Raw genomic sequence first — 56,199 nt, 5'->3', positions numbered from 1 at the left:
GGCGGGCCGTCTCCTGGCCAACCGGCCCGGCCCAGCCGAACACCCCGGGCGCACCCGGGCGGCCCAGCAGGGCGGCCAGGTCGATGGTGACGGTCACCTGGGGGCGCACCCCGCCGCTGTCGGGCAGCCGCCCGCCGGCCAGGCTCCGCCGGGCCAGCTCGGTCAGCGCATCGGCGCGCCGCTGCGCCCCGGTGCGGTGGTCGTGCGGGCCGGCGGGGCGGGTCAGGGGGTCCAGCGCCTGCAGCAGCGTCTCCCCCGCCTCGGGGTCCAGCAGCCCCGCAAGCGCCACCATCCCCTGCCAGGTGCCCGCCACGTGCAGGCCGCGCTTTTCGAACCGGCGCTGCGCCTGCTGCTCGGCCCGGTCGGGGTCGGCGACCACCCGCAGCTGCTCGACCACCCGGCGCAACCGGCCCGGGTCCAGGCGGCGGGCGGCCTCCAGCAGCACCGGCTCGGCCCGTGCCGTCGTGGGGGCGTCCAGGTCACCGGTCCCGGTGGCCAGCACCACCGCGTGCTCGTAGGACAGCGCCCCTGCCGCCAAGGCCGCCGCGGTACCCGGCAGCGGGCCGCGATGCAGCGCCCGCGCGACCCGGACCCGCTGGCAGGCCGCGCCGGCGGTCAGCCGGGCCCGCGCCCGCAGCCAGCCCGCCGTCGACGCCGCCCGCCCGCCGCGCTCGGCGCCGGCCGCGCCGCGCGCGTCGACCGCGGCCAGCTCCCGGAGCCACTGGCCTTCGAGGCGGTCCAGCAGCCCCCGCAGCGCCAGCACCCGCTCGGCCGCGACCCCGTCGGGCAGGCCGGTCAGGTCCTGGGCGGCCAGCTCCTGGACCGCGGCGGCCAGCATGGCCAGCCCCACCGGCTGGCCCGCCAGCCCGGCCGCAGGCTCCCCCGCCCGCCCGACCGCCGGCCCCACCGCCGGCCCCACCGGCGCCAGCCCTGTCGAAACTGTGTTCGAGTCCATGCCCGCAGGCTACCCCGTCCCGATCCCGCCGCCACCCACTGGCCGGCATCTGTGGATAGGCGGCGTGGGTCCGGACCGCCGCGGCGGGATCGGGAAGGGAGCTGCGCGACCGCCGCTCCCGGGTGGCGTCAGCGTCCGGCGCGCAAGCTGCTGGCCTGCCGGGTACACTGCCGCTTACCTGCCGCCGCGCTGGTGGTGCTCGGCGCGGCAGCCTCGGCCGCGCTCCTCGGCCGGCCAGGGCCCGCGCCTGTGTGGCGAGCCGCGGTGCTCAGGCGAGGTCGTAGTCGAGGGTGACGGTGGCGTGTTGCCTGGCTACCGAGGAGGCCTCGCCGCGCAGGCCGCCGGAGCGTTGCTGGGGTCGGCGGCGAGGGGACTCGAGCCTCAGCCGGTCGGGACCGCAGCCTGCTCGTGGCGACCGCCCAGGTGCTCGGCGAGGAAGCGCTCGGCCGCGGCGTAGAAGCGCAGGCGGTTCTCGGGCTTGGCGAAGCCGTGGCCCTCGTCGGGGAAGAGCAGGTACTCGTGGGGGATGCCCTTGTCGCGCATGGCGGCCACGATCTGCTCCGACTCGGCCTGCTTGACCCTGGGGTCGTTGGCGCCCTGGGCGATCAGCATCGGGATCCGGATCCGGTCGACCCGCGACAGCGGCGACCGCGACCAGAGCAGGTCCGCCTCGGTGTCCGGGTCGCCCACCCGGGTCTTGAACAGCGACAGCATGGGCTTCCAGTAGGGCGGCACCGACTCGATGAGCGTGATGAGGTTGGAGGGCCCGACCACGTCGACGGCGCAGCGGAACACCTCAGGGGTGAAGGTCGCGCCGACCAGGGCGCTGTAACCGCCGTAGGACCCGCCGTAGATCGCGAAGCGGGACGGGTCGGCCCAGCCCCGCTCGACCGCGAAGCCGACCGCGTCGACCAGGTCGTCGTGCATGGCCGCGCCCCACTGCTTGTCGCCCGCGTTCAGGAAGTCCTTGCCGTACCCGGTCGAGCCCCTGAAGTTGACCTTCACGCACAGGTAGCCCCGGTTGGCCAGCCACTGCGCCTCCGGGTCGAAGCCCCAGACGTCGCGGGCCCAGGGGCCGCCGTGGACGTTCAGCACCGCGGGCAGGCCCGACCGGCCCGCACCGGGCGGGAAGGTGGCGTAGCCGTGCACGGTGAGCCCGTCCCTGGCCGTGAACGAGAACGGCTCCATCTTGGCGAGCTGGTAGCGCTCGAGCTCCGGGCGGTGCACGAACAGGAAGGTGGCCTCGCCGGAGGCCCGGTCGTAGGCGTAGTACGACACCGGGCCGTCGTCGGCGGTGAACTCCAGCAGCCAGATGCGGTCGGCGTGGTCACGGCCGAGGAAGGCGGGGTCGCCCGGGTGGATGGCGCGGATCCGCTCGAGGTCGCCGGCCAGCCCCGGGTCGAGCGTCTCGATCTGGGCCCGCTCGCGCAGCACGGTGACCAGCTCGGGCCGGTGGGTGTCGGGGTTGACGGTGAGGTCGCGCACGTCGTACCTGGGGTCCTCGAACAGCACCCGGCTCGAGCGCGCGGCCGGGTCGAAGCAGACCACCCGGGCCGCGTTGGCGTCCTTGGAGGTGACCAGCAGCAGCTCCCGCCCGTCGGCGCTGAACGCGACCGGGCTCGTCCCCAGGGCGTCCTCCGGCCCGACGACCAGGGCCGGCTCCCACTCGGCCTGTTCGCCGTCCCGGAGCATGACCGCGAGGCCGCCTTCGGGCGTCAGCGCGACGCCGCAGCGGACCCGCAGCTCCGAGTCGGCCAGCCAGCCCACGAAGCCCGGGTTCTCGGCGACCTTCTCGAGCTCGCCGGTGGCCAGGTCCACCCGGTAGACGTCGTGGAGCTGCTCGTTGTCCTTGTTGATCCCGACCAGCAGCTCGCCCGGGAAGTGCTTGTCGACCGCGACCACCTGCGCCTGCACGTTCTCGAACGGGGTGAGGTCGCGGGTGGTCCCGAGCACGAGGTCGACCGCGTACAGGTGCCAGTTCTCGTCGCCGCCGCGGTCCTGGACGTAGAGCAGGTGACGGTCGTCGTGGGCCCAGAAGAAGGCCCGGATGCCGCGGTCGCGGTCGTCGGTGACCGGCTTGAAGTCGTCCCCGCCGACCGTGCCGACCCACACGTTCAGCACGCCGTCGACCGGAGCGAGGTAGGCAAGGCGGGTGCCGGCAGGCGAGATGCTCGGGCTGACCCGCTCGGGGTTGCCGAACAGCACGTCGCGAGGGATCAGGGGCACCGTCGTCATGGGCTCATTCAAGCACGGGGAGGGCCTCCCCGACGCGGCGCCGAGGGGCCCCAAGGGTCCGCCGAGGCTGCATGCTCAGTCGAGGCTGTGTGCTCAGTCGAGGCTGCATGCTCAGTCGTCGTCGCGCGCGACCTTGGTCGGGGGCAGCTCGCCGGTCGCGCGCTCCCAGAGCCTGTCGACCAGCTTGCGGGCCGCGAGCACGACCAAGGCGGTGATGACCGCGAACACCACCCGCTTGGCGAGCTTGCGCGCCTCCGCGGGCGCGCGTTCCGACAGCTTGGCCACCTTCGCCTCCATCTGCTTGCGGGTCTCCTCTACTTCCTTGGCTGTTGCTGCCGCTGTCTCGCCCACTTGAGCTCCTCCTTCAGCTCCGCGGCCGTCTCCCTCAGCTCCGCCCTGGCCTTCTCGGGCGTCATCTTGGTGGCTCGGAGGCGCCTCCCGCCGATCAACCCGAGGACGGCGACCACGAGGAACAGCACGATAGTGACGATGAGGAAACCGAGCCAGTCGGGGCCGCCGATCGCCACCGCGATCGTGAACAGCAGGAAGCCGAGGCCGTAGAGGGCGAGGACCCCCGCGACGGCCAGGAGGCTGGATGCCTTGGCGGTGCTGGCGAGCCCCTCGGTGACCTCCTGCCTGGCCAGGAGGATCTCCTGGCGGACCAGCGTGGTCGCGTCGTCGGCGATGCCCTTCAGCAGCTGCGCTGTCGAGGGCTCGCCTGGCGGAGCGGCGCCGGGACCGGGCCGGGTCGCCCCGGTCCCGGGCGACGGCGTTTCCTGGGTGGCCAAGGTTGCTCCTTCCAGCGGTTGAGCGGATCGAGCCTGCACGGTCGAGAAGACGGTACCCGCTCCGTGGCTCTGCACCCACTACCCCGGGACCTGCCCCGCTATCCGCACGCCGGCAGATCGCCTACCCGCACGGGCAGATCGGCCCAGAGCAGCCGTTCCACGCCGAGGCGGTCAGGGCGGCGCGTCACCGTGGACGGTGCCGGCCCTCTGGCCATCCGCGAACGGCTCCTCGCCTCCGGGCGGTCAGGGCGGCGCGCAACCGTGGACGGTGCCGGTGCCGCCGACGACCTCGACGAGCCGGACCAGGGCCCGGCGGACGGTGGGTGGCATGCTCCGCCTGAGCGCCTCGTCCATCGGGACCCACTCGAGCCGGATGTGCTCGTCGGGCGACTCGTTGTGCGGCTCGCCGCGCCAGGTGGTGGCGACGAAGTAGGCGTCGGCCCGCTCGCCGTCGTCGAAGCAGCCGAGGGAGGCGATGTCCAGCGGCTCGACCGCGGCCTCTTCGCGCACCTCGCGCAGCAGCGCCGCGAGCAGCAGCTCGCCCGGCTCGGGCTTGCCGCCGAGCGCGTCCCACGCCCCCGGGTAGCGGCGGCCCCGGGCCCGGGTGCGGAGCCCGAGCAGCACCCGCGGCGGGTCGAGCAGGAACAGGGCGACGCTGGCCGCCCGGCTGGTGGGGACCTCGCGGATCAGCTCCGAGGCACCAACGGCCACCCGGCGCAGCGGACGCCAGACCTGGTCGTCGCCCTCCTCCATGAGGGCGACCTCGCGCAGCGGGAACGAGGCGCAGAACCCGGCCAGGTCGCGCGCGGCCTGCTCGATCTGGTCGGGCGGGAGGTCCTGGGCGACGGTGACGTGCGGGCGGAACGGGTGGGTGCGCCGGTCCAGCGGCGGCTCCCGCAGCGCCGCCTCCAGGGCCTCGAGCGCTGGCGCGCCCTCGCCGACGGCGACGAAGGCGACCGGGGCGTCGGGCAGGAAGGTACCCGCCCCGTCCAGGGTCACCACCGCGGGCACCGCGGCGGTGGCCGCCCGCTCCAGGAGCGCGACCGCCGCCGGCACGTCCTCGGCGCGGACCGACTGGGGCGGGACCAGGGTGATGTGCGGGGGCACGGCGTGCCTGGCCGGCTCGCGCAGCGCCCGGCGCCAGGCCTGGATGTGGAAGGCGACCGGCTGGGGCAGCAGCGCGACCACGGCCAGCCGGCGCCTGGGCACGTCAGGCGTTCCCGGTCGCAGGCGCCTGAAGCGCGCCAGGCCGGCCCGGGAGGAAGCCCATGCGGTCCCTGACCTCGGCCAGGGTCCCGCGCGCGATCGAGCGGGCCTTGGCCGCGCCGTCGGCCAGGATACCGGCCAGCCGGTCGGGGTCGGCCCGCAGCACCTCGTACCGCTCCCGGACCGGCGCGAGCCAGCCGACCAGCACGTCGGCCAGGTCGGACTTGAAGTCGCCGTAGCCGCGGCCGGCGTACAGGCCTTCCAGCTCGCCGACCGACCGGCCCGACGCGATCGAGTACAGCTCGAGCAGGTTGGAGACGGCCGGCTTGTCGGGACGGGCGACCACCTCGCGGCCCGAGTCGGTGACCGCCGAGCGCACCTTCTTGCGCACCACCTCGGGCGGGTCGAGCAGGTGCAGGCGGCCGGCCGGGGACACCGCCGACTTCGACATCTTCGCGTCGGGCTGCTGCAGGTCCATGACCCGGCCGCCCACCTTGGGGATGTAGGCCTCGGGAAGCGGGAAGGTCTGCCCGTAGCGGGCGTTGAAGGTCTGGGCGACCTCCCGGGTCAGCTCCAGGTGCTGGCGCTGGTCCTCCCCCACCGGCACCCGCTCGGCCTTGTACACGAGGATGTCGGCCGCCTGCAGCACCGGGTAGTTGAAGTAGCCGACAGGCACCGCGCCCTCGCTGCGGAGGGCCGCCCTGGCCTTGAACTGGGTCATGCGGCGCAGCTCGCCCACGGTCACGATGTTGTTGAACATCCAGGCCAGCTCGGTGTGCTCGGGCACGTGGGACTGCACGAAGATCGTGCAGACGTCCGGGTCGAGCCCGACGGCCAGCAGGATGGTTGCTGTCTCCAGGGTGCGGGCGCGCAGCTCGGCCGGCTCGTAGGGCAGCGTGATCGCGTGCAGGTCCACGATCGGGAAGAAGGCGTCGAACTCGTGCTGCTGCTGGACCCACTGCCGGAAGGCCCCGACGTAGTTGCCGAGATGCGTGTTGCCGGTCGGCTGGACGCCGGAAAGGATCCGCGGCACGAGCGTCCTCCACTTGCTCGACGGTCTCGAAACGGCGGGCGCGCAGGCCGCCACCCGCATCCTAGCGAACGCGAGCATCTGGCAACGCCCGTGGCGCCCACGCGCGCTCCAGGCGGCGCCGTCAGCCGGGCCGGCAGTATCGAAGGTCGTGCCGCCGGACGGGCGGTGCACAGCACGCGCAGTCACCCTGGGTGGCAAGGCCCGCGAGGAGCCGCATGCGTGAACCTCTCCGGAGTCCCAGCATGACTTCGGCCAGGAATCCCCCGCCTTCAGGGCGCGGGAGGACGTCAGCCGCGGAGCTGGCGCAGGACGTACTGCAGGATGCCGCCGTGGCGGTAGTACTGCACCTCGTTGGGGGTGTCGATGCGGACCAGGGCGGTGAAGCGCCTGTCGCCGTCGACGGTGACCGCGACCTCGCGGGGGAAGCCGTCGCTGCCGGCGCCCTCCAGACCCTCGACGTCGAAGGTCTCGTTGCCGGTGAGGCCGAGAGAGGCGGCCGACTCGCCCTCGGGGTACTGCAGCGGCAGCACGCCCATGCCGACCAGGTTGGAGCGGTGGATCCGCTCGTAGCTCTCGGCCAGCACCGCCCGCACCCCGAGCAGCCGCGGCCCCTTGGCCGCCCAGTCCCGGCTCGACCCCGAGCCGTACTCCTTGCCGGCCAGGACCACCAGGGGCACGCCCTCGGCCTGGTAGCGCATGGCCGCCTCGTAGATGGTGGTCTGCTCCCCTGAGGGCAGGTGCACGGTGACGCCGCCCTCGGTGCCCGGGGCGAGCTGGTTGCGCAGCCGGATGTTGGCGAAGGTGCCCCGGATCATCACCTCGTGGTTGCCCCGGCGCGCGCCGTAGGAGTTGAAGTCCTTGGGCTCGACCCCCTTCTCGACCAGGTAGCGCCCGGCCGGGCTGTCGCGCTTGATGACCCCGGCCGGGGAAATGTGGTCGGTGGTCACGCTGTCGCCGAGCTTGGCGAGCACGCGGGCGCCGTGGATGTCGGTGACCGGCCCCGGCTGCGACGGCATGCCGTCGAAGTACGGCGGCCGGCGCACGTAGGTCGACGCCTCGTCCCAGGCGAAGGTGTCGCCGGTCGGGATCTCGAGAGAGTTCCAGCGCTCGTCGCCCGCGAACACCTCGGCGTAGCTCTTGCGGAACATGTCCGACTGGATCGAGGAGCCGACCAGCTCGCTCACTTCCGCGCCCGACGGCCAGATGTCGCGCAGGTAGACCGGCTCGCCGCCGGTCCCGGTGCCCAGCGGCTCCTCGAACAGGTTGACGTCCATCGACCCGGCCAGGGCGTAGGCGACCACCAGCGGCGGCGAGGCCAAATAGTTCATGCGGCAGTCGGGATTGATGCGGCCCTCGAAGTTGCGGTTGCCGGAGAGCACCGAGGCGACAGCCAGGTTGCCACGCTCGACCGCGGCCGAGATCTCCGGGCGGAGCGGGCCCGAGTTGCCGATGCAGGTGGTGCAGCCGTAGCCGACCAGGTGGAAGCCGAGCTGCTCCAGGTAGGGGATGAGGCCGGCCCGCTGGTAGTAGTCCATGACCACCTTGGAGCCGGGGGCGAGCGAGGTCTTGACCCACGGCTTGGACGCCAGACCCCGCTCGACCGCGTTGCGGGCCAGCAGGCCGGCGGCGAGCATGACCGACGGGTTGGAGGTGTTGGTGCAGCTGGTGATCGCGGCGATCACCACCTGGCCGTGGTCCAGGGTGAAGTCGGCCCCCTCGACGCTCACCGCGGCGCGCGGCCGGTCGCCGGCGTCGCCCACCTGGCCGCCCCACGGCGGCGGGTTGCGGTCGGGCTCGACGGTGGTGCCGGCCATCCAGGCGGGCGGGTCGCTGGCCGGGAACGTCTCCGCCACCGACTCGTCGGCGCCGTCCAGGTTGCCGTTGGCCGCGCTCTCCCAGGCAGCCGGCGGCTGCAGCGCGGCTGGCGGGGCCGCCTGCTGGGCGGGCGTGGCCGCCTCTGGCGCGGCGGGCGTGGCCGCCTCTGGCGCGGCGGGCGTGGCCGCCTGCGGCGCGCTCGGGCCCCCGGCCCGCACGGGCACGTCCGGTGGGGCCGGGGTGGCGGCGGGCGTGCCGGTCCTTCCCTTGGCTCCCTGGGCCAGCATCTCCTTGAGCGCGACCCGGAACGACCGCTTGGCGTCGGCCAGCGAGACCCGGTCCTGGGGGCGGCGTGGCCCGGCCAGGCTGGGCACGACCGTGCTCAGGTCCAGCTCGACCGTTTCGGAGTAGACCGGGTCGCGCTCGGGGTCGTGCCACAGGCCCTGCTCCTTGGCGTACGCCTCGACCAGCCCGATCAGCTCGGGTGGGCGGCCGGTGAACTCCAGGTAGCGCAGGGTCTCGTCGTCGATCGGGAAGATCGCGCAGGTCGACCCGTACTCGGGCGACATGTTGCCGATCGTGGCCCGGTTGGCCAGGGGCACGTTGCCGACCCCGGGCCCGTAGAACTCCACGAACTTGCCGACCACGCCCTGCTTGCGGAGCAGCTCGGTGACCGTGAGCACGAGGTCGGTGGCGGTCGACCCCTCCGGCAGCTCGCCGGCGAGCCTGAACCCGACGACCTTGGGCATCAGCATCGAGATCGGCTGGCCGAGCATGGCCGCCTCGGCCTCGATCCCGCCCACGCCCCAGCCGAGCACGCCCAGACCGTTGACCATCGGGGTGTGGGAGTCGGTGCCGACCAGGGTGTCGGGGTAGGCCTGGCCACGGTCGCCCACGAACACCACCCGGGCCAGGTACTCGAGGTTGACCTGGTGGACGATGCCGGTGTCGGGCGGCACGACCTTGAAGTCGGCGAACGCCTGCTGGCCCCAGCGCAGGAACGCGTAGCGCTCCCGGTTGCGCTCGAACTCGAGCTCGGCGTTGCGGACGAAGGCGTCCGGTCGCCCGGCCACGTCGGCGACGACCGAGTGGTCGATGACCAGCTCGGCCGGGGCCAGCGGGTTGATCCTGGCCCGGTTGCCGCCCAGCCCGGCCATGGCGTCGCGCATGGCGGCCAGGTCGACCACGGCGGGCACGCCGGTGAAGTCCTGCATCAGCACCCGGGCCGGGGCGAACGCGATCTCCCGGTCATTGGAAGTCATCGGGTCCCAGCGCGCGAACGCCTCGATGTCCTCGGCGGTGACGGCGCTGCCGTCCTCGTTGCGGAGCAGGTTCTCGAGCAGGATCTTCAGCGAGAACGGCAGCCGCCCCACGTCGGCCACCGACGACAGCGCGTCGAGGCGGAAGATCTCGTGGGACCGGCCCCCGGCCTCCAGGCCGGCACTGGCTCCGAAGCTGTTCCCTGCCATGTCATGACCTCCTGATCGCGGCCCGCACACCTGCCAGTACCCTGCCGGCGGCGCCGCACGCCCGTCGACCGGGGGAATCTCGGCTCCCTCGTACCTGAGAGCGTACCGATCCCGGCCCGTGGTGGCGGCGTCAGCCCCAGGTGGCGCGCTCGCTGTAGATGTCGGTCTGCTCGGTCTCGGCGAGCCGGACGTGGTGGCGGTGCACCAGCCCGACTACTCCCAGTCCGGGTCCTAGTCCGAGTCCGGGTCCTAGTCCGGCCCCAAGTCCTGAGGCGAGCACCGCCCGGTTGAGCTCGCGGGTCGACAGGACGCGCTCGGTCACCCCAGGCCGCCCGCGGCACTCACCCGGTCAGCTTGGCGACGTCGGCCTGCTTGGAGCGGACCGCCTCGGCCGCCTCGCGCAGCTCGGCAAGCTCGGAGTCGGTGAGGGGCAGCTCCACCACCTCGCGCACGCCGCCCCGGCCCAGCCGGGCCGGGACCCCCAGGTAGACGTCGGCGATGCCGTACTGGCCGCTGACCCAGGCGCACACCGGCATGACCGCCCTCGAGTCGGTCAGCACCGCCTCCACCATCCGCGCGGCCGCACTCGACGGCGCGTAGTAGGCCGAGCCCGACTTGAGCAGGGCGACCACCTCGGCGCCGCCGTCGCGGGTCCGCTGCACCAGCCGCTCGATGGTGTCGGCGTCGGCCAGGTCGGTGAGGGGCTTGCCGTCGACCCTGACCATGCTCGGCATCGGCACCATGGTGTCGCCGTGGGACCCGAGGGTCATCGCCTCGACCTTGTCCGGGCTGGTGCCGAACTCCTCGGCCAGGAAGTACTTGAACCGGGCGGTGTCGAGCATGCCGGCCTGGCCCATGACCCGCTCGGGGGGGAAGCCCGACACCTCGGCGGCGAGCGCGGTCATCTCGTCCAGCGGGTTGGACACCACGATCAGGACCGCGTCCGGGGAGGCGTCGACCACCTTGCGGGTCACCTCGCCGACGATCCTGGCGTTGGTCTCCAGCAGGTCCATGCGGCTCATGCCGGGCTTGCGGGGCAGCCCGGCGGTGATCACGGCCACGTCGGACCCGGCGGTCTCCTCGTAGCCGTTGGTGCCGACCACGCGGGTCTGGAAGCCCTCGAGCGGGCGGGACTGGTTCATGTCCAGCGCGAGGCCCTGGGGCAGCCCCTCGACGATGTCGGTCATGACGACCTCGTCGGCCAGGTCCTTCTCGGCGATGCGCTGGACGGTGGTGGAGCCGTACTTGCCGGCCCCGACGACGGTGACCTTCATGACGACCTCCCCTTGCCGGGCTCAGCCCTGGACGCGGCCGGACGTGGTGCCCTGGGCGCCCTGCTCCAGCTTGGCGATCACCGCGTCGGCGACGTCGCTGGTGCCGACCGCGCTGGGGTCGTCGCGGTTGGGCTTCATGTCGTAGGTGACGCTCTTACCCTCCTCGATCACCGCGGCCAGCGCGCCCTCGAGCCGGTCGGCCGCCTCGGCCTCGCCGAGGTGCCGCAGCATGAGCATCCCCGACAGCATCATCGCCATCGGGTTGACCTTGTTCTGCCCCTTGTACTTGGGGGCCGACCCGTGGGTGGCCTCGAACACCGCCACCTCGTCGCCCATGTTCGCCCCGGGCGCCACCCCGAGCCCGCCGACCAGGCCGGCCGACAGGTCGGAGAGGATGTCGCCGTACAGGTTGGGCAGGAGCAGCACGTCGAAGTTCTCCGGCTTCTGCACCAGCTGCATGCACATGTTGTCGACCAGGTACTCGTCGTACTCGATGTCGGGGTACTCCTTGGCCACCTCCCGGCTTACCGCGTAGAACAGCCCGTCGGTGTGCTTCATGATGTTGGCCTTGGTCACCGCGGTGACCTTCTTGCGACCGTAGGCGCGGGCGTGCTCGAACGCGTAGCGCGCGATCCGCCGCGTGCCCGTGATCGAGATCGGCTTGATCGAGATGCCCGAGTCGTCACGGATCTGCTTGGGCTGCACGCTGTTCAGGAACTCGATGACCCGCTTGGCCTCGTCGGTGCCCTGCTCGAACTCGATCCCGGCGTAGAGGTCCTCGTGGTTCTCCCGGACGATCACCAGGTCGACGTCGTCGTACCTGCTGCGGACACCCGGGTAGTACTTGCACGGCCGCAGGCACGCGTACAGGTCGAGCTCCTTGCGCAGGGCCACGTTGACGCTGCGGAAGCCGGTCCCGATCGGGGTCGTCAGGGGCCCCTTGATGGCGACCTTGTTGGTCCGGATCGAGTCGAGGACCGGGTCGGGCAGGGGCGTGCCGTACCTGTCGATCACGTCGGCGCCGGCCTCCTGGAGGTCCCACTCGAACTGCACCCCGGTGCCCTCGAGCACGCGGCGGGTCGCCTCCGACAGCTCGGGGCCTACTCCGTCACCGGGGATGAACGTGACACGGTGGGCCATGGAAGGCTCCTCTCAGCTCAGGTTCCTCTCAAGCTCAACGAGGGCGTGGTTTCGGTCGAACAAGCCGATGGACGGGTCGCGTTCATCCGCCCTGTCAAGATATCTCGGCTTCGATCCTGGGAACGAAACTCACCGGGCCCCGCTCCCGGCCGGTACGCCAGTGATGTGCGGGAACGGGCAGGTTGCCTACGATAAGAGCGGCAGCCCACCCCTGGTGAGACCTGGAGGCAGCGCAATGGCTGGTAGCGGCAAGGGTAAGGGACTCGAGGGCGTGGTCGCCGCCGAGACCAAGATCTCCGACGTCGACGGGCAGAAGGGGAGGCTCTACTACGCCGGGTACGACATCGGCGAGCTGGCCGAGCACGCCACGTTCGAGGAGATCGTCTACCTCCTCCACCACCTGGAGCTGCCGACCCGGGCGCAGCTCGAGGAGACCACCGCGACCCTGCGCGCCGAGAGCACCTTGGACGACGCCCTCGTCCAGCTCGTCACCTCGATCGCCGGCCAGACCGGCCCGATGACCGCGCTCCGGACGGCGGTGTCGGCCGCAGCGGTCCACGACCTCGACGGTGACGACGACTCGCAAGAGGCCAACCTGCGCAAGGCCTACCGGCTGATCGCCAAGACCCCGCAGATCGTCGCCACCTACCAGCGCCAGCGCAGCGGCTCGGACCCGGTCGAGCCCCGCGACGACCTGTCGATCGCTGGCAGCTTCCTCTACGCGCTGACCGGGAAGGAGCCTGACCCGGCCGTCACCCGCGACTTCGACGTGGTCCTGGTCCTGTATGCCGACCACACCTTGAACGCGTCCACGTTCGCCGGCCGGGTCGCCGCGGCCACCCTGGCCGACATGTACGCGGGCGCGACCGCGGCCGTCGCCACCCTGCAGGGCCCGCTCCACGGCGGCGCCATCGAGCAGGTCCGCTACATGCTCGACGACATCGGCACCCCCGAGCGGGCCGCCGACTGGGTCAGGCAGCGGTTGGCGCAGAAGCAGAAGATCATGGGCTTCGGCCACCGCGTCTACAAGACCTGGGACCCGCGCGCGACCGTGCTCCGGGAGATGGGCGAGCGGCTCGGCAAGCAGCTCGGCGACACCCGTTGGTACGAGACCTCGGCCCGGGTCCAGGAGACGGTCATGGAGGAGAAGGGCCTGTACCCGAACGTGGACTTCTACACCGCAAGCGTGTACTCGGCCCTCGGCATCCCGCCCGACCTCTACACGACCCTGTTCGCCACCTCCCGGATGGCCGGCTGGACCGCCCACATCCGCGAGCAGTACGCCGACAACCGGCTGATCCGGCCCGACTCCACCTACATCGGCCCCCCACCCCGCAGCTACCGGCCCCTCGACGCCCGGGGCTGACGAGCCCGCCTGCAGCGAGAGGCCCGCCGGCCTGCAGCGGGAGAGGCCCGCCGGGCCGCTCAGTGCGGTTGGACCGGCGGGTGGCTCAGGTCGTGCCGCCAGCGGCGCGCACCGTGTTGGCCAGGAGCATCGCCACCGTCATCGGCCCCACCCCGCCCGGGACCGGAGTGAGCGCACCGGCGACCTCGGCCACCTCGGGGGCCACGTCGCCGACCAGGGCGCCGTCCACCCGGTGGTTGCCGACGTCGACCACGGTCGCGCCCGGCCGCACCATGTCCGGCCCGATCATGGCCGGCCGCCCGGCCGCCGCGACCAGCACGTCGGCCTCGCGGGTGAAGCTCGACAACCCGCGGGTCCCGGTGTGGCAGATGGTCACGGTCGCGTTCGCCCCGGCCGCCTTGGCCGACAGCAGCACCGCCAGCGGCCGCCCGACGAGCAGCCCGCGCCCCACGATGACCACGTGGCTGCCCTCCACCGGCACCCGCTCCCGGCGGAGCAGCTCCACGATGCCGGCCGGGGTGCAGGGGGCGAAAGCCGGGTCGCCCCGGAGCAGGCGTCCCTCGTTCCAGGGATGCAGGCCGTCCACGTCCTTGGCCGGGTCGATCGCCTCCTGCACCGCCACCGGGTCGAGACCGTCGGGCAGGGGGAGCTGCACGATGATCCCGTGCACGGCCGGGTCGGCGTTCAGCTCGGCCACCGCGTCCAGCACCTGCGCCTGGCTCGAGTCGGCCGGCAGCGAGACCCGGCGCGAGTCGATGCCGACGTTGGCCGCCGCCCGCTGCTTGGCCCCCACGTAGATGTGGGACGCCTCGTCGTCGCCGACCAGCACCGCGGCCAGCCCTGGACGGCGCCCTGCGGCCGCGAGCCGTTCGATCTCCGGGGCCAGCTCGGCCCGGATCTGGGCCGCTGCCGCCCTGCCGTCGAGGATCCTTGCGGGCATCTTGTCTCCTTGCTCCCTCCAACCGGCGTACCCGGCAACGCTACCGCGGCTGCAATGGCTACGGCCGCGGTGACCAGGACGAGCACGCCGAGCGCGACATCGACCAGGCCGGCGTGTGTTCCAGGTCCTGGCCCGCAACTCAGTGGCGGAAGTGGCGGCGGCCCGTGAGCACGAGGGTGAGGCCGGCGCGGTCGGCGGCGGCGGTCACCTCGGCGTCGCGGACGCTGCCGCCGGGATGGGCCACGGCCCGGACCCCGGCGGCGGCCAGCTCCTCCACGCCGTCGGGGAACGGGAAGAACGCGTCGCTTCCGGCCACCGCGCCGACGGCCCGGGCGCCGGCCTTGGCGACCGCGACCCGGACCGAGTCGACCCGGCTCATCTGGCCGGCGCCGACGCCGACCACCCGTCCGTGGTTGACGAGCACGACCGCGTTGGACTTCACGTGCCTGGCCACCGTCCAGGCCAGGGCCAGCTCGTCCAGGGTGGCCGGCGCGGGCGGAGCGCCGGCCGCGACCGTCCAGGCGGCCGGGTCGTCGGCCGCGAGGTCGGCCTCCTGCACGAGCAGGCCACCGGCCACCGACCGCACGGCCAGGGACCGGGCCCCGCCCGCTCCGGGCAGGCTGGCCAGGTCCACCTCGAGGAGCCGGAGTGACGGCTTGCCGGCCAGCACCTGCCTGGCCGGGGCGTCGAACCCGGGGGCGAGCACCAGCTCGGTGAACACCCCGGCCAGGCGCTGCGCGGTGGCCTCGTCGAGTGCTCGGGACAGGCCCACGACGCCGCCGAAGGCGCTCACCGGGTCGCCTTCCAGGGCGGCGGCGTAGGCGGCGTCCAGGGTCTCACCGGGTGCGGCGCCGCACGGGTTGGTGTGCTTGACGACCACCGCGAACGGACGGTCGGCGTACTCGGCGACCAGGCCGAGGGCCGCGTCGGCATCCAGCAGGTTGTTGTAGGACAGCTCCTTGCCGGCGCCAGCCGCGGGGCCGGGGTGGGGCCCTGCGGGGCGGCCCGGCCGGGCGTGACGGCGGGACCCGGACCGCCGAGGGCGTAGAAAGCGGCTGCCTGGTGGGGGTTCTCGCCGTAGCGGAGGGTCTGCACGAGCCGGGCGGTGAGGGGCAGCGTCGCCGGGAACGCCTGGTCGCGGGTGAACCAGGCCGCCACCGCGCCGTCGTAGGCGGCGGTCCGGGCGAACGCCCGCGCAGCCAGCGCGCGGCGCTCGGCCAGCGTGGTCCCGCCTGCGGCCAGCGCGGCCTCGACCAGGCCGTAGTCGGCCGGGTCGCAGACGACCGCGACCGACGCGAAGTTCTTGGCCGCCGCCCGCACCATGGCCGAGCCGCCGACGTCGATCCGCTCGACGGCCAGGTCCTCGCCGGCCCGGGGGTCAGCCACCGTCTCCTCGAAGGGGTAGAGGTTGCAGACCACCAGGTCGAACGGGGCGACCCCGGCCGCCTGGAGCTGGGCGGCGTGCTCGGGGCGGCGCCGGTCGGCGAGCAGGCCGGCGTGCACCTTGGGATGCAGGGTCTTGACCCGGCCGTCGAGCAGTTCCGGGAAGCCGGTGACCGTCTCGACCCGGGTGACGGTCAGGCCGTGCCCTTCGAGGGCCTGGGCGGTGGAGCCGGTCGACACCACCTCGACGCCGGCCGCCCGCAGGGCCGCAGCGAGCCGCTCGAGGCCGGCCTTGTCGAACACCGAGACGAGGGCGCGGTGGATGGGTTGGCGGTCGGTCACGGCGTTCCTCCGTCGATGGGCTCGCGGTCGGGCGCCCGCCCGCGGCGTCCGCTGCCGGCAGGGCCGGCAGCAGTGCCCGGACCGGCAGCAGTGCCCGGACCGGCAGCAGTGCCCGGACCGGCAGCGGGGCCCGGAATCGCGGCGGGCTCGGGGCCGCCGGCCAGCAGCCGGGCGCGCCTGCCGTCCAGGCGCACCCGGCCGTGCGCGACCAGCCGGACCGCGGCGGGCAGGAGCCGGTGCTCCTCTTGCTTGATGCGGTCGTGCAGGCTCGCCTCGTCGTCGCCGTCCTCGACCGCGACCGGCGCCTGCATGAGCACCGGGCCATGGTCGACCTCCTCGTCGACGAGGTGGACGGTGCAGCCCGTCACCCGAACGCCGTAGGCCAGGGCGTCACGGACGGCGTGAACGCCCCGGAAGGCGGGCAGCAGGCTCGGGTGGGTGTTGACGATGCGGTCGGGGAAGCTGCGGACGAACCGGGGGCCGAGGATCCGCATGAACCCGGCCAGGCAGACGACATCGGGCCGGGCCGCGGCGACCACGCCGGTCAGGGCCTCGTCGAACGCGGCCCGGTCGGGGAAGTCGACGGGTCGGACCACCGCGGTCTCGACGCCGGCCGCCCGGGCCCGCTCGAGGCCGTACGCGCCCGGCCGGTCGCTTGCCACGAGCACCACCTCGGCCCCGTAGGACGGGTCGGCGGCTGCGTCCATGAGCGACTGGAGATTCGAGCCGTGGCCGGACACCAGCACGACCATCCGCCTGACGTCTGCCATGTTGCCCCCGGCCTGGTCGATCTGGTGGTCGGGCGTCCCGGTCACGGACCCGACCGGAAACGGATGCTGCCACCCGGCTCCCCGGCCGGCAACCCCGTGGCCTGGAACGGGAGGGCGGAACCCCCCCCCCGGCCGGGATCCCCAGGCCGGGATCCCCGAGGTCGCGGTTCCCGAGGCTGGGATCCCCCAGGCAGCGATCCCCCGAGGCAGCGATCCCCCGAGGCCGGGACGCTGCCACGGGCACGACGCTCGCCGACCAGGCGGCCGAGCGGCTACAGCGGGACGAACGCGTTCCGAAGGAGTACAAGGATTGCTGCGCCCATGCGCATATGGTTCACTGCGCCGACCCGCACGGAATCGACGCGGTGAGCATGGCCTGCGTTGCCCTGGAGCAGGACGGACATGTCGAACACGGAGACGCCCGCACGAGCTGCCCGACTCACCCGGCCATCCGTCGCCTGCCTCCTGGCATGGCGCCCGACCTCGACGCCCGAGCGCCTGGCGCTGACCGGCCTGGTGGCGGCTGGTGCCTCGTTCGTCTACCCGGCCGCCAGCCACGCCACCGGGCTGACGGCGCCCTGCCTGCTGCGGCTGACCACCGGCATCCCCTGCCCGATGTGCGGGATGACCACGGCGGCCACCTCGCTGGCAGCCGGCCACCTGCAGGCCGCGCTCGCCGCCAACCCGTTCGTGCTCCTGCTCGCCGGGATGACCCTGGTCATGACGGTGCTCATGGCGGCAAGGGCGGCCGGCCTGGCCCCCGAGGCCACCACGTGGCCGCCCGCCCGCCAGCGCCACGTCCGGCTCGTGGTCGGGGTGCTCGCGGTAGGGAGCTGGCTGTTCCAGCTGCACCGGTTCGGTCGGATATGACGCATCGCCACGATGTTCGCCCGGCGCTGGACCGGTCGAGCCGCCCGTACGACAAGGAGGACCTATGAACGAGGGAACCCCACCTCGGGACCTGCCCGACGAGCCACGCCGGGACCCCGAGGACCAGGGCGCACCGGTGAACCCTCCCCAGCCGGACTACCCGCCGGCCGGGACACCCCCGGCGGGCCAGGGCGGGTGGTCGTCCCCGCCGTCCCCGCCACCCCCGCCCGGCGACTGGGGCCAGCAGCAGGGCTACGGGTCGCCGCCCCCACCCCCGTCCGGGTCGGCCGGCTGGCAGGGCCAGCCGGGGCAGGCCTGGGAACAGCAGCCGCCGGGCGGCTACCCGCCCGCGGGCCCGCCACCCGGGTACCAGTCCCAGCAGAGTGGCGGGCTGGCCGAGAACGTGGCATCCGGCCTGTCCTATGTGCTGACCTTCATCACGGGGCTGATCTTCTTCTTCACCGACAAGCGCCCGGAGGTCCGCTTCCACGCCATGCAGGCGATCCTGTTCGGGGCGGTCTGGATCGCCGTCAGCATCCTCAACAGCATCATCACCGGGACCGTGCTCGACCTGTTGCTGTTCCTGCTGTCGCTCGCGTTCTTCGTGGTGTGGATCGTGCTGATGATCCAGGGCTTCTCGGGCCGGCACTTCAAGCTTCCCGTGCTCGGCGACATCGCCGAGCAGCAGGCCAAGCCGGTGTGAGCACGGGGCCGCGGGCGCAGACGCGCTCGGCCCACGAGCACGTAAGGGGAACCGACTCGATGTCCCAAGGATATCCGCCACCGGAGCCGGGCCGGCCCGGCTCCGGTCAGCCTGGACACCCGCCGGTTCCCGGGTACCCGTCCGTCCCGCCCGGCTACGGCCAGCCCGGCTACGCGCCCCTCGAGGGACCCGGGACCTACATGGGGCGGCAGCTGGCCAACTGGCCCCAGCGGGTCGGCGCCTACCTCATCGACCAGATGGTGACCTTCGTGCCTGTCATCGTCGCCGGCGTCCTGGCCAGCGCGGCTGGCCAGGGGGACAGCAGCACGGGGGGCGGCATCATCCTCATGGGCTACCTGGCCGCTTTCGTCCTGTACGTGGCCAACCGGCTGCTCACCCAGGGCCGGACCGGGCAGAGCTGGGGCAAGCGGGTCTTCAACCTGAAGCTGGTCCGCATGGCGGACGGGCTGCCGGTGGGGGCGGTCATGGCCTTCGTGCGTGACCTGCTCCACACCCTGGACGGGATCTGCCTGATCGGCTACCTGTTCCCGCTCTGGGACGCGCGCAGGCAGACCTTTGCCGACAAGATCGTGAACACGGTGGTGCTCGCCGGCAGATAGCCGAGCACCCCTGGAAGGGAAGGAGTCAAATGACACAGGGGTACGGACCGAACGAGCCCGAGCAGCCAGGCTCGAGCCAGCCGCCGCAGTACGACCGGCCGCCGCAGTACGGCCAGCCGCCGGCCTACGAGCAGCCGGCGCAGCCGGGCTACGGGGGGACATCCCCATACCCGTCGGCGCCGGCCGGCGCCGGCTACGGACAGCCCGGCTACACCACCGACCAGCCAGGCTTCTACATGGGACGGCCGCTGGCAAGCTGGATCCAGCGTGTCGGCGCCTACCTGATCGACGGGCTCATCCAGGCCATCCCGGCCATCATCCTGGTGACGCCGTACAACCTGTCGGCCACCGACGGCAGCCCGTCGGTCGGGCTGGGGATCCTGGCGGCGCTCGGCTGGCTGCTCAGCCTCGGCATCTGGATCTACAACCGCTGGATCATGCAGGGCCAGACGGGGCAGAGCTGGGGCAAGAAGGCCCTCAACCTGCGGCTGGTGCGCATGTCGGACGGGCAGCCGATCGGGCCCCTGATGGCGTTCGTGCGCGACATCTGCCACTTCCTGGACGGGATCTGCCTCGTCGGCTACATCTACGCGGCGTTCGACGCGCGCAGGCAGACCTTTGCCGACAAGATCCTCAGCACGGTGGTGCTGGCCGAGCAGCGCTGACCTACGTCGGGGCGGGGCGGGGCAGGCCGGCCCGCCCCGCGCGCTGGCGGCTGCTGCGGCAGCCGCCAGCGCATCAACGGGAAGTTGTGTGGCGGCTGGCCGGAGGCGCCCCCCAACTCGACGACGCTTCCAAGGCCGAGCTCGACGCCACCATGCGACGCTTCTCCCCGGACGTCCCACTGACCTGGATGATCGGCCTGGGCGCCGACGCGGTCGCCGCCGAGCTGGCCGCGGCCGCCGACACCGCCGGTTGACACCGGCCTCCGGGCGTCCAGTTGACACCGCCCTCCGGGCGTCCAGTTGACACCGCCCTCCGGGCGTCCACAGGACGGGCCGGGCGGGTCTCCTGTTGTCCGGGGCGGGCCGTATGCTGCCGCCTGATGGGGTACTGGTGCCCGGAGGGGAGCGGCGGCATGGCCGGTGGGGTGAGCCAGGCGGGCTCGGCGACGTCCGAGGGCCGCCCCGACCGGGACGAGCTGCCAGAGGACGGCGCGCCGAGCTCGGCCCGGGCCGAGCTCGGCGCCACCCCCTGGGCGGTGGTCGACCTCGAGACGACCGGCACGCAGCCGTGGCCGCTGCACCGGGCCCTCGAGATCGGCATCGTGCGCCTGGCGCCCGACGGGTCGGTGGTCGAGGAGTACGAGACCCTCCTGGCCCCGGACCGGCCGGTCGAGGCCACCGAGATCCACGGCATCACCGACGGCATGGTCGCCGGCGCGCCAGCCTTCGCCGAGGTCGCCGGCGACGTGGCCGGGCTGCTGCAGGGCGCCGTCGTGGTCGCCCACAACGTCCTGTTCGACATCGGCTTCCTCCGGGGGGAGTTCCAGCTCGCCGGCCGCACGCTCCCACCTGTCGCGGCGCTGTGCACGGCGCAGCTCACCCGGCTGCTCCACCCCGAGGTGGAATGCCGGCTGGTGGACTGCTGCCAGACCTTCGGCATCGAGCACGCCGAGCCGCACTCGGCCCTGTCCGACGCGCGCGCCACCGCGCACCTGCTCCGCATCCACCTCGCCGAGGCCGCGGCCCGAGGCCTCGGCACCCTCGCCGACCTCGAGTGGCTCCCGGGGCCGCCGCTGCCCGCGGGCTGGGCCCCGTGGCCCCGCTGCGGCCGCACCCTGCGCCGCGCCGACACCCGCCGCCGGTCCGAGGCTGCCTCGCCGGCGGCCAACGGCGGCACTGGTGCCCGACCAGCCACCGACAGCCGTGGCCGTCCCGAGGCGACCACCCTGCCGGCGACCCGGACCGGGAACGGCGCCACGCCATCTGCCAACGGCCGCGTCCGGGCCCGCCCGGGCCCCGACCCGGCGGGCGGCGGCCCGGTCCCAACCGCCGGCGGCACAGGCCCGGTGGGCGGCCCGGCGCCCGCCCCGGCCCGGCGGTCCGGCCCGCCGGCGCGGCCGGTCGATCCGGCCACGCTCCCGGCGCGGGCCCAGGAGCTGCTCGCGGCGCTGGCCGGTCCGGGAGCGGTGCTCCGCCCCGACCAGCTCGCCGCCGTCGGCGCGCTCGTCGTGGACCGCCGGCGGGCGCTGGTCGTCCAGCGGACCGGCTGGGGCAAGTCGGCCGTGTACTTCCTGGCCACCCGCCTGCTGCGCGACGCCGGAGCCGGCCCCACGCTGCTCGTGTCGCCGCTGCTCGCGCTGATGCGCGACCAGATCGAGGCCGCGCGGCGCATCGGCATCCGCGCCGCCACGATCAACTCGACCAACCACGACGAGTGGTCGGAGGTGGAGCGGTCGCTGGCCGCGGGCGGGGTCGACCTGCTGCTGGTCTCGCCCGAACGGCTCAACAACCCCCAGTTCCGCACCGACGTGCTGCCCACCCTGTCGGCCGCGGCCGGGCTCCTGGTCATCGACGAGGCGCACTGCATCTCCGACTGGGGCCACGACTTCCGCCCCGACTACCGGCGCATCATCCGGGTGCTCGACGCCATCGGGCCGGACGTGCCGGTGCTGGCGACCACGGCCACCGCCAACCACCGGGTCATGGCCGACGTCGCCGACCAGCTCGGCGTCGCGCCAGTGACCCTGCGTGGGCCGCTCGACCGCGAGAGCCTGGTCCTGTCGGTCCTGCGGCTGCCGAGCCAGGCCGAGCGGCTGGCCTGGCTCGCCGAGCAGGTCCCCCGGCTGCCCGGCTCCGGCATCGTCTACTGCCTCACCGTGGCCGACACCGAGCGGGTCACCGCCTGGCTCCGGTCGCGGGGGGTCGACGCGCGCTCCTACAGCGGCAAGGCCGACCCCGAGGAGCGCGCCGCGGTCGAGGACGCCCTGCGGGCGGGCCAGGTCAAGGCGGTGGTGGCCACCTCCGCCCTTGGCATGGGCTTCGACAAGCCCGACCTGGCCTTCGTGGTCCACTTCCAGTCCCCCGACTCCCCCGTCACCTACTACCAGCAGGTCGGCCGGGCCGGCCGGGCCCTGCCGCGGGCCGAGGCGGTGCTGCTGTGCGGTGCGGAGGACCGCTCGATCTGGGACTGGTTCGCGACCACCGCGTTCCCGCCCCGCGACCTGGTGGCGAGGGTGCTGGGCACCCTGCAGCGGGCGTCCGGGCCGGTACCAGCGGCCGCGATCGAGGAGGCGGTGAACCTCGGCCGCGGCCGCATCGAGGCGATGCTCAAGGTCCTGGACGTGGAGGGGGCGGTGCGCCGCGAGCGCGGGGGCTGGACGCGCACCGGCGCTCCCTGGACCTACGACGAGGAGCGCCACGGCCGGGTCGCTGCCGCCCGCGAGGCCGAGCAGGCCGCGATGGTCGCCTACGCCACCACCGACGCCTGCCTCATGGCCTACCTGCGCCGCCAGCTCGACGACCCGGACCCGGCCGAGTGCGGCCGCTGCGCCAACTGCACCGGGCAGCGGCCCGCGGCCGAGGTCGACCCGGCGCTCGCTGCCGAGGCGAGCGCGTTCCTGCTCGGCCGGGACACCGTGGTCGAGCCCCGCCGGCTATGGCCGCGGGGCGTGGACGGCCTGGTCGGCACCATCCCGCCCGAGCTGCGGGTGGAGCCCGGGCGGGCGCTGGCCATGGCCGGGGCGGCCGACGCCGGCTGGGGGCGGGTCATCGCCGGGCTGCTGGCGACCGACGGGCCGGTGCCCGACGAGGTGGTACGGGCAGTGGTCCGGCTGCTCGCCCGCTGGGAGTGGGCGACCCGGCCGAGCTGGGTGACGTTCGTGCCTTCACGCTCCCACCCCCGGCTGGTGGAGAGCCTGGCCGCCCGCATCGCCGACCTCGGCCGGCTCCCGCTGCACCCGGTCCTCGAGCGGACCCGGGACGCCACCCCCCAGGCCTCCATGTCCAACAGCACCCACCAGTGCCGCAACGTGCACGGTGCGGTCGCGGTGGCCGCTGCCGACCTCGTGCCGCCCGGCGCCGTGCTGCTGGTCGACGACGTGGCCAGCTCCCGCTGGACCTTGACCACCGCCGGCGCCGCCCTGCGCCAGGCCGGCGCCGGCCCGGTCCTGCCCCTGGTGCTACTGCTGCGCTGACATCCTCTCGGAGGGCAAGCCATGCCCAAGGAGCCGCGTCCTCGACGGCACCCTGCACCACACCGCCGGACAGCAGCATCCGCCAGCAGGTCACCGGACGCGGGGCTGCGGGGTCGGTCTTGCCGGTATGTCTTCCGCCGGCTACGGGCTACGGGCGGCTCGTGCCGACCGTCGTGGAGGTCGGGCAGGGCGGCAGCGTCGTCGTGGTGGTGGTCGAGCCGGGCGGCAGCATGGTCGTGGTCGTCGTGGTGGTGGTCGAGCCCGGCGGCAGGCTCGTCGTGGTCGGCGGCGGTGCGCACGGCGCCGTCGTGGTCGGCGCCCGGGTGGTCGTCGTCGCTGGCGTCGTGGTCGAAGGCGGCGCGGTCGTGCCGGTGGTCCTCGGCGTCGTGGTCGACGGCGGCCCGGTGGTCGACGGCGGCCCGGTGGTCGCGGGCGGCCCGGTGGTCGCGGGCGGGACCGTGGTGGCCGGGCGTGTCGTCGTCGGTGCGAGCGTGGTGGCCGGGCCGGTGGTGGTGGAGGCCGGCGTGGTCGGCGCCGTGGTGGTCGACGCCGTGGTGGTCGACGCCGTGGTGGTCGGCGGCAGCGGGGGCAGGACCCCCGGCCCGCCGCTGATCCGCTGCGCGTAGAACGTGGCCCAGCCGAGCACGCTGTCCACGTAGGACCAGGAGTGGTTGTAGCCGTAGACGGCCTGGCGGAGCCGGGCCGGGTCGGACAGGTCGCCGGCGCCGCTCAGGCAGAGGTAGGCGGCCGCGCTGACCGCGGCGTCGAACAAGTTCCCGGGGTTGGCGACCTGGTCGCCGTTGCCGTCGCGCCCGAGCGACCGCCAGGTCGAGGGCAGGAACTGCATCGGGCCGACCGCGCGGTCCCATACCCGGTCGCCGTCCAGGCGGCCCCCGTCGGAGTCGGCGATCGCGGCGAAGCCGCCCCGGCCGTCCAGGGCGGGACCGAGGATCGGCGGGGTCACGTCGCCACCCTGGCTGAACCGCGCCGCCGCGCCGGCGTGGCGGCCGTGGTTGGACTCGATGCGACCGATCCCGGCCAGGACGCTCCACGACAGCCGGCAGCCCGGGTCGTAGCCCGAGGCCCAGGCCGCCGCGGTGCGGTAGGCGCGCAGGGTGAGCGGCGGGATGGTCTGGTCGGCCCCGGCGGGCACGACCCATGCTGCTGGCGTCGCCGCCGTGACCCCGGACCCGCGGGCGACCCGCTCCGCGGCGGCCTGGTCGGCGGCCGCCCGGCCCGACGCCTCCCGCCCGCTCAGCCAGGCCCGGCGGTCGCGGGCCTCGTCCTCCGCGGCGCCGCCCTGGTCCCCGGCGAACGTGGCCACGGCGACCAGGGGAGCCGCGCTCCGGGCCGGGTCCGCGGCGGCGCCGGGCACGAACCCGGGCAGCACGGCCACGGATGCGAGGAGCACGAGCAGCCAGGCGCTCAGGGCCCGGACGAGAGGAACGAGGCGACGCGGTTGCGGTAGGCGCATAGGCGAGCTCGGCGCGGAGGCGGTCGGTACGGATCTGGCCCTTCCAGGTCTATCGTCCCACGGCGATCAACCCCCGTCAGCCCGGGCGCTGGCGCAGAACCGGTCAGAGTCCCCGGGTGCCGAGCAGCCTGACGGTGGTCAAGGGTGGCGGTCCGCTCAGCCCTTGACCTTCGTCACGGCCAGTCAGCCCTTGACCCTGGCCACGGCCAGCTCGGCGGCCTCGGTCGGGTTGCGGCCGACCTGGACGCCGGCGGCCTCCAGCGCCTCGGCCTTGGCCTTGGCGGTGCCGCTGGACCCGGAGATGATCGCGCCGGCGTGGCCCATGCGCTTGCCCGGGGGCGCCTCGAACCCGGCGATGTAGGCGACGACCGGCTTGGACATGCTGTCGGCCACGAACCGGGCCGCCTGCTCCTCCTCGTCGCCGCCGATCTCGCCGATCATCACCACCGCCTCGGTCTCCGGGTCGGCCTCGAAGCGGGCCAGCACGTCGATGAAGCTCGAGCCGACCACCGGGTCGCCGCCGATGCCGACCGCGGTGGTCTGCCCCACCCCGGCCTCGGCCATCTCGTACATGACCTGGTAGGTGAGCGTGCCCGAGCGGGAGACGAGCCCGACCGGGCCCGGGTGGGTGATCTCGCCCGGGATGATGCCGACGTTGGCCTTGCCGGGCGAGATCACCCCCGGGCAGTTCGGGCCGACCAGGGCGACGCCCTTGGCCCGGACGTAGTTGTAAGCGCGGGTCATGTCGAGGACCGGGATGTTCTCGGTGATGAGGACCACGGTGCCGACGCCGGCGTCGACCGCCTCGTAGAGGGCGTCGACCGCGAACCGGGCGGGCACGAAGATCAGCGAGGTGTTGGCGCCGGTCTCGGCCACCGCGGCGGCCACCGTGTTGAACACGGGGACGCCCTCGACGTCCTGGCCGGCCTTGCCCGGGGTGACGCCGGCGACCAGGTTGGTGCCGTACTCGCGGTTGCGCAGCGCGTGGAAGCGGCCCTCGCGCCCGGTCAGCCCCTGGACGACCAGGCGGGTGTCGGCGTCGACGAGGATGGCCATGGCTACGCACCTTCCTTGGCAGGGGGGCCGGCGAGCTCGACCGCCTTGGCGGCCGCCTCGAGCATGGTGGCGGCGGGCACGACCTTGTCCGAGGGGGACTCGGCGAGCAGCCGGCGGCCCTCCTCGGCGTTGGTGCCGTCCAGCCGGACGACGAGCGGCACCTTGACCTTGTCGCCGAGCCGGTCGAGCGCGTCGAGGATGCCCTGGGCGACCAGGTCGCCGCGGGTGATGCCGCCGAAGATGTTCACGAACACGCTGCGGACCTTGTCGTCGGACAGGATGACCTCGAGCCCGGCCGCCATGGTCTCGGCCGACGCGCCCCCGCCGACGTCGAGGAAGTTGGCGGCCTTGCCGCCCGCCTGCGCGACCACGTCGAGGGTGGACATGACCAGGCCGGCGCCGTTGCCGATGATGCCGACCCAGCCGTCCAGCTTGATGTAGTTGAGGCCCTTGTCCTTGGCCGCCTGCTCCTGCGGGTCGACCGCGAAGGTGTCGCGCATCTCCTCGAGCTCGGGGTGGCGGAACAGCGAGGAGTCGTCCAGCGACACCTTGCCGTCCAGGGCCTTGACCTGACCGTCGGTGGTGACCACGAGCGGGTTCACCTCGACCAGCATGGCGTCCTCGGCGGTGAGCACCTCGTACAGCCTGGTGACGATCGCGGCCGCGCCCTTGTGGGTCCCGGGCGGGAACCCTGCCCCGTAGAGGAGCTGGTTGACGTGGTAGGGGCGCAGCCCGATGAGCGGGTTGACGCCGACCTTGACGATCGCGCCGGGCTTGGTGGCGGCGACCTCCTCGATGTCCATCCCGCCCTCGGCCGAGGCCATCGCCAGGTAGCCCTTGCTGGCCCGGTCGTGCAGGACCGCCAGGTAGTACTCGTTGGCGATGTCGGACGCCTCCTCGACGAGCACCCGGCGGACGGTGTGGCCGCGGATGTCCATGCCGATGATGCGCTCGGCCTGGGCCCTGGCCTCGGCCGGGTCCTTGGCGAGCTGGATGCCGCCCGCCTTGCCGCGGCCGCCGATCTGGACCTGGGCCTTGACCACGACCGTCCCGCCCAGCTCGGCGGCTACCGCCTCGGCCTCCTCGGGCGACCAGGCGACCCCGCCCCTGGGGACGGCGACGCCGTGCTTGGCGAACAGCTCCTTCGCCTGATGCTCGAACAGGTCCATCGCAGCACTCCTCGTCTGCGGCCCGTCCGCGCAGCGCGGGCGAACAGGACCGCCGCAGCTCGGGGGAACGGTCAGGCGGCCGGGTCCACCGCCGCCCGCAGCCAGTCGACGATCTTCCGGGTCGGGGTTCCAGGGGTGAAGATCTCCGAAACGCCCTGCTCCTTGAGGGCGACGATGTCCTCCTGGGGGATGATGCCGCCCCCGAAGACCAGCATGTCGCCGGCGCCCCGCTCGTGCAGGAGCTCGATCACGCGGGGAAACAGGGTCATGTGGGCACCGGACAGGATCGACAGGCCCACCGCGTCGGCGTCCTCCTGGATGGCGGCGGCCACGATCTGCTCCGGGGTCTGGTGCAGGCCGGCGTAGATGACCTCGAAGCCGGCGTCGCGCAGGGCGCGGGCGACCACCTTGACGCCGCGGTCGTGCCCGTCCAGCCCCGGCTTGGCCACCACGACCCGGATGCGTCCCTGCGCCACGGCACGCCGTCCTTTCGCTCGCGACCCTTCACACTCCGTACAAGGTCCGGCGCCGCGTTGCTGCCGGGCCCCTTGGCACTCCGTAGGCTGGGCCCTGGGCTCCGCCCCGCCCCGGTGGTGCCGGCCGGCCGCGCGGCAGGGCGCCGCCGAGGCAGCCTACCCTGTGGCCCGACCGTGCCGGGAAGATACTACCCGTGAGGCAACCGTCCCCAACCCGCCGAGGAGCCCGACCGTCCATGCCCGACCAGCATCCCGAGACCCCGCGCACCGCCTACCTCCCGCCCCGGGCGGCCAAGGCCCGCAAGCTCATCCTGCGCACCCAGCTCGGCCTGGCCTGGCTGCTCGCGGCGAGCGTGTTCGCGCTCGTCATCCTGGTCGCCGGGAGCTTGTTCCTGCTGCAGGGAGGCCGTCCCGGCGCGCCCTGGGTGCGGGTGGCCGCGGTGGCCGCGGTCCCGGAGGGGTCGGTCGCCGAGGTTCCGGCGGGCGCGGGGCTGGTGGTGGTGGTCGACCGCAGGGGCGGGCTGCTGCAGGCGTTCCTGGCCGAGCCAGGGCCCTGCCCGGTGACCGCGGCCGCGGGCTCGGCCGGCTTTGCCCGCTCCTGCCAGGACGAGGCGTGGGATGCTGACGGCACCCCGAGGCGGGCGGGGGCGCCAGCCCTGCGCCGGGTCCCGGCCCGGCTCACCCGGGGCGACCTCTACGTCGACGTGCGCGCCGCGACGCCCTGAGGGACCCGCGGCAACCTGGTGCGGTCAGCGCTCCCACTCGACCTCGCGGACACCCTCGAGCTCGGTGAGGGCCTCCAGGAACCGCTCGGCGTCGTAGCGGGGTGGCAGCTTGACGACCACTTGGACGCGGCCGCCGTCGCCGTTCTGGGTGCGTTCCAGGCCACGGAGCCCGATCTTCTCCTTGTGGGCGAGGTCGGTGAGCTTGCTGGCGGAGAAGCCAGGGCCGACGAGCAGGCTGAACTCCTCACGGCTGCTGGCACGATGGCGCAGCACGTTGCGGAACGCGCGCAGCCCGACCAGGGTGGCCAGCACGAGCACGGTCGCGCCGAGCGCGAGCACGTAGCGCCCGGCGCCGACGGCGACGCCGAGGGCGGCCGAGGCCCAGATGCTGGCCGCGGTGGTGAGCCCGCGGATGGAGGCCCCGTGACGCAGGATGGCCCCGCCGCCCAGGAAGCCGATGCCGGTGACGATCTGGGCGGCGATCCGGGCCGGGTCCCCCGGCCCTTCGAAGCCGTATGCGGAGACGAGCGTGAACAGGCAGGCTCCGATGGTGAGCAGCATGTGGGTGCGCAGGCCGGCCGGCTGGTCGGAGAGCTCGCGCTCGGCGCCGACGGCCCCCCCGAGCACGGCCGCCAGGGCCAGGCGGGCGAGCAGCTCGAGATCGGTCGGCATGATGGGCTCCAGGAGTCGGCCACCGGATGCTACCCCCGTGAGCAGGCCCGCTCACGGGAATCCGGCGGGGTGCCGTCACCAGGCTCGGATCTAGCTATTTCTGACTATGCGAGGGCCATCCTGAGGGTGGGTGAGCGGATGGTCCCCTGGGGTCGATAGCTAGCGTGGGACGGCCACGGAGGGTGGCTGCGGGCGGGTGAGGGGCGAGGTGGACGGTGATCGCTCGGGTGCTGCGCGCGACCGCCCACTCGGAGCGCGAGGCGCTGGCCATGGCCGCGCTGTGGACCTCCGAGATCGGGCCCTTCGAGCGGGCCAGGCCCGGCTTCCAGGGCGGGGTCCTCCTGCGCGAGGGGCCCGACCTGCTCGCGGTGAGCTGCTGGGACGCCATGAGCACCGCCGCCGCCCTGGACCCGCTGTACGGCAAGGTCGCCGCCTCGCCGCTGGAAGGTCTCCTGGCCCGACCGCTGACGTGCCGGTTCTGGGCCCTCTGAGGCGCCGGAGGAGCCGTGGCCGCAGGCCCCGACGCAGGCCCCGAGCGCTGCCTGCTCGCCGAGCTGGCGGCGGGCGCCGAGGGGACGATCGTGGAGCTGCGCTTCGCGCCCCACCACCGGCCCGCGCCCGAGTCGCCGCTGCGGCGGGGAGCCGCGGTCTACGTCGTCGAGGCGTCAGGTGGCGGGTGGCTCCACGTGCGCATCAACTTCCGCGAGTACTCGGTGCCCCCGGGCGTGGCCGACCGGGTCGTGGTCGCCGTCAAGCAGCGACCGGCGCCCCGTGCGGCCGGCCCGGAGACGGCCGGGGCCGCCTACGCGGTGTTGCTCTCTCGTGCCGGCCGCACGGCCTGGCGGGTCAGGCTGGTGCACCGGGACGACGGCGCGGTCGTTCTCAGCGAGCCGTTCGACAGCGAGGCCGACGCGCGGCGCCGGCTGGACGAGCTTCGCCGCGACGCGGCCGCCCTGGACGCCGCCGCGTTCCGGTCCCGCCACGGCCTGCCTTGAGCCGGCCGCTACAGCCGGCGGGCCGTGTCCAGGTCGCTCACCGCGAGCACGAGCTGCTTGGAGCCGTTCTTCTCGCCGGCCAGGTAGACCGCCTCGAGGTTGATCCCGGCGTCGGCCAGCCGCCGGCAGTAGCGGCCAAGCGCGCCCGGCTCGTCCTCGAGCGTCACCACCAGGACCTCGCGGACCCGCTCGGGGGGCATGCCGGCCTCGCGCAATGCCCGCACGGCCACGTCGGCGGGCTCCACCACCAGGTGGGCGAGGGCGCCGCCACCCGGCACGGCGAGCACCGCGACGGCCCGGATGTCGACGCCGCGCCCGCCGAGCAGCTCGCCCAGCGTGGCAAGCGTCCCCGGCCGGTCCTCGAGCTTCACCACCACCTCGGTCAGCACCTGCCCACCCCCTCCTCGTCGCGGTCCTCACCCGGGAGCCGGGCGGCTCCGGTGCCGGCACCGGGCCTCACCCGTGGTCGTGCACGCGGTCGTGCCGGTGGTGCTCGTGGTCCGCCCCGTCCGGGCCGGGCCGGGTGTGGTGCAGCGTCTCGCTGTGACTGGCGTGCTCGTCGACCCCGGCCGGGTCGAGGTGGACGTCGACCTCGGACACGCCAGGCACGGCGTGGAAGATCTGGTGCCTGACGCGCTCGGCGAGGTCGTGGGCGCGCCCCAGCGGCAGCTCGGGGTCCACCCCGACGTGGACGAGCACGTGGAGCGTGCGGCCCACCCAGCGCGCCCGCACCGCATGCGCGGCCTCGACGCCCTCGACGGACCCGGCGGCCTGCTCGACCCGGTCGATGACCTCGGGGTCGACCCGGTCCATCAGCCTGGCCAGGACGTCCCGGACGGTACCGACCAGCACCCAGGCGATCACCGCCGAGAGCAGCAGCCCGGCCAGCGGGTCGGCCGTGGGCCAGCCGGCCCAGGCCCCGGCGATGCCGACCGCGGCGGCCAGGCTGGCCAGGCCGTCGACACGCGAGTGGCGGCCGTCGGCCTCGAGCGGCACCGAGTTGATGCGCCGGCCGACCCGGATCTTGTACTGGGCCACGGCCTCGTTGCCGGCCATGCCGACCAGCGCGGCGGCCAGGGCCCAGCCGGGGTTGCGCAGCGGGGCGACCGGACCGGCCAGCTTGGCCAGCGACTCGGCCAGCGCCACGCCGGCCGAGGCGGCGATCGCCAGCACCACCAGCACGCCGGCCACGTCCTCGGCCCGGGCCAGGCCGAACGTGTAGCGGCGGTCGGGCTGCCTGCGCCCGACCCGGAAGGCGATCAGCAGGGTGACGGTGGTGAACACGTCGCCCAGGTTGTGGAGCCCGTCGGCGAGCAGCGCGACCGACCCGCTCGCGGCCACGAACGCAAGCTCCACCGCGGCGGTCAGCGCGAGGGCGAGGGCGGCCCGGGCGACCGCCCGCGCCCCTTCGTCCTCGCCCTCGCGCGATCCGGCGACCGGCACAGGGGCGTGGCTGTGGCTACCGCTCATCGAGCCCTTCCTCCAGGTGGCACCGGGCGGCGCTGTCCGTCTGGCACAGCCTGACCCAACCACGCCCGGCGCGGCAAGCACGCTCCAGCCGGGGGCCGGAAAGGCAGCGGGCCCACGGCGCCGTCCGGGTGGGATCGGGGGCGCCAGGGCCCTGCTGCCGGAGGCCGCCCTCGCCCAAAGTGGGCCGGGGCCTCCATTTCACAAGGGTAAGGGACGGCGGCGACCCACGCCAGGGCCTTGCCGCAAAGAGCAAAGGGACGCGGTGAAGACCCCTGTGATGAAGACCCCTGTGATGAAGACCCTTGGGAACCCGTTGAGCTGGTACTGTCGAGCCGGCGGCCCGGCGGGCCGCGAGCCACGTCCCGGAGGTGCCCCATGAGCGCTCGACCAGGCAGCGAAGCCCCCGACCGCAACCTCGCTCTCGAGCTCGTCCGCGTCACCGAGGCCGCCGCCATGGCGGCCGCCCGCAAGATGGGCTACGGCGACAAGGAGCTGGTCGACCAGGCCGCGGTGGACGCCATGCGGGCGGTGCTCGGGTCGGTGTCGATGACCGGCGTGGTGGTCATCGGCGAGGGCGAGAAGGACAACGCGCCGATGCTCTACAACGGCGAGGAGATCGGCAACGGCACGCCGCCGCAGGTCGACATCGCGGTGGACCCGGTGGACGGCACCACCCTGACCGCCAAGAGCATGCCGAACGCGATCGCCGTGGTCGCCCTGTCGGACCGGGGCACCATGTTCGACCCGGGTCCCTGCGTCTACATGGACAAGCTGGTGGTGGGCAGGGAGGGTGTCGACGTGATCGACTTCGAGGCGCCCATCCGGGACAACCTGCGGGCGCTGGCCAAGGCCAAGGGAGGCGAGGTTCCCGACCTGACCGTCTGCATCCTCGACCGGCCACGGCACGAGGACAAGATCCGCGAGGTTCGCGAAGCGGGCGCCCGCATCAAGCTGATCCCCGACGGCGACGTGGCCGGCGCGATCATGGCCGCCCGGGACGGCACCGGCGTCGACATCCTCATCGGCGTCGGCGGGACGCCGGAGGCCGTCATCGCCGCGTGCGCGCTGAAGTGCTTGGACGCCGTGATGTTCGGCCGGCTCTGGCCCCGCAACGACGAGGAGCGCACCGCCGCCCTGGACGCCGGGTACGACCTCGACCAGGTCCTCACCATCGACGACCTGGTCCGGGGCGACAACGTGTTCTTCGCGGCCACCGGGGTGACCGACGGCGAGCTGATGCGGGGCGTGCGCTTCGACCGGCGCGGGGCGACCACCCAGTCGCTGTCGATGCGCTCCAAGTCGGGCACGGTGCGCCTGATCGAGGCTCGCCATCAGTTCTCGAAGCTCAGCAGGTACGCGAGCATCGACTTCGGGTAGGACCTGGGCGGGCGGGTGCATTTGACCGGGGTTCTAGGCTGCGTCCATGCCCTCCCGCCAGCCGGTCGTGGTCGTCGGGGCCGGGGTGTCCGGCCTGGCCTGCGCGCGCGTGCTGGCCGGCGCCGGCCTGCCCGTCGTCGTGCTGGAGAAGCGCCGGGGCGTGGGCGGGCGGATGGCCACCCGGCGGGTGGCCGGGACGGTCGTCGATCACGGCGCGCAGTACGTGACCGCGGGCAACCCCGAGTTCGCGGCGTTGCTGCGCCGGCTGGCCGCCACCGGCCTGGCCGAGCCCTGGGCGACCCGCCTGCACCGCTACAAGAGCGGGCGGCTCGCCGAGGGCGGGCCGGCCGAGTCGGGCCGGGTCCGCTGGGCGTTCCCCGACGGCATCGTCACGCTTGCCGAGCAGCTCGCCCGCGGGCTCACCGTGCACCGGCAGGTCCGGGTGACCGCCGTCCGGCCGGCGAAGGGTGCGAGCTGGGAGCTGGCCACCACGCCAGCGGGCGTGTGGGTGGCGCGGGCGCTGGTGCTCGCCCTGCCCACTCCCCGGGCGGTCGAGCTGCTGACCGGCGTCACCGGCCTGGAGGAGCTGGCCGGGACGGCGGCGCGGGCCGCCTACGACCCGTGCTGGGCGCTGGTCGCCGGGTACCCGGACGCGGCCCCGCCGACCTGGCGGGGCGTGTTCGTGGACGGCGGCCCACTCTCGTTCCTCTGCCACGACTCCTCCAAGCGCCACGACCCCGCCGGCACGGTCCTGGTCGCCCACGCGACCGGGGCGTGGACCCGGGCCCACTGGGACGACGACCCGGCGCGGGTCACCGGCGAGCTGGTCGCCGCCACGGCGCGAGTCGCTGGCGGCTGGGCGGCCGATCCGGCCTGGACCAGCCACCAGCGCTGGACCCACGCCCAGGTCGCGGAGGGTGTGGACGTGCCCTGGCTGCTCGGCCCGGGGCACGCGCCGGTCGGGCTGTGCGGCGACTGGGGCGAGGGCGCGAAGGTCGAGGGCGCCTGGCGCTCGGGCCACCGGCTCGGCCACGCCCTTCTCGGACGCGTCGGATGACCGCCGGCGGGCCGGCCCTGAGTGGGTCTCCGGCCGCAGGCCGCTCGGGCGGGTGTGCCGGGGCCGGTGGGTCGGCGCGGCGCCGGCGGGTCGGGTCGGCCGGTCGGCCCGGCGGGTCAAGGCGCCCGGTCCTCGACCCGCCCGTGCTCGGCCCCCCGGCGACATCACCCCGGCTCGGCCGGCGGCGCCCCTGCCTCGGTCCCCATGACGGCCGGTGCGCGGGCCGACTCGTACGCCTCCTCGGCGGCCACCCGCTGCGCGTAGAGGACCTTGACGGCGGCGGCGACCGGGATCGCCATCAACGCCCCGACCAGCCCGAGGACGGTCGCGCCGATGAGGCCGGCGAGCAGCACGGCGCTGGCCGAGATGTCGACTGTGGACCTCAGGATGCGCGGGGCGATCAGGTAGTTCTCGAGCTGCTGGTAGGCCACGAAGAACAGGGCGACGAGGACCGCGGTCGGCCAGATGTCGGTGGCGAACGCGGCGACCGCGACGCAGAGGATCGCGCCCAGGGTGGCGCCGACCATCGGGATGAGGTCGCAGAAGGCGACCAGGATGGCGAGCGGGATCCTGAAGGGGACGCCGAGCACCAGGAACGCGGCGTAGGAGGCGACCCCGGCCACGACCGAGATGAGGATGTTCCCGATCATGTAGTCGCCGACCTTTTCGACCACGAGGCCGACGACCTCGGCCGAGCGCGCCCGCCGGTGGCGGGGCATCAGGCGGACCAGACCGGACCGCAGCCGCGGCAGGTCGGCCATGAAGTAGATGGTGAGCACGAGGATGGTGAGGCCGCTGAACAGCGCCCCGAACACCCGGCTGGTGAACCCGAGCAGGCCGGTGCCGAGCCGGGAGGGCAGGCTGCCGACCAGCCCCTGGATCTGGCGGGACACGTCGAACTGCCGGTTCAGCACCCGGAAGCTCCGCGAGCGCTGGTTGAGCTGCTCGAAGTACCGGGGCAGGTCGGCGGTGAACGTCTGGAACTGGGAAGCCAGCGCCGGGATGATGGAGACCAGGAACGCGACCGCCACCACCACGACGAGCCCGATGATGATCGTCACGGCGAGGCCCCGGCTGACGCCGCGGCGGTTCAGCCAGCGCACGGCGGGGTCCAGGCTGACCGCGAAGAACAGCGCGATCAGGGCCCGGATGAGCACCGCCTGGGCGGCGACCACGGCACGGGCGCCGAGGTACACGGTGAGCGCGCCAAGGCTGGCGAACAGCCCCCAGCGGTAGGCGGCCCAGGACCGGCGCCGGGCCCGGTCCTGGGCGCGCTCGCCGTTGCCGCCGGTCGCCGTGACAGTGACGGCGCCAGTGTCTGGCGTCCTGGCCATCGTCGAGTACCCTCCCGGGAGTCGGCCCTCATGCGGGGCAGGGCAAGTAAAGGGCCTCTAGCCCCTCGGCTCAAGTGCGGACCAGGCTAGGCTGCTGCTCGACCGGGCGGCTGCTCGACCGGGCTACTGCTCGACCGGGCGGCTGCTCGACCGGGCGGCTGCTCGACCGGGCTGCTCGACCGGGCTGCTCGACCGGGCTGCTCGAGGGCGGCGTTGCCGCGATAGGCTTTGGGCCGTTGGCTGCCGCCCCGCTGGAGGGACACGGAAATGACCGAGATAAACGCCTCGAACTACGACCAGCTCGTCGCCGCCGTGGACCGGCTCTCCAACGAGGAGCTGGTGGCCGCCATCCAGAGCCAGGAGGGCGGCGTCGACGGCACGCTCGAGCAGGTCTACCAGGGCATGGTCAACTCGTTCAACCCGCAGAAGGCGGCCGGGCAGCAGGCCACCGTGCAGTACGAGATCGCGGCTCCGGACGGCCCTCATCCCTACGTGATGCGGATCGCCGACGGCCGCTGCGAGGTCGAGAAGGGCACCGCCGAGAGCCCTCGGGTCACCCTCAAGATCGGCTTGGGCGACTTCCTGCGCCTGGTCACCAACAGGCTGCCCGGCATGCAGGCGTTCATGACCGGCAAGCTCAAGGTGTCCGGGGACCTGTTCTTCGCCCAGACCTTCGCCTCCTGGTTCGACCGCCCGGCCTCGTAGCGCCGGACGCGCGGGAGGTGGCGATGCCAGGTCACCTGGGCTGGGGTGCCTGGGCTGGGGTGCCTGGGCTGGGGTTGCCTCCGGCCGGGCACATGGCCACACTCCGGAGCATGGCAACCACCCTGTTCCTGGTGCGGCACGCCAAGGCGGCCGACCGGCGGCGCTGGACCGGGGCCGACCGGGACCGGCCGCTCACCGGGCGTGGCCGGGCGCAGGCGGAGCGGCTCGCCAGGGCGCTCGCGCCGGAACGGCCCGCCGTGCTCGCTGCCAGCCCGTGGCTGCGCTGCGTCGAGACCGCGGCGCCCCTGGCCGCCACGCTCGGGGTGGGGCTGCGGCTCGACGACCGGCTCGGCTACGACCAGGCCGACATGGACGGCTGGGTCCGCGAGGCGGCCGCCCACCCGGGCTCCGCCGTGGTCGGAGTCGGCCACGGCGACCTCATCCCGATGTACCTGCTGCGGGCCGGCCTGGTCGACGGGCCGCCCGACTTCCGCACCGGGTCGCTGTTCCGGGTCCGGGTCGAGGACGGCCGGCCGTTCGAGGTCGCCTACGTCGACCGGGACGACCTCCCCGAGCCTGCCGCCTAGGACCCTCGGTTCCTCTGCGTGCTCGCCTGGGCGCGCTCAGGATTCGATCGGGTTCCCGGATGCCCGTAGGATGTTGGTCCATGCCCACCGACCCGAGCATGCCCACCGACCCGAGCACGCCCACCGACCCGAGCACGCCCACCGACCGGTCCGTCCCGGGCGACGGCATCGCCCTGCACGCCAGGGACTGGGGCGGCGACGGGCCCCCGGTGGTGCTGCTGCACGGGCTCGCCTCCAACTGCCGGATCTGGGACGGGGTCGCGCCCCTGCTCGCCGCGGCCGGCTTCCGGGTGTTGGCACTGGACCAGCGGGGCCATGGCGAGTCCGACCAGCCGGCGGGCGGCTACGGGTTCGAGCCGGTCGGGCGCGACCTCGAGGCCGCCCTGGGCGCCCTGGGCATCGCACGCCCGCTGCTCGCCGGTCACTCCTGGGGCGGCAACGTCGCCCTGCAGTACGCCGCCGACCGGGACGCCGATGCCGTCGCCGGCCTCGCCCTGGTCGACGGCGGCTTCATCGAGATCTCGGCCTGGCCCGGCATGACCAGGGAGAAGGCGCTCGAGCAGCTTGCCCCGCCCCGCTTCGCGGTGCCGCTGGAGGACTGGCTCGAGCAGGCGGGACGATGGGTGCCACCCAGGATCGACACGAAGAACGCGTCCTTGCCTGACGCGCGCAAGGCCTGGGTGCGGGCGTTCCTGCGCGCCGGCGTCGAGGTCGACGCCGGGGGCGTGGCCCGCGCCCGGTTCCACTTCGGCAACCACATGCAGGTCGTCGAAGCCCTGTACGACCAGCGGCCGTCGGAGCTGTACGCCAAGGTGGCCTGCCCGGTGCTGATCTGCCCGGCCGGCAGCGACGAGTTCGCCGCCGCCAAGCGGCCAGCGGTCGACCTGGCCGCCTCGCGGCTGCCCGACGCCCGCGTGACCTGGTTCGAGGACACCATGCACGACATTCCCCTGCAGCGCCCGGAGGCGCTGGCCGCTGAGCTCGCCGGTTTCGCCAGGGAGGTGGCCGCCCGTGGGTGAGGTCTGCCGGGTCGGCGTGATGGGCATCCGGGGGTCGTTCTCCGAGGAGGCGGCCCTCGAGTACGCCAGGGACAACAAGCTCGGCGAGGTCGAGATCGTGGAGCTGGTCTCCACCGACCGGGTCCTGCGGGCGGTGGCCGCCGGCGAGGTCGAGCTCGGCATCTTCGCGCTCGAGAACTCCAACGGCGGGGTCGTCTACGAGAGCGTCTACGCCATGGCGGCCCACCGCTTCCACGTGGAGGACCTGTTCGAGATCGACGTCAACCACACCCTGCTCGTCCATCCCGACCTGCCCGGCCGGGGGGCGATCGACCGCATCGCCTCCCACCAGCAAGCGCTGCGGCAGTGCCGGATGTGGCTGCGCCACCACTTCCCGACCACGCTGGTGACCGAGGAGCCCGACACCGCCGAGGCGGCCCGGATGCTGGCCATCGGGGAGCTGCCGCCGACGACCGCGGTGATCGCCGCCGAGCGCTGCGCCGAGCTGTTCGGCCTGCGTGTGCTGGAGCGGCGCATCCAGGACCTCAAGTTCAACTTCACCACGTTCGTGGCCGCGAGCCGCATCGACCCGTGACCCCGGGCCGGGCCCTCGCGGCCCCCGGGCCTGTCCGGGCCTGGTGCATCCTGGGGGGCTGCACCCTGGGGGGCTGCATCCTGGGGGGCTGCATCCTGGGGGGGTGCACCCTGGGGGGGTGCACCCTGGGGCCATGAGTGGCTTCGATCTCGGGCCCGAGGCCAGGCGGCGGGTCGCGCGGGCGGTCAGCACCGGGGAGGCGGTCGCCGACCCGGCACTGGCCGCGGCAGCGGTCATGCTGGCCCGCTCGGCCCAGGCGCGGCTGCGGGCCCGGACGCTGCGCAGCGCGCTGCGGATCAGCGCAGCGACCACCGCCGTCTGGCTGGTGCTGGTGGTGCTGCCGGTCACGCTCAACGCCGGCGTCTACTGGACGGCGCTGGCCGCCGGTCTCGGCGTCGGGGTCGTGCTGTTCCTCGCCATCCTGCTCGTCGGCTGGCGCCAGCTCCGCCTGGCGCGCCGGGCCGAGGCACGCAACCAGCGCCTGCTGGACCCCGGACCGGGGACGCCGGACCCGGCAGCCGACCGGTAGGGCACCACCCGCCGTGACAGCCGGTGCTGCCGTCCCGCCCTCCATCCCGACCTCGAGCCCGGGTCAGCGCTCGTGGATGACGAGCGAGCCGACGATCTTGTCGGCGAACGTCTGGCGGCGCGGGTCCCACAGCGGCCAGAGGTAGCCGAGGCAGCACGGCAGCGAGTCCACGAGGTGGACGACCCAGCGCAGGAAGACCAGGCCGGTGCCGAGGGGCCGCCCGTCAGCCTTGCGGAGCAGGCGGATGCCCATCGCCTGCTTGCCCCAGGTCTGGCCGGTCCGGCCCTGGGCGGCGAACTGGTTCCACAGCATCAGGCCGAGCGCGAGCAGCTCCAGCACGATGCCGAGGACCAGGAAGACCGCGCGGTCGGGCCCGGCACCGCTGTCGGCGGCGAGCTGGAACACGGTCGTGCCCGGCACGTAGAGGAACGCGACGATGAGCCCGTCGAGCAGGGACGCGACGACCCGCCGGCCCCAGCCGGCCAGCGGGTACCCCTCGTAGTAGCCGGGGCGGTCGGGGTCCGGCGCGGGGTCGCGGCGGCGGACCCCAGCCTGCCCGGTGGACCAGTAGGCGACCGGGACACCGAACCCGGGCCGCGCGCCCGGCCCGACCGGATGGGAGCCGGGCAAGCCCGGACGCCAGTCCAGGTCCGCCTCCCGCCCACCGGTTCCATCTCCCGCTGTCGACATACCGGCAGTCCTCGTTCGATGTGGGCGGCGGGAGCCTCCCCGATCCGGGCCAGGTCCGGCAATCGGGACCTCTACGCAGGCCGGCAGGGCGCGGTCAGCGGCGCAGCGCGCGCAGGGCGGCGGCCACGCCTGGGCGGGCGAACTCCTCGTAGGCGTAGGCGGCGGCCCGCATGCCCCGGTAGTAGTGGGACAGCAGCAGCCGCTCGTTGGGCGCGTGGATGCGGTCCTCGGGCAGCATGACCCCGACGTAGACGCAGGCGACGCCGAGGGCGTCGGACAGAGCCCGCTCGGGTCCCGAGCCGCCCTCCCGGGTGAACAGCGGCTCGGTGCCGAAGGCACGGGCGACCGCCCGGGCGGCCGCCTGGTTGCCGGGGTGGTCGATCGGGGTCAGGCAGGGCCGGACGCCGCCGATCGACTGGACGGCCACCTCGCTGGCCTCGGGCGCGTTGGCGCGCACCCACTGCTCGAACAGCGGCTGCAGCTTGGCCGGCTCCTGGTCGGCGACGAGCCGGAACGACACCTTGGCGTGCGCCTCGGCGGGGATGATGGTCTTCTGCCCGACCCCGGTGTACCCGCCCCAGACGCCGTTGACGTCGGCGGCCGGGCGGCCCCCGATGCGCTCGAGCGGCGACCAGCCCTCCTCGCCAGGCAGCGACCGCACGCCGGCGTTGCGCTTCAGCTCCTCGGGGTCGAAGGGAAGGGCCGCGAAGTTCCGGCGCTCCTCGGCGGTCAGCTCGAGGACGTCGTCGTACCAGCCCGGGATGGCGATCCGGCCGCGGTCGTCCTTGAGGCCGGCCAGGAGCCGGACGAGCGCCTCCACCGCGTTCGGGACCGTCCCCCCGAACGTGCCGGAGTGCAGGTCGGCCGGTGCGGTGCGCAGGTCGACCTGGAAGTAGATCAGCCCGCGCATCGAGGTGACCATCGAGGGCACGTCGCGGGCGTGCATGCCGGTGTCGGACACGAACACGACGTCGCAGGCGAGCCGCTCGGCGTGGTCGGCCAGGAACGCCTCGATGTTGGGGGAGCCCGCCTCCTCCTCGCCCTCGACCAGGAACTTGACGTTGACCGGCAGGCTGCCGTCGGCGGCGAGCAGGTGGCGGATGGCCGACACCTGGAAGTGGACCTGCCCCTTGTCGTCGGAGGCGCCCCGCCCGTGCAGGCAGCCGTCGCGCACGGTGGGCTCGAACGGCGGCGTGGTCCACTGCTCGAGCGGGTCGACGGGCTGGACGTCGTGGTGGCCGTAGACGGTGATGGTGGGGGCGTCCGGACCGGCGCCCAGCCACTCGCCGTAGACGGCGGGCTGGCCGCCCTCCACCGGGATCACCTCCGACTGGAGACCGGCCGCCTCCATCAGCCCGGCCAGGTGCTCGGCCGAGCGACGGACGTCGTCGGCGTGGGCCGGGTCGGTGGAGATCGACGGGATCGCGCACCACTCGGACAGCTCGGCGACCAGCGACTCGGCCTCGGCCTTGACGAAAGCGTCGATGTCAGCCACAAGCTCCCTCACGCAACGGGGCGGAACGACATCCGGCAGGCTATCAGAGGGGCCCGGCGGCCCCGGCAGGCCGTCAGAGAGGGGCCCGGCGGATCCGGCAGGCCGTCAGAGGGGCCCGGGGGCCCCCGTCGCCGGTGCCGGTGGTTGCCGGACGCCTGGCGTGGAAGGATGCGGGCACACTTGCGCCTTCGTGGCGCGAGCGGACCGACGGGCACACCCAGGAGGGATCGGATGGCTGGATCCATGACCGAGATCAGGGCCGACGGCGGGCCGGTGCCCGCCTACGTCTCGCTGCCGCCGTCCGGCAGCGGCCCGGGAGTCGTCGTCATCCAGGAGTGGTGGGGGCTGGTGCCCCACATCCGCGACGTGGCCGACCGGCTCGCCGCCGAGGGGTTCGTGGCCATCGCCCCGGACCTGTACCGCGGAGCGCAGACCAGCGAGCCGGACGAGGCCGGCAAGCTGGTCATGGAGATGCGGCTCGACCAGGCCGCCAGGGACATGGGCGGCGCGGTCGACGCGCTCCTGGCCATGCCGGAGACGACCGGCTCGGGCGTGGGCGTGATCGGCTTCTGCGTCGGCGGCGGGCTCGCGCTCTACCTCGCGTCGCTCGAGCCCGAGGTGGCCGCGGCCGTGTGCTACTACGGGTTCCCGCGCCCAGGTCTCGAATGGGACCTGTCGACGGTCAAGGGGGCGGTGCTCGGCCACTTCGCCGAGGACGACGACTTCGCCCCCCGCGAGCTGGCCGACCAGATGGAACAGGAGCTCCGGGACGCCGGCGTGGGGGTGACCTTCCACCACTATCCCGGTACCGCGCACGCCTTCTTCAACGACGACCGCCCCGAGGTCCACGACGCCGAGGCGGCCGACCTGTCGTGGCGGCGCACGCTCGACTTCCTGCGCGGCACCCTGGGTGGCGGGTCGTGAGCGGCAAGGAGCCGGGACCCGGCCCGTTCCTCCGCAACATCGTCGAGCACGATTCGGGGGTGGCAAGGAAGGCCTACTTGGTCGTCCGCAACCTGGCCCGGCGCCCGCTGCGGGCCCGGGTCTGCTGCGGCCACCCGGGCGAGCCGGGATGTTGACGGGGCGCCCCTGACGGCCCCGGTCGGGGCCACCCGCACCCGCACTGACTGACGGCCGGCCCGCCCCTGGCCCGCCGCGTGCGCAGTGCTCCGTCGGCCGCGTGCGCGTGTGCTCCCGTCCGGGCAGGTAGGATGTCGCGGAAGGGGAGTAGTCCTCACGGGGCCGTCCGCGCCTCATGAGCGCGCCGTCACCACGGCGGGCCGATGCCCGCCCGGCGTCTCACCCGCGACGCGGGGGACGAGACCTTCGTGCCGCTCGGCGTCGGTCGACGCCCGGACGACCCGGAGGACTCCCGCATGGTCACCAAGACGGACACGACCGGCGACAGGGCGTCCACCCGGTCGCAGCGCATCCCCCTGCTCCTCGCCATCGCGATCACCATCCCGGGGGGCCTCCTGGGCGTCGCCGAGCTGCTGCACCTCGGCGGGCCCCACCTCGCACCCCCGCTCGCCGCCCTGCTCTACGGGCTCGCCGTGATCGGCGCGGCGTTCCTGCTCGGCTGGGCGGCCGAGGCAGCCATGCTCGACATCTCGGCCAGCCTGGCCATCGGCGCGCTCGCCCTGGTCGCCGTGCTGCCCGAGTACGCGGTCGGCTTCGTGTTCGCCTGGAAGGGCGGCAACGACGTGGAGCGGTTCGGCTCGGCCTGCAAGCCGCCGGACGGCGCCGGCGAGTCCAACTGCTCCCTCGTGCTCGCGAACATGACCGGCGCCAACCGGCTCCTGATCGGCATCGGCTGGGCGATGGTGGTGTTCATCGCCTGGTGGCGCTGGCGGCGGCGGGGTGAGCCGCGCGAGGGCATCGCGCTCAACCGGACCAAGTCGGTCGAGCTGTCATTCCTCGCCCTTGCCTGCGCCTACTCCCTGACCCTGCCCCTGAAGCGGACCGTCACCCTGGTCGACGCCGTCATCCTGGTCGCCGTCTTCGTCGCCTACACGCTGCGCATCTCCAAGGCGCCGGCCGAGGAGCCGCACCTGATCGGCCCGGCCGCCTACGTCGGCGCCCTGCCGCGCCGCCGCCGGCGGGCCACCGTCCTCGCCCTGTTCGGGTTCGCCGCCGTGGTCATCCTGCTCGTGGCCGAGCACTTCGCCGAGGCGCTGGTCGACACCGGTACCGAACTCGGCGTCAGCGAGTTCTTCCTGGTCCAGTGGCTCGCCCCGCTGGCCTCGGAGGCACCCGAGCTGCTGGTGGCCGGGTTGTACGCCTGGCGGCTGAAGACCGGCGAGGCGCTCACCACCCTGATCTCCTCCAAGGTCAACCAGTGGACGCTGCTCGTGGGCACCCTGCCGGTCGTGTTCGCGGTCGCGTCGTCGAGCCTGCACGGCCTGCCCATCCAGGCCCAGCAGCGCGAGGAGCTGCTGCTCACCGCCGCCCAGACCGTCTTCGCGGTGGCGGTCCTCACCAACCTCACGATGTCGGTGAAGGAGGCGGCCGCGATCTTCGGCCTGTTCTGGGCCCAGTTCATCATCGGCGCGGTCGTCCCGGCCTCGCTCCACGGCGTCGAGCTGATCGCGGTCTCGGTCGTCTACCTCCTGCTCGGCGCCATCCTGCTCGTCCGCAACCGGGCCGAGTTCCGCACCCGCCTCCGCGACGGCTTCCGTACCTCCTACGACCAGCTCGAAGAAGACAAGGAGCCGGCAGCCACCGCGAAGACCTCCTCGTAGATCCTGGTCCGCGGGGGGTCAGACCGGCCGAGGCGCACCCGGCTCCCCGGCGTCGGGGACTGGTGGGCGGTCGAGGGGCGAGGGCAGGCCGGTCAGGCTCGGCGGGTCGGACAGGGCGCCGGCGGGCTCCGCGGCGGTGGCGCGGTCGAGGGCGGGCACGGGCTCCCCGGGCTCGCAGAACAGGGCCATGCTGGCGGTGTAGCCGTGCACGAAGTTGCGCTTGCCGACCGGGCCGAGCTCGCCCTGGGCGAAGAACCCGGCCATCGGGGCCTGGCCGGTGGCGACCGCGACCCGCTGGGCGTCGTGGTCGGGCTCGCCGAAGAAGCGGCGACCCCGGCCGTTGCACGAGAACAGCAGCACGCCCTTGGGGTGCCAGCCGGTCACCGGACCGAGCAGCAGCTCGAGCTCCTCGCCGGCGGCGACCGCGTCCCTGACGTGGAACTGCAGGGTCTGCCCGAGCTCGACCTGGTCCCCGACCGCGATGGCGCCGGTCTCCTCGTCGGCACCGACCAGCCCGCGGATCAGGAAGTCGCCCCGGCCGAACTCGGCCTTGTGCTCGTCGATGACCTGGCCGACCTGCAGCCCGCCCCGGATGAGGGCCTGGTCGCGCTGGCTGAGCGTGGTCACGACCTGACGGAGACGCTCGATCGCGGGCTGGCCGCCCAGCTCGTGCACCACGTTCCCTTCGCCCCTGGTCACGGCGTACGGCGACCCGATCGGGCGGCAGCCCTGGCTCACCACCGTGCGCACCTCGACCGCCCCGGCCAGGGCGACGCCGACCGCCCCGCGGTCGACCACGTCGGTGCCGGACAGCAGGCGGTGCTCGCCGGGCCCGCTTCCCCCCGACGCCATCCCGCCGACCACGGGCAGGCCGGGCTGCTCCTCGTTCAGCCGTTCGAGGAACCGGTCGGCCGGGAAGGAGAACGGGTCGGCCAGGAGCACGACGGTGGCCTCCTCCTGCGGCGCGATGCTCGGCCACCCGGCGATGCCGTACCCGTCGGGCACCGCCACCACCTCGAGCGCGAACGGGCGCACGTCCACGCCGGGCAGCCGCGCCAGCCACAGGGCCAGGCCGGGGCTGCCTTCCAGCTCGCGGCCCTCGCCGATGACGCCCTCGGCGGTGCAGCCGACGATCGCCGAGGTGCCCAGGCGCTCGGAGAGGCTCAGGGCGATCCCGGACGCGGCCGCCGCGTGCTCGGTCGAGAAGAAGCAGACGGCCAGGTCCGGCGTGCCCTCGAGGGCGGCCACGGCCGCCGGGATGACCTCGTCGAGGGCTTGCTGGTGGTCTGGGGCGGTCGAGACGGCGGCGCCGAAGTGCAGCCTCATCACGTGTCCTCCGGTTGGGCCAAGGCGACCAGCGTACCCCTCCGGGCGCCGGTCAAGCCCCCGAGCCCACCCACTCGAAGTAGCCGCCGTTCGGGCGCAGCCAGTGCCCGCCCCAGGTGAAGCCGTGGCGGGCCATCACCCGCGCGAGCCTCGGGTCGGCGTTGGCCTTGCCGGGCGGGTTGGCGGCGACGTTGAGCGCGAGCGCGATCCCGAAGGCGCGCCTGGACAGCTCGGCGCCGCCGCCCCGGACCGGGCTGAAGCAGCCACCCCGGCGGCGGAAGTCGGCCACGTCGACCAGCTGCTGGAGGCGCAGCCGCTTCACCTCGGCCATGGCCGCGGTCAGGTGGGGGACGATCAGCTTGTGGCAGCGCACGGGGCCGAGCACGGGCACGACCGCGCGCACGATGTGCTCCCGCACCCAGCGGGGATCGGGCTCGGGACGGGCCAGGCTCCGCACCGCGAACTCGCCGAAGCGGAGCTTGACCAGGCCGAGCGGGAGCGCGCCGTCACCGGCCCGCAGGAAGGGCCGCTCCCCCGGGGCCCGGAAGCGCAGCGCCCGCCTGGGCACCAGGCGCCGGATGGCCGCCTCGAACCTGGGCCGGGAGCCGCGCGTCCGCAGCAGCAGGTAGGTGGTTCGTCGCAGCTTGAGCCGCTGGCCCAGGTCACGGTCGACCGCGACCTCGTAGCCGCCGATGACCCAGTCGGCCACCACGCCGGTCACCGGCAGGGTCCTGCCGTCGGCGAGCCGCAGCCGGCCACCGGTGCGCAGCCCACGAAGCCGGGCGCCGGTCTGGGAGAGCACCGCGCCCTTGCGGAGCATCCCCGAGAGCGGGCCCGCCGGCTTGCCCAGGGCGTCCGCGTAGGCATCCCGGTTGGCGGCCATCGCCTCGACCGGCACCACCGGGTAACCCGCCTTGCGGCTCTCGACCGCGAGCTGCCCGGTGCGCACGGCGGCGATCGCGGCGACCTGGGGCGAGTCCCGGATGCGCTTGACCTCGTCGGTGGAGAAGCCGCCGGAGGCCCAGACGAGCAGCTCGCCCTTGAACGCGACCGGACCGCGGGAGACGGCGTCGGCGAAGACCCCCTTGCCCGGGACCCCCGCGGCGGCCGCCACCTCGTCGGAGTGGACCGCGACCATCCTGGCGGTCGAGGCCGAGACGGCGGCGAGCAGGGCGATCACGGCCACCGCCCGTTGCTGCCTGGCCCGGGCCCGCATCACGACCCCCCTTCTCCGGCCTCCAGGGTAAACGGACGGCGCAGTTCGGGGCAGAGTTCACCCGAGGTGTTTACCTCCCCAAGACCTCACCAAGACCCGCCGACCCATTCCGAGCATTCCGTGGTCAGAATGCCGCCAGCAGCGCAGGGTCCTCGAGCAGGTCGCGCAGGTGGGCCAGGAACCGGGCGGCGTAGGCGCCGTCGACGATCCGGTGGTCGAACGAGACCGACGCGGTCATGAGCTGGCGGACGGCCAGCTCGCCGTCCACCACCCAGGGCCGGGGCGCGATCAGGCCCGTGGCCAGGATCGCGCACTCGGGCTTGTTGATGATCGGCGTGCCGGTCTCGACCCCGAACCCGCCCACGTTGGTGATCGTGATCGTCCCGCCCGACAGGTCCGACGGCGCGGCCTTGCGCTCGCGGGCGAGGCCGGTGAGGCGGGCCAGCTCGCTGGACAGCTCGAGGATGCCAAGCGTGTCGGCGTCCTTGATGTTGGGCACGAGGAGCCCGGTCGGCGTGTCGGTGGCGATGCCGAGGTTGACCCAGCCCTTGACGACGATCTCGCTGGCGGCGTCGTCCCAGGAGGAGTTCATCAGCGGGTACTGGCGCACGGCCGCGCAGAGCGCCTTGGCGATGACCGCGAGCGGCGTCAGCTTGACGCCGGCGGCCGCCGGCAGCGCCTTGAGGCGGGCTCGGAGCGCCATCAGGGCAGTCGCGTCGACGGTGAGGAACTCGGTCACGTGCGGGATGGAGAACTTCGACGCCACCATGGCGGCCGCGATCTGCTTGCGCGTGCCCCGGACCGGGATGCGCTCCTCGGCGCGGTCGCGCGGCGCGCGCGCGGCCGGCCACCTGCTCACCGCGGTGGGCGCGCCGGCCTCCCCGGCCAGACCCAGGTCGACGTCCTCCCCGGCCAGGGCCAGGTCGACGTCCTCACGGGTCACCCGGCCGTCCTTGCCCGTCCCGGTGAGCCGTGCGAGGTCGACGCCGCGGTCCCTGGCGTACTTGCGGACCGGCGGGGTCGCCTTGGGGCGACCGGGCTGGGCTCCAGGAGCGCGAGAGCCCGGCGGGGCGGTCGGGGTCGGGCCGCTCGGCGCGGCCGGCCCCCGCGAGGCCGGCCCGGCGGCCCGGCGCCGGCGCGCCTGCTGGCGCTCGCCCGGACCGACCAGGGTCGCCTGCTGCTCGGACCCCGGGCTGGCCTGCTGCTCCGGGACCGCTTCCGCCTCCGGGCCGGCCTCCGGCTCCGGGGTCGCCAAGCCGTTCAGGCCCGGCTCCCCCGCCGCGGCGGGCTCGCCCCCGGCCAGGCCCGGCTCCCCCGCCGCGGCGGGCTCGCCCCGGGCCAGGCCGCGTGCTGCCTGGTCCGCCGGTGCGCCACCGGTGTCGACGCTCAGCAGCGGCGCGCCCACGTCGAGGGTCTCCCCCTCGGCTGCGTGGAGCTTGGTGACCGTGCCCGCGTAGGGGGACGGGACCTCCACCACCGCCTTGGCCGTCTCCACCTCGACGATGGGCTGGTTGAGCACGATCGTGTCGCCCTCGGCGACCAGCCAGCGCACCACCTCGCCGTCGGTCAGCCCCTCCCCGAGGTCGGGGAGCCTGAAGTCGCGCTCGGGCACCGCGCCTCCTCCCTCTAGAAGTCCAGGGACCGCTGGACGGTCCACAGGACCCGGTCGACCCCGGGCAGGTGGGCCTCCTCCAGCTTGGCCGGCGGGTAGGGGATGTCCAGGCCGGTGCAGCGCAGCACGGGCGCCTCGAGGGACAAGAAGGCCTGCTCGGTCACGCGGGCCGCGATCTCGGCGCCCATGCCGAGGAACTCGGGGGCCTCGTGCACGACCACCATGCGGCCGGTCCGCTCCACCGAGGCGACCAGCGCCTCCTCGTCCAGGGGGACCAGGCTGCGCAGGTCGATCACCTCGAGCGAGGCCAGCCCGTCCTCGGCGGCCGCGGTGGCCGTGTCCATCGCGACCTTCACCATCGGCCCGTAGGCGACCAGGGTCAGGTCGGAGCCCTCGCGCAGCACCCGGGCCCGGCCGATCGGCTCGGTGGTGACCGGCAGGTCGAGCTCCTGCTTGAGCCAGTAGCGCCGCTTCGGCTCCAGGAAGATCACCGGGTCCTCGGCGTCGATCGACTGGCGCAGCAGGGAGTAGGCGTCAGCGGGCGACGAGGGGGTCACCACCTTCAGGCCGGCCGTGTGCGCGTAGTAGGTCTCCGGGCTCTCCGAGTGGTGCTCGACCGCGCCGATCCCGCCTCCGTAGGGGATCCGGCAGACCACCGGCATGGCCTGGGTGCCCCTGGAACGGTTCCGGTACTTTGCCAGGTGGCTGATGACCTGGTCCAGGGCCGGGTAGCTGAAGCCGTCGAACTGCATCTCGGGCACCGGCCGGTAGCCGCGCATGGCCAGCCCGATGGAGATCCCCATGATGGCGGACTCGGCCAGCGGGGTGTCCATCACCCGGTGCTCGCCGAAGTCCTTCTGCAGCCCGTCGGTGATCCGGAAGACGCCGCCGAGGGTGCCGACGTCCTCGCCGAGCAGCACGACCCGGTCGTCGGCCTCCATCGCGTCCCGCATGGCGGTGTTCAGCGCCTTGGCCATCGTGACCGACGCCATCGCTAGCCCTCCTCTCCGCCCGCGAACTGGGCCTCGAACTCCTCGAGCCGGCGCCACTGCCGCAGCAGGGTCGCGGGAGGCTCCGCGTAGACGTGGTCGACCATGTCGGACAGGGCCGGGCGGGGCATCTCCTCCACCGCCCGCCGGATCCGCGCCGCGGTGGCGTCGGCGTCCTCCTGGGCGCGGCGCTCGACCTCCTCGGACCAGAGGCCGGCCTTCTCGAGGAACGACCGGTACCGCCCGATCGGCTCCCTGGCCGTCCACATGTCCAGCTCGTCCTTGGTGCGGTAGCGGGTCGGGTCGTCGGTGGTGGTGTGGGCCCCGAGCCGGTAGGTGAGGGCCTCGATCAGGGTCGGGCCGCTGCCGTCCCTGGCCCGGCCGGCGGCCGCCTTGGTCACCGCGTAGACCGCGAGGACGTCGTTGCCGTCGACCTGCACGCCGGGGAAGCCGAACCCGGCAGCGCGACGGTAGACGGGCGCGGCCATCTGCTTGGCCAGCGGCACCGAGATCGCCCACTGGTTGTTCTGGCAGAAGAACACCACCGGCGCCGAGTTCACCGCCGCGAAGTTGAACGCCTCGTTGGTGTCGCCCTCGGAGGTGGCGCCGTCGCCGAAGTAGGCGACCGCGCACAGCTCGGCGCCGTCCCACTTGGCCCCGATGGCGTAGCCGACCGCGTGCAGGGCCTGGGTGCCGATCGGGATCGAGTAGCAGGCGAAGTTGCGCTCCTTGGGGTCCCAGCCGGACAGGCTCGTGCCACGGTAGAGCTGGAGCACCCTGACGACGTCCATGCCGCGGACGTAGGCGACGCCGTGCTCCCGGTAGGAGGGGAAGACGAAGTCGTCCGGGCCGAGGGCGGCCGCGCTGCCCACCTGGGCCGCCTCCTGCCCCAGGCAGGGCGCCCAGATGCCGAGCTGGCCCTGGCGCTGGAGGTTGGTCCCCTCGGTGTCGATCCGGCGGACCACGACCAGCTTGCGGTACAGGTCGCGCAGCTCGTCGTCGGAGAGGTCGATCTTGTAGGTCTGGTGCTCGATGAGCGTGCCGTCCTCGGCGAGCAGCCGGACCTGCTCGTCAGTCTGGTCCATACCCTCAACTCCCGCGTCCAGTCCGCCGCTTGCGGACGCTCCGCCTCGCGACCGGGTGGCGGCCGGCGAGGCCGCCGTCGCGCCGGTTGCGCGGGTCTGGTGGACGAGCGCCCCGGCACGGCCGGGCAGCGCCCCCGTGCCGGAGCCGGAGCCGGGCGCTCCGGGCGGGCAGCGGTGCCCAGCATGATCCTACCCATATCTTCGGTCGGATACGTTGGGAGCGGAGGTTGCCGGGGAGTCGGCGAGCCGCGGTCCTCGTTCGAGGTGGGGGGAGCTCGCTCCCCCCACGGCCCCCCAAGAGCGCCTGTGCCATGGCCCGGGGGATCCCGCCGCCGCCTCGGCCCCCGCCAGCGCCTGTGCCACCATGCCTAGCTGGTGGGGGCGTTCTCCTCGTCGCGGCCGAGCGAGCCGAGCTCAGCGATGTCGCGCGGGAAGGCGAGGGCGATCGTCCAGTCGAGCATGACCCGGAGGCGGCGGCCCCAGGTGGGCATCGCCGCCAGGTGGTAGGTGCGGGTCACGAACCAGCCGGCGAAGCCCGAGAGCGGGACGCCGAGGGCCCGGCCGACGCCCTTGTACTCGCCCAGGTTGACGAGCAGGCCCAGGCCCTTGAACCGGAACGGCTGGGCGTGCCCCTCGCCGAGGGAGGCGGCGAGGTTGGCGGCGCACGCCTTGGCTTCGCGGAGGGCGTGCTGGGCGGTGGGCGGCGCGAAGCCGCCGGGCGCGGCCCGGTCGGGCACGCGGGCGCTGTCGCCGAGGGCGAAGACGTCCTCGCGGCCGTGGACGCGCAGGTACTCGTCGACCACCAGCCGGCCCTTGTCGTCGGCGGGCAGGCCGATCCTGGCCAGCATCGGGTGGGGGGTCACCCCCGCGGTCCACACGAAGGTCCGGGTCGGGATGTCGTCGCCGTCGGACAGGCGCACCCAGTCGGGCCCGACCTCCTTCACCTGGGTCTCGAGCCGGACCTCGATGCCGCGCTCGCGCAGGGTGCGCAGGGCGATCCGGCTGAGGTCCCTGCCCAGCTCGGGCATGATCTGGGGCGCCGCGTCCACCAGGATCCAGCGGATGTCCCTGGGCCGCAGGCCCGGGTAGGCCTTGAGGGCGCGGGTGGTGAGCGACTGCAGCTCGCCGACCAGCTCGGTTCCGGCGTAGCCGGCGCCGACCACGACGAACGTGCAGCGCGTGCGGCGCTCGTCGGCGTCGTCGGTGGCGTCGGCCAGCTCGAGCTGCTGGAGGACGTGGTTGCGCAGGTAGATGCCTTCGGGGAGGGTCTTGAAGCCGCGGGCGTGCTCGCGCAGGCCCGGGATCGGCAGGAGCCGTGAGACCGAGCCGGGGGCCAGGATCAGGTAGTCCCAGGCGAAGGCACGCTGCTCGCCCTCGGGCGGCTTGACCTCGCAGGTGCGCTTGTCGACGTCGATCCCGGTCACCTTGCCGACGATGAGCCGGGTGCGGCGCAGCACCCGGCGCAGCGGCACCACCACGTGCCTGGGCTCGATCGTGCCGGAGGCGGCCTCGGGCAGCAGCGGCGTGTAGAGCATGAAGTTCTCGGGGTTGACGAGCACGATCTCGGCCATGCCGGCGGGCAGTTGCTTCTCGAGGCCGCGGGCGGCGTACATGCCCCCGAACCCGCCGCCGACCACCAGGATCCGCTTGCGGCCGCTCATGGACGCTCCCTGTCTGACGCTCCCTGTCTCAGGTGCGCTGGGCCCGGTCGGGCGGCACCATCGTGCCAGTCCGGGTTGCCCCGCGCGCGCCCGGCAAACCCGGTCGACCGGGGAACAGGGCGGCGACTCGCCGCCTCACACGTTGGTCGGGCAGAGGGCGGCGACTCGCCACCCGCATCACAAGGGCCGGAACCTGGCAAGGTTCCGGCCCTTGCGGGTGCCGCCCGGGGGGAGGCGGCGCTTCCGATCGCCTCTAGGAGTGAGTCGAGCGTACCTATGGCGATGACAGGCCCGAAGCTACTGCGGCGTCCCCTTCCGTGACATCACAGAAATTACGGAGATGCGACTACCGGTGTTAGCTAGCCCGTCGCTCACGAAACCCCAGGTCAGGCCATCAATGGTGACTAGACAGGGCTACTGGGCCGCTGCATCGAGGGGCTTTTCGGATCGCACCGATGGTGGTACACAGGACCATCCAGTTCTGGCCCTGCCAGCGCCCGAGGCGGGCGCGGGCACCGGACGAGGAGGACAGCCTGTGGCGACACCAACGGAAACCGAGGTGGTCCAAGAGCCCATGTCAGGGGGCCTGCAGCGGCTTTCCTTCCTTGACGCGGGCGGACGCCCCGTTTCCAGGGAGCGCGCGTCGATCGCGCTGATCCGAGACTTCGACGACCGCGGGAACGTGATCTCGCTCATGACCGAGCGCCTCTCGCACTAGTCCTTACGAACTACCAATCGATATCCCCGAGGGACGGCCACCGGCCGTCCCTCTTCCCTGTGTGCGTACAATGCGCCGTCCCGACGGCAAGGGAGGAGCCCGGCTGTGCTCGTCGACGGCAAGCGACTGCTGATCACCGGGGTGCTGACCCCGGGCTCGATCGCCTACGCGGTGGCCCGCGAGGCCCTCGACAACGGCGCCGAGGTGGTCCTGACCGGCTTCGGCCGTACCCGCTCGCTGACCGAGCGCACGGCCAGACGGCTGCCCCGCGAGGTCGACGTCCTGGAGCTCGACGCCAGCAAGCCCGAGGACGTGGCCGCGGTCGCCGACGACCTGGCCAGGCGCTGGGGCCGGGTCGACGGCGTGCTGCACGCGATCGGCTTCGCCCCGGCCGACGCCCTGGGCGGCAACTTCCTGAACACGCCGTTCGAGTCGGCCGCGACCGCCTTCCAGGTGTCCGCCTTCTCGCTCAAGACCCTCACGGTCGGCCTGCTCCCAGTGCTCGAGGACCACGACGCCTCCGTGGTCACCCTCGACTTCGACGCCCGGGTGGCCTGGCCGGTGTACGACTGGATGGGGGTGAGCAAGGCCGCCCTCGAGTCCGTCACCCGCTACTTGGCCCGCGACCTCGGCGTCAGGCGCATCCGGGTGAACGCGATCAGCGCCGGGCCGATCCGCACCATGGCGGCCAAGGGCATCCCGGGGTTCAACCTGTTCGCCGACGTCTGGTCGAAGCGGGCCCCGCTCGGCTGGGACGTGACCGACCCGACCAACGTGGCCCGGGCGACCCTGTGGCTGCTGTCGGACTGGTCCCGGGGGGTCTCCGGCGAGCTGGTCCACGTCGACGGCGGCTTCCACGCCATGGGTGCCGACCTCATGTCCCCCGACGAGCAGGCCAGGGCCGCCGCCGAGGAGGAGCGGGCGTAGCCCGGTCCGGGCACGGCTATCCTGTGCGCAGGGCGGGCGGGTTCGACGAGGCGGTCTGGGAGCTGGTGCGCCGGGTCCCGCCCGGGCGGGCGACCACCTACGGCCAGGTGGCGGAGGCGTACTACGGGGTCCGCAAGGGTGCGCGCGGGGTCGGTCAGGCGATCGCCCGCTGCCCCGACGACGTCCCCTGGTGGCGGGTGGTGCAGGCCGACGGCGCCATGAAGGCGGCCCCCGGCGGCGACGAGCAGTGCGCCCGCCTCCGGGAGGAGGGCGTGGCGCTGACCTTGGACGGGCGGGTCGACTGGACCATGACCGGCCCCTGGTCCCCGGCGCAGCGCGGGCCCCGTGGCGGTGCCGTGCGACCCACGGACTAACCTTCCACCCGAGGTCGAGACTCGATAAGCCTTGGGCGCGCTCGCGTGAGATGATACGGTAGCCGATGCCGTGCCACTGCGGTGTCGAGGCTGGCAGCCTCTGCCGCTTACCTCGGGATGCGATCCATCCGAGATTCCTGGTGCAAACAGGAATAGAGTTTGCGAACATGGGTGTTGGCAAAACAGAAGACGTGGTGTGCTACAAGCTGTGCAGTCAAGGAGTGCAGTCAAGGAGTGCAGTCAAGGAGTGAGATGAAGGACCACGACCAGCTACTCGATCTGCAGACGACGGACTCGTTCCGTCTGTACCTCGACGAGGTCGGTCGGCATCCCCTCCTCACCAAGGACGATGAGGTCGAGCTGTCCCAGGCGTTCGAAGCTGGCCAGGCTGCCCAGGCCGCGCTGAGCGAGCTTCCCGCCGACGACCCGCGCCGCCCCGAGCTCGAGGCCGAGGCGGAGCGTGGTGAGCGTGCCCGGCGCAAGATGATCGAGTCGAACCTCCGGCTCGTGGTGTCGATCGCCCGGCGCTTCTCGGCAACGGGCCTGCCGCTCGGCGACCTCGTCCAGGAGGGGAACCTCGGCCTGCTCCGCGCTGTCGAGAAGTTCGACTGGCGCAAGGGCTTCAAGTTCTCGACCTACGCGACCTGGTGGATCCGTCAGGCCATCGCCAGAGGGGCGGCCGACCGTGGCGCCCGCGCGATCCGCCTGCCCGTGCACGTCGACGAGCAGGTCGGCCGGCTGCGCCGCACCCAGACCCGGCTGCACGAGACGCTGGGTCGCGAGCCGAGCGACGAGGAGCTCGCCGACGAGCTCGACATGCCGGTCGAGAAGGTCCACCGCCTCAAGGACACCGCCCAGGCGATCACCTCGCTGGACACCCCGATCGGCGACGACGGTGCCGCCCTGCAGGACTTCCTGGAGGACGACTCGGCCATCGGCCCCGACGAGCTGGCCGTCGAGGCGGTCGGCCGGGAGGCCCTCGAGCAGGTGCTCGGCGCCCTGCCCGACCGCGAGCGGCAGGTGCTGATCCTGCGCTTCGGGCTCGACTCGGGCACCCCCCGCACACTCGAGGAGGTCGGCGCGGTCATGGGCTTCAGCCGGGAGCGTGCCCGCCAGGTCGAGCGTGACGCCCTGGCGTGCCTGCGCAGCCCGGAGATCCGGGCTCGTCTCGAGGACCTCGTCGCCGCCTAGCAGCCGCACCGTACCGCCGACCGTCGCACAGGGCCCACGCTCCCCAGCGTGGGCCTTCGGCACGCAGATGTCAGGGGAGCAGCATGAGCCGTTTCGCCATCACCTTCGACTACCTCTGCCCGTTCGCCCGCATCGCCAACGAGATCGTCGTCCGGGCCCAGGAGGACGGCGGCCCGGTCCACGAGGTCGAATGGCGCGCGTTCTCGCTCTCCCAGGTCCACCTGGAAGAGGGGGCCGCGCCGGTCTGGGAGACCGACCCGCCCCCTTCCGGCGTGCTCGCCCTGCAGTGGGGGCTCGCCGTCCGCGACCAGTTCCCCGAGCGGTTCCAAGCCGCCCACCTCGCGATCTTCTCGGCCCGGCACGACCAGGGCCGCGACGTCAACGACCCCGAGGTGGTCCGCGCCGCGGTCGCCTCGGCCGGGCTCGACCCCCGGGAGGTCGCCCGGGCGGTGGCAGCGGGCCACCCGGCCAAGGCCCTGGCCGACGACCACACCTGGGGCGTGGAGGAGCACCGGGTGTTCGGCGTGCCCACCTTCGTCGCCGGCGACCGTGCCGTCTTCGTGCGCCTGATGCAGCGGCCCGAGACGCAGCGCTCGGCCCGGGCCACACTGGACCGGATCCTCGACATGGTCACCGGCTGGACCGACCTGAACGAGTTCAAGGCGACCCGGATCCCCCGCTGATGGGCGGCAGCGGGTGGGTCGAGAACGTCACCTGCGCCGGCGTCGCCCACGGCGGCGAGGCAGTCGCCCGGCTGGCCGACGGCCGGGCCGTGTTCATCCCCTACGCCATCCCCGGGGAGCGCGTGCGCGTCCGGGTCACCGAGGTGCGCCCCCGGTTCGCCCGCGCCGAGCTGGTCGAGGTGCTCGAGCCGAGCCCCGACCGGGTCGAGCCCCCCTGTCCCCACTTCGGGCCTGGCCGCTGCGGCGGCTGCGCCTGGCAGCACATCCGCCCGGCCGTGCAGGCCGAGCTGAAGGCGCGCCTGGTCCGCGAGCAGCTCGCGCACGTCGGCGGCCTGGACGCCGTGCCGGTCCGTCCCAGCCTGCGGCCGGAGGCGCCCGGCCAGCCGGAGGGGTTCGGCTACCGTGAGCGGGCCACCCTGACCGCCGGCGCCGACGGCCGGCTCGGCTTCCTCCGGGCTGCCAGCCACGAGGTCCACCCGGTCGACCGCTGCCCACTGCTCGCCCTGCCGCTCCAGGAGCTGCCCGGCCGGCTCGGCCGCCACCCGGCCGGCAGCCGCGTCAGGCTCAGGCACGGCGTGCGCGACGAGCGGCTGGCCGTGCTGGAGGCGGCCAAGTCGAAGCGGGCCGGCGCCCCGCCGGTCGAGGGGCTCGCCTGGGCCGCGGTGCAGGCCAACGGCAAGGTGCGTGACGGCGAGGGCCCCCCCTTCGTGACCGAGCGGGTGGCCGGCACCGAGTTCCACGTCAGCGCCGCGAGCTTCTTCCAGGTTCACCGTGAAGGCGCGGACCTGCTGGTCGAGCTGGTCGGGGAGGCGCTCGCCCCCGGACCCTCCGACCTGCTGGTCGACCTGTACGCCGGGGTGGGCCTGTTCGCCGCCACGGTCGGCAGGCGCGCCGGCCGGGTGCTCGCGGTCGAGTCGTGGAAGCCGGCCGCCCGCGACGCCGAGCGCAACCTCTCCGGCCACCCCCATGCCCGCGTGATCGCCGACGACGCCGTCCGCGGGCTCAAGGGGCTCCACGCGGCCGACCTGGTCGTGCTCGACCCGCCCCGCGCCGGCGCCGGCGCGGCCGCCGTGCGCCGCATCGCCCGCCTCTCCCCCCGGGCCGTAGCCCTCGTGTCCTGCGACCCCGCCGCCCTGGCCAGGGACGTGCGCGCCTTCGTCGACGAGGGCTACCACCCCGCCTGGGTCCAGCCCGTCGACCTCTTCCCCCAGACCGCCCACGTCGA

54 protein-coding genes and 1 pseudogene (1 of these 55 only partly in view) are annotated in these 56,199 nt (G+C 73.8%); 26 read left to right on the top strand and 29 right to left on the bottom strand.

From position 1 onward, the window contains the following. The 10 genes from VG276_14380 to VG276_14335 all read right to left on the bottom strand — a co-directional run. Positions 1–919 carry the 5' portion of a DUF222 domain-containing protein gene (locus VG276_14380; protein HEV8650555.1) on the bottom strand. It extends 530 nt beyond the left edge of the window, so 919 of the gene's 1,449 nt are visible here — the first part of the coding sequence; it begins with the start codon at positions 917–919; its stop codon lies beyond the left edge, outside the window. Between the two features lie 417 nt (positions 920–1,336). Continuing rightward, positions 1,337–3,190, bottom strand: coding sequence for a S9 family peptidase (locus tag VG276_14375; protein HEV8650554.1), 1,854 nt, complete (start codon positions 3,188–3,190; stop codon positions 1,337–1,339). 111 nt (positions 3,191–3,301) lie between these two features. Continuing rightward, the gene (locus tag VG276_14370; protein ID HEV8650553.1) at positions 3,302–3,541 is read right to left on the bottom strand and encodes a hypothetical protein; all 240 of its coding nucleotides are present in this window, start codon (positions 3,539–3,541) and stop codon (positions 3,302–3,304) included. Then, complete coding sequence (locus tag VG276_14365; protein HEV8650552.1) at positions 3,505–3,978, bottom strand: phage holin family protein; 474 nt, start codon at positions 3,976–3,978, stop codon at positions 3,505–3,507. Before VG276_14365 ends, VG276_14370 begins: the two co-directional genes overlap by 37 nt. 243 nt (positions 3,979–4,221) lie before the next feature. Next, on the bottom strand, positions 4,222–5,187 hold the full coding sequence (locus tag VG276_14360) for a 2'-5' RNA ligase family protein (protein HEV8650551.1): 966 nt from the start codon (positions 5,185–5,187) through the stop codon (positions 4,222–4,224). A gap of 1 nt (position 5,188) precedes the next feature. Next, positions 5,189–6,217, bottom strand: a complete 1,029-nt coding sequence (gene trpS, locus VG276_14355; protein ID HEV8650550.1) for a tryptophan--tRNA ligase — start codon at positions 6,215–6,217, stop codon at positions 5,189–5,191. A 287-nt stretch (positions 6,218–6,504) separates the two neighbouring features. Next, positions 6,505–9,501 carry an aconitate hydratase gene (locus tag VG276_14350; GenBank protein HEV8650549.1) on the bottom strand — a complete coding sequence of 999 codons (2,997 nt, stop codon included), beginning with the start codon at positions 9,499–9,501 and terminating at the stop codon, positions 6,505–6,507. 130 nt (positions 9,502–9,631) lie between these two features. Beyond that, on the bottom strand, positions 9,632–9,823 hold the full coding sequence (locus VG276_14345) for a hypothetical protein (GenBank protein HEV8650548.1): 192 nt from the start codon (positions 9,821–9,823) through the stop codon (positions 9,632–9,634). A 19-nt stretch (positions 9,824–9,842) separates the two neighbouring features. Next, positions 9,843–10,775: a malate dehydrogenase gene (gene mdh, locus VG276_14340; GenBank protein ID HEV8650547.1), complete on the bottom strand. Its 933-nt coding sequence runs from the start codon at positions 10,773–10,775 to the stop codon at positions 9,843–9,845. A gap of 21 nt (positions 10,776–10,796) precedes the next feature. Then, positions 10,797–11,915 (bottom strand): isocitrate/isopropylmalate dehydrogenase family protein, encoded by a 1,119-nt coding sequence (locus tag VG276_14335; protein ID HEV8650546.1) that lies wholly within the window; start codon positions 11,913–11,915, stop codon positions 10,797–10,799. A 235-nt stretch (positions 11,916–12,150) separates the two neighbouring features. On the opposite strand from VG276_14335, the gene VG276_14330 reads away from it, so the two are divergent. Continuing rightward, on the top strand, positions 12,151–13,281 hold the full coding sequence (locus VG276_14330) for a citrate/2-methylcitrate synthase (GenBank protein HEV8650545.1): 1,131 nt from the start codon (positions 12,151–12,153) through the stop codon (positions 13,279–13,281). Between the two features lie 85 nt (positions 13,282–13,366). On the opposite strand, the gene VG276_14325 is transcribed toward VG276_14330, so the two are convergent. The 3 genes and pseudogenes from VG276_14325 to purN form a co-directional block, all read right to left on the bottom strand. Next, entirely contained in the window at positions 13,367–14,221 is an 855-nt protein-coding gene (locus VG276_14325) for a bifunctional 5,10-methylenetetrahydrofolate dehydrogenase/5,10-methenyltetrahydrofolate cyclohydrolase (protein ID HEV8650544.1), read from the bottom strand. Between the two features lie 139 nt (positions 14,222–14,360). Next, a pseudogene (purH, locus tag VG276_14320) lies at positions 14,361–15,946 on the bottom strand (bifunctional phosphoribosylaminoimidazolecarboxamide formyltransferase/IMP cyclohydrolase). Then, entirely contained in the window at positions 15,943–16,761 is an 819-nt protein-coding gene (gene purN / locus VG276_14315) for a phosphoribosylglycinamide formyltransferase (protein ID HEV8650543.1), read from the bottom strand. The pseudogene purH and the gene purN overlap by 4 nt, the downstream one beginning before the upstream one ends. A gap of 357 nt (positions 16,762–17,118) precedes the next feature. Here purN and VG276_14310 point away from each other — a divergent pair, with 357 nt between their 5' ends. The 6 genes from VG276_14310 (at position 17,119) to VG276_14285 (ending at position 23,047) form a co-directional block, all read left to right on the top strand. Further along, positions 17,119–17,586, top strand: a complete 468-nt coding sequence (locus VG276_14310) for a DUF2752 domain-containing protein (GenBank protein ID HEV8650542.1) — start codon at positions 17,119–17,121, stop codon at positions 17,584–17,586. Between the two features lie 64 nt (positions 17,587–17,650). After that, a complete protein-coding gene (locus tag VG276_14305; protein HEV8650541.1) occupies positions 17,651–18,289 on the top strand; it encodes a hypothetical protein in 639 nt (212 codons plus the stop codon). Positions 18,290–18,348: 59 nt separating this feature from the next. Beyond that, the gene (locus tag VG276_14300; protein ID HEV8650540.1) at positions 18,349–18,909 is read left to right on the top strand and encodes an RDD family protein; all 561 of its coding nucleotides are present in this window, start codon (positions 18,349–18,351) and stop codon (positions 18,907–18,909) included. A 29-nt stretch (positions 18,910–18,938) separates the two neighbouring features. Next, the gene (locus tag VG276_14295) at positions 18,939–19,574 is read left to right on the top strand and encodes an RDD family protein (GenBank protein HEV8650539.1); all 636 of its coding nucleotides are present in this window, start codon (positions 18,939–18,941) and stop codon (positions 19,572–19,574) included. 86 nt (positions 19,575–19,660) lie between these two features. Then, entirely contained in the window at positions 19,661–19,828 is a 168-nt protein-coding gene (locus VG276_14290) for a hypothetical protein (GenBank protein HEV8650538.1), read from the top strand. 159 nt (positions 19,829–19,987) lie between these two features. Then, complete coding sequence (locus tag VG276_14285) at positions 19,988–23,047, top strand: RecQ family ATP-dependent DNA helicase (protein HEV8650537.1); 3,060 nt, start codon at positions 19,988–19,990, stop codon at positions 23,045–23,047. Positions 23,048–23,195: 148 nt separating this feature from the next. Here VG276_14285 and VG276_14280 read toward each other — a convergent pair whose 3' ends face one another. The 4 genes from VG276_14280 to VG276_14265 all read right to left on the bottom strand — a co-directional run bounded on the left by VG276_14280 (position 23,196) and on the right by VG276_14265 (position 27,222). Continuing rightward, on the bottom strand, positions 23,196–24,458 hold the full coding sequence (locus VG276_14280) for a lytic transglycosylase domain-containing protein (protein HEV8650536.1): 1,263 nt from the start codon (positions 24,456–24,458) through the stop codon (positions 23,196–23,198). 246 nt (positions 24,459–24,704) lie between these two features. Then, a complete protein-coding gene (sucD, locus tag VG276_14275; protein HEV8650535.1) occupies positions 24,705–25,577 on the bottom strand; it encodes a succinate--CoA ligase subunit alpha in 873 nt (290 codons plus the stop codon). Positions 25,578–25,579: 2 nt separating this feature from the next. Next, on the bottom strand, positions 25,580–26,746 hold the full coding sequence (gene sucC / locus VG276_14270; GenBank protein ID HEV8650534.1) for an ADP-forming succinate--CoA ligase subunit beta: 1,167 nt from the start codon (positions 26,744–26,746) through the stop codon (positions 25,580–25,582). Positions 26,747–26,817: 71 nt separating this feature from the next. Further along, entirely contained in the window at positions 26,818–27,222 is a 405-nt protein-coding gene (locus VG276_14265) for a cobalamin B12-binding domain-containing protein (protein ID HEV8650533.1), read from the bottom strand. A gap of 236 nt (positions 27,223–27,458) precedes the next feature. Between VG276_14265 and VG276_14260 the strand changes: the two genes are divergently transcribed. Then, positions 27,459–27,947 (top strand): hypothetical protein, encoded by a 489-nt coding sequence (locus VG276_14260; GenBank protein HEV8650532.1) that lies wholly within the window; start codon positions 27,459–27,461, stop codon positions 27,945–27,947. Between the two features lie 24 nt (positions 27,948–27,971). On the opposite strand, the gene VG276_14255 is transcribed toward VG276_14260, so the two are convergent. Continuing rightward, the gene (locus tag VG276_14255) at positions 27,972–28,619 is read right to left on the bottom strand and encodes an MgtC/SapB family protein (protein ID HEV8650531.1); all 648 of its coding nucleotides are present in this window, start codon (positions 28,617–28,619) and stop codon (positions 27,972–27,974) included. A gap of 215 nt (positions 28,620–28,834) precedes the next feature. Between VG276_14255 and VG276_14250 the strand changes: the two genes are divergently transcribed. Beyond that, the gene (locus VG276_14250) at positions 28,835–29,110 is read left to right on the top strand and encodes a hypothetical protein (GenBank protein ID HEV8650530.1); all 276 of its coding nucleotides are present in this window, start codon (positions 28,835–28,837) and stop codon (positions 29,108–29,110) included. A gap of 15 nt (positions 29,111–29,125) precedes the next feature. Then, a complete protein-coding gene (locus tag VG276_14245) occupies positions 29,126–29,614 on the top strand; it encodes a hypothetical protein (GenBank protein ID HEV8650529.1) in 489 nt (162 codons plus the stop codon). Between the two features lie 8 nt (positions 29,615–29,622). Here VG276_14245 and VG276_14240 read toward each other — a convergent pair whose 3' ends face one another. Both VG276_14240 and VG276_14235 read right to left on the bottom strand, forming a co-directional pair. Then, positions 29,623–30,003 carry an amino acid-binding protein gene (locus VG276_14240; GenBank protein HEV8650528.1) on the bottom strand — a complete coding sequence of 127 codons (381 nt, stop codon included), beginning with the start codon at positions 30,001–30,003 and terminating at the stop codon, positions 29,623–29,625. Between the two features lie 67 nt (positions 30,004–30,070). Next, entirely contained in the window at positions 30,071–31,084 is a 1,014-nt protein-coding gene (locus VG276_14235) for a cation diffusion facilitator family transporter (protein HEV8650527.1), read from the bottom strand. Between the two features lie 375 nt (positions 31,085–31,459). On the opposite strand from VG276_14235, the gene glpX reads away from it, so the two are divergent. Both glpX and VG276_14225 read left to right on the top strand, forming a co-directional pair. Continuing rightward, positions 31,460–32,461, top strand: coding sequence for a class II fructose-bisphosphatase (gene glpX / locus VG276_14230; GenBank protein HEV8650526.1), 1,002 nt, complete (start codon positions 31,460–31,462; stop codon positions 32,459–32,461). 46 nt (positions 32,462–32,507) lie between these two features. Further along, complete coding sequence (locus VG276_14225) at positions 32,508–33,518, top strand: FAD-dependent oxidoreductase (protein HEV8650525.1); 1,011 nt, start codon at positions 32,508–32,510, stop codon at positions 33,516–33,518. Positions 33,519–33,682: 164 nt separating this feature from the next. Here the strand turns inward: VG276_14225 and VG276_14220 are convergent, their stop codons facing one another. After that, complete coding sequence (locus tag VG276_14220; GenBank protein ID HEV8650524.1) at positions 33,683–34,852, bottom strand: AI-2E family transporter; 1,170 nt, start codon at positions 34,850–34,852, stop codon at positions 33,683–33,685. Positions 34,853–35,119: 267 nt separating this feature from the next. On the opposite strand from VG276_14220, the gene VG276_14215 reads away from it, so the two are divergent. The 5 genes from VG276_14215 to VG276_14195 all read left to right on the top strand — a co-directional run bounded on the left by VG276_14215 (position 35,120) and on the right by VG276_14195 (position 38,266). Next, the gene (locus tag VG276_14215) at positions 35,120–35,557 is read left to right on the top strand and encodes an SCP2 sterol-binding domain-containing protein (GenBank protein ID HEV8650523.1); all 438 of its coding nucleotides are present in this window, start codon (positions 35,120–35,122) and stop codon (positions 35,555–35,557) included. Between the two features lie 110 nt (positions 35,558–35,667). Next, on the top strand, positions 35,668–36,144 hold the full coding sequence (locus VG276_14210) for a phosphoglycerate mutase family protein (GenBank protein HEV8650522.1): 477 nt from the start codon (positions 35,668–35,670) through the stop codon (positions 36,142–36,144). A gap of 80 nt (positions 36,145–36,224) precedes the next feature. After that, the gene (locus VG276_14205; GenBank protein ID HEV8650521.1) at positions 36,225–37,163 is read left to right on the top strand and encodes an alpha/beta hydrolase; all 939 of its coding nucleotides are present in this window, start codon (positions 36,225–36,227) and stop codon (positions 37,161–37,163) included. Then, positions 37,156–37,737 (top strand): prephenate dehydratase domain-containing protein, encoded by a 582-nt coding sequence (locus VG276_14200; GenBank protein ID HEV8650520.1) that lies wholly within the window; start codon positions 37,156–37,158, stop codon positions 37,735–37,737. The genes VG276_14205 and VG276_14200 overlap by 8 nt, the downstream gene beginning before the upstream one ends. A gap of 133 nt (positions 37,738–37,870) precedes the next feature. Further along, positions 37,871–38,266 carry a hypothetical protein gene (locus tag VG276_14195; GenBank protein HEV8650519.1) on the top strand — a complete coding sequence of 132 codons (396 nt, stop codon included), beginning with the start codon at positions 37,871–37,873 and terminating at the stop codon, positions 38,264–38,266. Positions 38,267–38,329: 63 nt separating this feature from the next. On the opposite strand, the gene VG276_14190 is transcribed toward VG276_14195, so the two are convergent. Beyond that, a complete protein-coding gene (locus tag VG276_14190) occupies positions 38,330–38,956 on the bottom strand; it encodes an RDD family protein (protein HEV8650518.1) in 627 nt (208 codons plus the stop codon). A 94-nt stretch (positions 38,957–39,050) separates the two neighbouring features. Next, the gene (locus VG276_14185) at positions 39,051–40,451 is read right to left on the bottom strand and encodes a dipeptidase (GenBank protein ID HEV8650517.1); all 1,401 of its coding nucleotides are present in this window, start codon (positions 40,449–40,451) and stop codon (positions 39,051–39,053) included. Between the two features lie 243 nt (positions 40,452–40,694). Between VG276_14185 and VG276_14180 the strand changes: the two genes are divergently transcribed. The 3 genes from VG276_14180 to VG276_14170 all read left to right on the top strand — a co-directional run bounded on the left by VG276_14180 (position 40,695) and on the right by VG276_14170 (position 43,192). Then, on the top strand, positions 40,695–41,375 hold the full coding sequence (locus VG276_14180) for a dienelactone hydrolase family protein (GenBank protein HEV8650516.1): 681 nt from the start codon (positions 40,695–40,697) through the stop codon (positions 41,373–41,375). Further along, a complete protein-coding gene (locus tag VG276_14175) occupies positions 41,372–41,530 on the top strand; it encodes a hypothetical protein (protein HEV8650515.1) in 159 nt (52 codons plus the stop codon). Before VG276_14180 ends, VG276_14175 begins: the two co-directional genes overlap by 4 nt. Positions 41,531–41,734: 204 nt before the next feature. Continuing rightward, on the top strand, positions 41,735–43,192 hold the full coding sequence (locus tag VG276_14170) for a sodium:proton exchanger (GenBank protein HEV8650514.1): 1,458 nt from the start codon (positions 41,735–41,737) through the stop codon (positions 43,190–43,192). Between the two features lie 18 nt (positions 43,193–43,210). Here the strand turns inward: VG276_14170 and VG276_14165 are convergent, their stop codons facing one another. The 6 genes from VG276_14165 to VG276_14140 all read right to left on the bottom strand — a co-directional run bounded on the left by VG276_14165 (position 43,211) and on the right by VG276_14140 (position 51,081). Next, a complete protein-coding gene (locus VG276_14165; GenBank protein ID HEV8650513.1) occupies positions 43,211–44,518 on the bottom strand; it encodes an FIST N-terminal domain-containing protein in 1,308 nt (435 codons plus the stop codon). A 52-nt stretch (positions 44,519–44,570) separates the two neighbouring features. Next, positions 44,571–45,734 (bottom strand): M15 family metallopeptidase, encoded by a 1,164-nt coding sequence (locus VG276_14160; protein ID HEV8650512.1) that lies wholly within the window; start codon positions 45,732–45,734, stop codon positions 44,571–44,573. A 124-nt stretch (positions 45,735–45,858) separates the two neighbouring features. Then, positions 45,859–47,346 carry a dihydrolipoamide acetyltransferase family protein gene (locus VG276_14155; protein ID HEV8650511.1) on the bottom strand — a complete coding sequence of 496 codons (1,488 nt, stop codon included), beginning with the start codon at positions 47,344–47,346 and terminating at the stop codon, positions 45,859–45,861. A 14-nt stretch (positions 47,347–47,360) separates the two neighbouring features. After that, on the bottom strand, positions 47,361–48,338 hold the full coding sequence (locus VG276_14150) for an alpha-ketoacid dehydrogenase subunit beta (protein HEV8650510.1): 978 nt from the start codon (positions 48,336–48,338) through the stop codon (positions 47,361–47,363). 2 nt (positions 48,339–48,340) lie between these two features. Next, on the bottom strand, positions 48,341–49,420 hold the full coding sequence (gene pdhA, locus VG276_14145) for a pyruvate dehydrogenase (acetyl-transferring) E1 component subunit alpha (GenBank protein ID HEV8650509.1): 1,080 nt from the start codon (positions 49,418–49,420) through the stop codon (positions 48,341–48,343). Between the two features lie 368 nt (positions 49,421–49,788). Beyond that, positions 49,789–51,081, bottom strand: coding sequence for an NAD(P)/FAD-dependent oxidoreductase (locus VG276_14140; protein HEV8650508.1), 1,293 nt, complete (start codon positions 51,079–51,081; stop codon positions 49,789–49,791). A 535-nt stretch (positions 51,082–51,616) separates the two neighbouring features. Here VG276_14140 and VG276_14135 point away from each other — a divergent pair. From VG276_14135 to VG276_14110, 6 genes are all read left to right on the top strand, one after another. Then, positions 51,617–51,799 (top strand): hypothetical protein, encoded by a 183-nt coding sequence (locus VG276_14135; protein ID HEV8650507.1) that lies wholly within the window; start codon positions 51,617–51,619, stop codon positions 51,797–51,799. Positions 51,800–51,904: 105 nt separating this feature from the next. Further along, positions 51,905–52,726 carry an enoyl-ACP reductase FabI gene (fabI, locus tag VG276_14130; protein HEV8650506.1) on the top strand — a complete coding sequence of 274 codons (822 nt, stop codon included), beginning with the start codon at positions 51,905–51,907 and terminating at the stop codon, positions 52,724–52,726. A gap of 23 nt (positions 52,727–52,749) precedes the next feature. Beyond that, a complete protein-coding gene (locus tag VG276_14125; GenBank protein ID HEV8650505.1) occupies positions 52,750–53,100 on the top strand; it encodes an MGMT family protein in 351 nt (116 codons plus the stop codon). A 252-nt stretch (positions 53,101–53,352) separates the two neighbouring features. After that, a complete protein-coding gene (locus VG276_14120; protein HEV8650504.1) occupies positions 53,353–54,291 on the top strand; it encodes a sigma-70 family RNA polymerase sigma factor in 939 nt (312 codons plus the stop codon). An 83-nt stretch (positions 54,292–54,374) separates the two neighbouring features. Beyond that, a complete protein-coding gene (locus VG276_14115) occupies positions 54,375–54,974 on the top strand; it encodes a DsbA family protein (GenBank protein HEV8650503.1) in 600 nt (199 codons plus the stop codon). Next, a partial coding sequence (locus tag VG276_14110) for a TRAM domain-containing protein (protein ID HEV8650502.1) occupies positions 54,974–56,199 on the top strand: 1,226 nt, incomplete at its 3' end. The genes VG276_14115 and VG276_14110, both read left to right, overlap by 1 nt.

Source organism: Actinomycetes bacterium, assembly GCA_036000965.1.
Classification (GTDB): Bacteria; Actinomycetota; CALGFH01; order CALGFH01; family CALGFH01; genus DASYUT01.
The sequence above is the reverse complement of the archived record's forward strand: the minus strand, read 5'-3'. Positions and strand labels throughout refer to the sequence as shown.

What these genes read in the sequence shown, in the direction of transcription:
- sucD (HEV8650535.1), bottom strand. Translation starts at nt 25,577, where the DNA reads ATGGCCATCCTCGTCGACGCCGACACCCGCCTGGTCGTCCAGGGGCTG.
- sucC (HEV8650534.1), bottom strand. Translation starts at nt 26,746, where the DNA reads ATGGACCTGTTCGAGCATCAGGCGAAGGAGCTGTTCGCCAAGCACGGC.
- VG276_14255 (HEV8650531.1), bottom strand. Translation starts at nt 28,619, where the DNA reads ATGCCGACCGATCTCGAGCTGCTCGCCCGCCTGGCCCTGGCGGCCGTG.
- VG276_14375 (HEV8650554.1), bottom strand. Translation starts at nt 3,190, where the DNA reads ATGACGACGGTGCCCCTGATCCCTCGCGACGTGCTGTTCGGCAACCCC.
- VG276_14180 (HEV8650516.1), top strand. Translation starts at nt 40,695, where the DNA reads ATGACCGAGATCAGGGCCGACGGCGGGCCGGTGCCCGCCTACGTCTCG.
- glpX (HEV8650526.1), top strand. Translation starts at nt 31,460, where the DNA reads ATGAGCGCTCGACCAGGCAGCGAAGCCCCCGACCGCAACCTCGCTCTC.
- VG276_14165 (HEV8650513.1), bottom strand. Translation starts at nt 44,518, where the DNA reads ATGAGGCTGCACTTCGGCGCCGCCGTCTCGACCGCCCCAGACCACCAG.
- pdhA (HEV8650509.1), bottom strand. Translation starts at nt 49,420, where the DNA reads ATGGACCAGACTGACGAGCAGGTCCGGCTGCTCGCCGAGGACGGCACG.
- VG276_14120 (HEV8650504.1), top strand. Translation starts at nt 53,353, where the DNA reads ATGAAGGACCACGACCAGCTACTCGATCTGCAGACGACGGACTCGTTC.
- VG276_14310 (HEV8650542.1), top strand. Translation starts at nt 17,119, where the DNA reads ATGTCGAACACGGAGACGCCCGCACGAGCTGCCCGACTCACCCGGCCA.
- VG276_14195 (HEV8650519.1), top strand. Translation starts at nt 37,871, where the DNA reads ATGAGTGGCTTCGATCTCGGGCCCGAGGCCAGGCGGCGGGTCGCGCGG.
- VG276_14285 (HEV8650537.1), top strand. Translation starts at nt 19,988, where the DNA reads ATGGCCGGTGGGGTGAGCCAGGCGGGCTCGGCGACGTCCGAGGGCCGC.
- VG276_14235 (HEV8650527.1), bottom strand. Translation starts at nt 31,084, where the DNA reads ATGAGCGGTAGCCACAGCCACGCCCCTGTGCCGGTCGCCGGATCGCGC.
- mdh (HEV8650547.1), bottom strand. Translation starts at nt 10,775, where the DNA reads ATGAAGGTCACCGTCGTCGGGGCCGGCAAGTACGGCTCCACCACCGTC.
- VG276_14305 (HEV8650541.1), top strand. Translation starts at nt 17,651, where the DNA reads ATGAACGAGGGAACCCCACCTCGGGACCTGCCCGACGAGCCACGCCGG.
- VG276_14150 (HEV8650510.1), bottom strand. Translation starts at nt 48,338, where the DNA reads ATGGCGTCGGTCACGATGGCCAAGGCGCTGAACACCGCCATGCGGGAC.
- VG276_14205 (HEV8650521.1), top strand. Translation starts at nt 36,225, where the DNA reads ATGCCCACCGACCCGAGCATGCCCACCGACCCGAGCACGCCCACCGAC.
- VG276_14115 (HEV8650503.1), top strand. Translation starts at nt 54,375, where the DNA reads ATGAGCCGTTTCGCCATCACCTTCGACTACCTCTGCCCGTTCGCCCGC.
- VG276_14160 (HEV8650512.1), bottom strand. Translation starts at nt 45,734, where the DNA reads ATGCGGGCCCGGGCCAGGCAGCAACGGGCGGTGGCCGTGATCGCCCTG.
- VG276_14325 (HEV8650544.1), bottom strand. Translation starts at nt 14,221, where the DNA reads ATGCCCGCAAGGATCCTCGACGGCAGGGCGGCAGCGGCCCAGATCCGG.
- VG276_14215 (HEV8650523.1), top strand. Translation starts at nt 35,120, where the DNA reads ATGACCGAGATAAACGCCTCGAACTACGACCAGCTCGTCGCCGCCGTG.
- VG276_14260 (HEV8650532.1), top strand. Translation starts at nt 27,459, where the DNA reads ATGCCCGACCAGCATCCCGAGACCCCGCGCACCGCCTACCTCCCGCCC.
- VG276_14330 (HEV8650545.1), top strand. Translation starts at nt 12,151, where the DNA reads ATGGCTGGTAGCGGCAAGGGTAAGGGACTCGAGGGCGTGGTCGCCGCC.
- VG276_14295 (HEV8650539.1), top strand. Translation starts at nt 18,939, where the DNA reads ATGACACAGGGGTACGGACCGAACGAGCCCGAGCAGCCAGGCTCGAGC.
- VG276_14190 (HEV8650518.1), bottom strand. Translation starts at nt 38,956, where the DNA reads ATGTCGACAGCGGGAGATGGAACCGGTGGGCGGGAGGCGGACCTGGAC.
- VG276_14225 (HEV8650525.1), top strand. Translation starts at nt 32,508, where the DNA reads ATGCCCTCCCGCCAGCCGGTCGTGGTCGTCGGGGCCGGGGTGTCCGGC.
- VG276_14210 (HEV8650522.1), top strand. Translation starts at nt 35,668, where the DNA reads ATGGCAACCACCCTGTTCCTGGTGCGGCACGCCAAGGCGGCCGACCGG.
- VG276_14220 (HEV8650524.1), bottom strand. Translation starts at nt 34,852, where the DNA reads ATGGCCAGGACGCCAGACACTGGCGCCGTCACTGTCACGGCGACCGGC.
- VG276_14335 (HEV8650546.1), bottom strand. Translation starts at nt 11,915, where the DNA reads ATGGCCCACCGTGTCACGTTCATCCCCGGTGACGGAGTAGGCCCCGAG.
- VG276_14140 (HEV8650508.1), bottom strand. Translation starts at nt 51,081, where the DNA reads ATGAGCGGCCGCAAGCGGATCCTGGTGGTCGGCGGCGGGTTCGGGGGC.
- VG276_14350 (HEV8650549.1), bottom strand. Translation starts at nt 9,501, where the DNA reads ATGGCAGGGAACAGCTTCGGAGCCAGTGCCGGCCTGGAGGCCGGGGGC.
- VG276_14170 (HEV8650514.1), top strand. Translation starts at nt 41,735, where the DNA reads ATGCCCGCCCGGCGTCTCACCCGCGACGCGGGGGACGAGACCTTCGTG.
- VG276_14300 (HEV8650540.1), top strand. Translation starts at nt 18,349, where the DNA reads ATGTCCCAAGGATATCCGCCACCGGAGCCGGGCCGGCCCGGCTCCGGT.